Source organism: Kitasatospora sp. NPDC056327, from assembly GCF_042261735.1.
Lineage (GTDB): Bacteria > Actinomycetota > Actinomycetes > Streptomycetales > Streptomycetaceae > Kitasatospora.
The window spans coordinates 1-40,668 of the sequence record NZ_JBHJRC010000034.1 but is presented as its reverse complement, the minus strand read 5'-3'; the positions used below and the strand labels follow the sequence as shown (position 1 = coordinate 40,668).

Sequence of the window (40,668 nt, the reverse complement as noted above, 5' to 3'; positions counted from 1 at the left end):
ACACTGTCCGGCCCGGGCCCGTCGCGCCGCAGTACCCGCCGGCGGCGGCCCGTCACCGGGCCACTCGCCACCGGGCCGCGGCCGCCGTGGTCGCCGGTCTGCTGGAGGAGGGCACCCCCCCCCCGCTGTAACCGGCGTGACCACCATGCGACCGCCAACTGACAGAACGACAGAAGGCCGCCCCCACCATGCGGCGGAAACGGCCTACGACCTGCAGTGTTGCAAGTCGGGACGACAGGATTTGAACCTGCGACCCCTTGACCCCCAGTCAAGGGGTTCAACTATTGTCGGCAGCCGAGACCTCAAGGTCTCGGCTTCCTTGATGCTCAATTACCCTGAGGTGCAAGTGAGTTGGAGATTCTCCGCAGCCGTGGCGCCACGGAATGCTGACGGTGGCTCAGTGTTTACTTTGCGCACAAGCGCCCGTTTTCGACCATCAGCGTTCATGGGCGCTCATCGGGCGTGGTCCCAAAGTGGTCCCAGGGCCAGCGACCCCGTCGCAGCTACTGGCGGTGACCGAGATCTGTCGGTCCTTCAGCAAGCACGGTCGTGCGATCCCGAGCGCCGCTGCGTCGACGACGTCGGCTGGCCTGCAGCACCGGTTCCTGCGGGCGGATCACGGTCGCTTACCCACTGGCTACGGATGGTGATCTTTCGGGCGGTGTGTCGTCTTGAGCGTGTCGTCGCCGTCTGGTTCTGAGTGCTTCGCGCACCGTCCCGCACGCTCTGCCGCCACACCCGACACAGCAGCCACTCTTGCCCCAGAGGCACCACCCAGTCCGAGAGAAGGGGAAGCTCATGGGACAGCGTGCGCAGCGTGGTCGGGTGTACCGGCGGTGTGGTTGTTCGGACGGGCACGGGAGGCAGTTGGGTCCGTGGTGTGTGCGGTTGTTGGAGGAGGCGGGTCACGGGTCGTGGACGTACTGCGTCGACCTGGCCCCCGAGGACGGGAAGCGAAAGACCCGCCGGCGCGGTGGGTTCGCCAGCCGAGCCGAGGCGGCCCGCGAGATGAGGGCGGTGCTGGACGGTGAGCTGCGCGGGGTGTACGAGGACCGGCGCGTCACGGTGGCGAGCTTCCTGCGGGAGTGGCTGGAGGTGAAGAAGGAGGAGCTCGCGCCGAACACGTACGCCGGCTACGAGGCGTGCGTGGAGCGGGACCTGATCCCCGCCTTCGGCAACTACCGTCTCCCCGACCTGCGTCCGAAGCACATCGCGCGCTGGATCGCCGCCCAGCGCAAGGCCAAGCGCGGCAAGGTCACCCTCTACCGGATCGTCTCCACCCTGCGCAACGCCCTCAACCACGCGGTGCGGGCCTGGGGGCTGCGCTACAACCCGGCCAAGCACTCCGTGCCGCCCAAGCCCCGCGCCGCCGAGCGCACCTGCTGGACCCCCGAGCAGGCAGCCACCTTCCTGCAGCACGGCGCCGAGCAGTACGCGGACCAGCTGACCGACCTGTTCGAGGTCATGCTCGGCACCGGCATGCGCCGCGGCGAGATCCTCGCCCTGCACTGGTCCGACGTCCACCTCATGGACCGCAAGCTCTACGTCCGCTGGACCCTGGCCGCCATCGACAACGGGAAGATCCACCTCCGCGAGCCCAAGACCGAAGCCAGTAGGGCCTGGATCAGCCTCTCCCCCAGAGTCATGGCCGCCCTCCATCGCCAGGCCGCGATCCAGATGAACGCCCACCCGGACGGCCGGCTGGACGGACTGGTCTTCGCCCGCCCGGGCGGAACACCGCTGCGACCTCAGTGGGTCCTCGACCAGCTCCGCAAGCGCACCACCGAACTCGGACTTCCCCGCATCGGCCTTCACGACCTGCGCCACACCGCCGCCAGCATCATGATCGCCGAAAGCATCCCCATCGCCGTCGTTTCCAAGACCCTGCGCCACGCCACCCTGGCGACCACGATCAACCTCTACGGCCACCTCCTCAAAGACTCCGCCGACCAGGCCGTCCAGGCGCTCGCCTCCGCCCTCGACCGGGCCCAGGCACGCCAGCTCCGGGCTGTCCCCGGTGACGACGACCTGCCCCTCGCGGCGTAGCGGCAGCCACGACCGGAGGCCCTCGCCGGTCCGGCGAAGTTACACACCTGACCGGGGTCCCCGGGAGAGCGGCCTTCAGGCCTCACGGCTGGCCGCCCTCCCGGGCTTCGCAGAGTGCTGCGTTCCGCTCTGAAGGACAGCCACCGAGGCCGTGCCGCGGTCTACCAGTCCAGGGGCAGTTGCACGGGGATTCCGAAGGCCGTCTCGACTCGCGCGGCCAGGTCGGTCGGGATGGGCACGTCGAGCCGTACCGCAGTCGGGGTGTAGAGGTCGGTCTCGATCTCAGGTGTCGTGAGGGACACGAGCAGGGCATAGGAGACCGGTTGGCCGATACGGTCGGATCTGTTGTTGTACTTCCACCAGCCGCCAGACGGGTAGACGGCCAGGGCTCCGCAGTCGGCGAGCTCGGCGGCGGTGCCGCGCCAGATGTCGGCGTGCAGGGAGCCACGGTTGCGGTTGTCGGAGCCGACGAGCCAGGCCTTGTCGCCCTCGAACTTGCCGACCGTAGTCATGCCGTCGTTCGCGGCCTGCGCGTCCTTCGCGACGCGTCCTTCGAAGTCCGACAGGTTCTCCAGAGCCCCCTTGATCGCGAACCTCAGCTTGTGGGAGGCGTAGGTGTGCTGGCCCATGACACCGCGCCGGCCGGGGTTGGGTTCGACGAAGTAGGAGAGGGTGACGCGTAGCTCGACCGGGGTGGCGCCTAGGTCGAGGAGCTGCTCGCGTGGCCACGGCAGTTGGTGGAGCTTGAGCTCCCCCAGCTGCACGCGACTGTTCATCTTTCGGAACGGGACGAGGGAGCCCTGGATCATCAGCGTGACGGCGTTGGTCGCGCTGGACAGGACGCGTTCCTCAGTCGGCACGCCCCAGCCGTAGCGGCGCAGCACGTTCCGCGCGAAGTCCTTGCTGCCGTTGCCCTTGCCCGTGCGGCGGCGGCCGTTCGCCTTGAGGATGCCGTCGGTCATGGCGGCGGTCCAGCGTGCTTCGTGGACCAGGAGTGCCCGGATGGTCTCGGGGGTGAGGGCAGGGTAGGCGGCGTGGGCGATGGCGGCCAGGCGTGCGGCCTGGGCGGTGGCGGCGCTGGTGGCGTTGGCGGTGGTGAGCGGTCGGTCGAAGCCGTGGTGGGTGGTGGTGAGGCTGACGATGTCGTGTTCGTCGGTGAGGGTGGCGTCGGCGTCGACGAGGAGGTTGCCGCCTTCGAGGACGATGTCGGGCTTGATGGGGGTGTTCGGCGGCAGGGCGACGGAGGTGCGGCTGAAGGGTGAGAGTTCACCGGCTGCAGCCAGGGGCTGGTAGCCGTGGAACATGGCCTCCTGGGGTGACTGGGCGAGGTCGGTATAGGCGCCGACGGTCAGGACGTTCCAGGCCTGGGCGGGGTTCTCTATCGGGGAGGTGTCGCAGAGCGTCAGGTGGTGCAGGGTTCCGTCGTCTTGGCGGAGGTGGGTGATGGGGTGTTCGCGGACATTGCCGGCAGAGACGACGATGAGTCGGGAGGCTTCGGGATCGGGGGCTCCGAGGAGTTCGATGCGGTCGTCGTGGACGGCGATGTCGGTGCCGGCGGCGAGCGCGTCGAGGGAGGCGGACCACAGGCTCGCCCGGCCGTCGGTGCCGTTGCGTTCAGGGGTGGAGCGCTGGGTGACGGCCATCGAGAAGACCCGGGCGTGTGGCTGGTCGACGGTGCCAGTCTCGGCGTCGGAGATCGCGTTGACCGTCACTTCCGCGTGGCTTCGGGGGGTGTCGTCGTGGAGGATCTGCCGGGGGAGGATTTTGACGGATTCGAGCCCGTGGGCGAGCGTGATGGTGCCGGTGGATTCGAGGGCGCTGGCGAGGTCGCCGAGGAGGGCGAGGCCGGCCATCTTGGTGCCGTGGCCGTTGTTGTCGTCGGGTCCTTCGTGGGGGAACACGCTCTGCGCGCGGCCGGCGAGGGCCTGCTTGAGGAGCGGGTGCTCCTGGTGGATGCCGGTGTCGAGGATGCAGACGACGGGTGCGTCGGCGGCTGCGTGTTCCAGCCGGGTCGCGAGGTCGAGGGTGAGGTCGCGCTGGAGGGTGCGAGCGGTGGTGTGGATCTGTTCGGCGAAGCTGGGCTGCCGCACTTCCGAGGGGCAGGCGTTGGTGGCCAGGAGCGTCTTGAGCTGGGTGCCGGTCGTGGCGACGTGGGCGACGCGGTAGTCGCTGATGGTGATCGAGCGGTCGGCGATCGGCCAGCCGTTGGCGGCGGCGATGCGCTGGAGGGTTGCAATCTGGTCGGTGTCGGTGATGCCCGGGTCGAACCACAGTTCCCACCAGCGGTGTTCGCGCATGTCCGGCAGTGGTGCGTCGTCCTGCCAGAGGTGGTCGAGCAGAGCGTGCTGGATGCGTTCGGCGTTGGCGACGGCGGCCTGCTGCTTCGGCTTGCCGCTCGGGGTGTCCTGGGTGAACTGACCGATCTTCTCTGCGAACGCTTGGACCCGCCCGTCTGGAATCCAGATGACGGCTTCCTGCGGGCTGCTGCCGGTTGCCTCGTGAACGCTCATCAGCGTCAGCCCGGAGTTGGCGAGGCTGTCGACCTGGAGGTCGTAGGTGTCGGAGGCTTCGACCCGGATGGCGAACCCGCTCGCCCGTTCGGCAGGGTCCACGTCCCGGCGGTCGGAGGTGGATGCCTGCCGGGCTTCTTCGAGGCCGTCGAGCAGGCGGTCTACGTGGCCTTGCCGGTCCGCGGACCGGTCGGCGAACCTTCCACCACGTGCGGGCCCGGAGGGTTTCGGGGTGAGGGTCTTCGGTTCCCAGGGAACCAGGAGGTGCGGGGTGATCCGCGACGGGGCCCGGTCAGGCATGGCGCAGCGCGTGCCGCTCGTCCAGTCCTTCGGTCAAGAGGTGTTGGTCGACCACGTCGTTGCCTCCGAGAATGGCGCGTTTGGCCGCGGATTCGGCGGCCTTGACCAGCTCGGCGTGGCTGAGCTGGTCGACCTTGGTGATCAGGTCGGACCAAGGTACGCCGGTGGTGTCCATTCCGGCTAGGCGTCGTTGCAGAATCTCGATCGCCTGTTGTGGGGAGGGAGGCGCGTAGTGGACGACGAGGTCGAAGCGGCGGAAGAGTGCGCGGTCGAGGAGGTGGCGGTGGTTGGTGGCGGCGACGACGAGGCTCTCGGTGGGGGCTTCGTCGAGGAAGAGGAGGAAGGAGTTGAGGATGCGGCGGGCTTCGCCGACGTCGTTGCCGGCAGTGCGTTCGGCGCCGAGGGCGTCGAACTCGTCGAAGAGGTAGACGGCGCGGGTCTCGGCGGCGGCTTCGAAGACGGTGCGGAGTTTGGTGGCGGTCTCTCCCATGAAGCGGCTGATCAGTCCGTCGAGGCGGATGGTGAACAGCGGCAGGGAGAGTTCCTTGGCCAGTGCGGCGGCGGTCATGCTCTTGCCAGTGCCGGGTGGCCCTGACAGGAGGATACGGTGCACGGGGGTGAAGCCGAAGCGCTCTAGGCGGGCGCGCTGGCGTTGCTCGTGGAGGACCTTGTCGAGCGGGGCGCGGACGTCGTCGGCGAGGGTCATGTCGTCGAGGCGGACGTCGGGGTAGCCGGCGGTGAGGAGGCTGGCGAGTTCGCCCCTGGGCTGGACGACCGGGGTCGGGGCGATCCTGGGGATCTTCTCGGCGCGGGCGGCGTCGATGATCTCGCGGAGTTCGAGGGCGATTTTGCCGTGGCCCTGGCGCGCGGACTTCGCGGCCACCTGGAGGGCGATGCTGTAAAAGCGGTCCTCGTCGCCTGATGCGTGGGCATTGAGGAGCGCCTTGAGGTGGTCAGCTGTGGCAGCCACGCACCTCACACTCCTCTTCAGCAGACCGGCCCGCCACTCTAACGAGCCCCTCGGACGATGGATACCCCTGGCACGCACGGTCACGGTCCAGCCCCATGCTCATCGTACGGTGGACTGCTACGGGCGGCCTCGCGCGGGTCTGTCGGTCACGGCCGCTGGTTTCCGGGCAGGACCGCGTCGTCGCGCATGCGGGCAGGCAGTTCGCTCCAGTCGTTCAGGGCGCCTTGGAGGAGGTTGTCGAGCTGCACTCTGCCCTCGTGGGCGAGGAGGTCTCGCAGGCATGCGCAGTCCTGCATCACGGCGCCGCCGGTGAAGCAGACGAAGATCCCGGCCGCTTGGAGGCCGCGCGCCGCGACGGCGGCCTCCTGTCCGAACAGCAGCGGCACGCGGGCGGCCAGTTCCCGTGCGAAGACCTGCTCGATCCTCGGCCGCCCCAGTGCGGCCAGCAGCCGGCCCACGAGGTTGCCGACGATGCCGTGCAGCGACTTCTTCCCGTCCAGGAGTGCGCGGGCGAGCGTGGCGAGTGCCTCGCAGCCCCTCCCCCGGTGGCGTTCGACGAGGGCGTTCCAGGTGGTGTCGCTGACGTGCCGCAGCGCCTGGGCGGCGATGGTGTCGCCGCCCGCTGCCACGAGGTCGGCGCACACGCGGGCGGCGCTGTCCGTCTCGGCACGGGTCACCACCCGCAGTGGGCTCGGAGCAGGCCTGGGCCTGGTGCGCTGGGCCGGAATGCGGGGTGTCCTCGACGGCGGCGTGGCCCGTGTGCTCGGTGACGGGCGGTTCACCGTGAGACTGGGCCGCCGGGGCCTTCGGCCGGCCTGCACTGCGGGTGCGCCGCCCGCCGCCCGTCGGCGTGAGGACGGCTCAGCGGGACGTCGGCCGGCGGGCAGGCCCTGGTGCAGGTGGCAGCGGAGCCCAGGACTGGCGACCCGGTTCCGGCAGAGCTTCATGTCCTTCTTCATCGCACGGCACCTGTTGACCATCCGCAGAGAGTGACCAATCGGGGGCCTACGGGGAAGAGGGCCCGGGTCTGGCCGGCCTGATCAAGTCACCCCAGGCAGTCCTGTGACCTCGTTGGTCAGGCCTTGCCCGGCAATGGGGCAGCCCATGGAAGGGCTACCGCTGTGGGAGGCTGCCCGGATCCGTTCGGCCGCCCGTTCGCCCACCGCGTCGAGAAGCGGCTGGACACCATGCCAGACCCGAAAGGCTCCCGGTCGCTGCGGATGGTGGGTGAAGGTGCTGTGCGCCCACCGTCCGCTACGTGCCCGGAAGATCAGCGGCGGAAGCCGCGGTGGGGGTCGCGGGCCTTGACGTTCCCGAAGGGTTCGAACCATGCCTGTGCGCGCAGGTCGCCCACGCCGAGCTGCCGGTTGGCGTCGCCGTCGGGGTCCTCGATGCCGTCGAAGCGGGAGCTGTAGAGCATGAGGACGTCGGTGTCCTGGAAGAACATGTCGGTGCAGGCGTCGAAGTCGTAGTCGTCGCGGTGGACCGGCAGGGTGCTGTGCGTGCCGTGCCCGGTGCTGTCGGAGTCGTCCCCGAGCTCGTCGGAGCTGTCGCCTGCGTCGTCGATGGCGAGGTGCAGTGCGAGTTCCTCGGCGGTGCAGGTCGGCCGCGGCCAGTGGCCGCGTTCGAGGTCGTCGGCGAGGTCGTCGGCGGCGCGGGCGAAGCGGCGCCGCCATTGGAGGTCGGTGGCGAAGGTCAGCTTCGGCAGCCGTGGGAACACCCCCCAACCGCCCTCGTGCTTGCCCGGGACGAGGCGCCCGTCACCGAGTTCCTCGGCGTCCTCGTACGCCTCGTCGGCCAGCAGCGACAGCGCGGTGTAGAGGAGGTCGGCCGTGCGGGGAGTCAGCTGCCACAAGCAGCTCTCTTCCTCACACTCCGGGTCCTCGCAGTGCGGGTCCTCAGCAGGGAAGAGCGCCGCGAAATCGGGAAGTTCCTCCCCGAGGCCGTGCTCAGGGGACTCCCCGGTCTTGACGGCACGCGGGCCAGGGCCGAAGTCCGCCACGACCGGCTCCGCACTCCACTCGGCGACCTCGTCACCCTTGTTCCGCCGCAGCAGAGAGATATGGCTGCGTTCGGTCAGGACGTCCGCCCCGTCGACGTGGGCAGGCGGGTCCGCGAGCCACGTCACCGCTCCGACCACGTCGTGCGGGTCGTCATCGTCGAGCTGGTCGGTCGGCATCGGCTCCCAGCCCTGCTCGCCCGCCGCGTCCAGCAGGGTCTGCCGGTCGCGGACGTGGAACTCGCGGAGTGAAGTGATCCGTACGACGTGGCCGGGCAGGTCGCGCAGCCGGGCCTCGCGCCGTACGGAGCTGGCGGCTTCCAGGGCCTGGTCGTCCTCGCCGCTGCCCTCGCTGTCAGCGCCGTCCTCCTGGTCGGGTTCCTCGTGCGCGGATCCTTCGGGCCAGGCGATGAGCGTTCCGGCGGCAGCCGGCCAGGTCCGGGCAAGTACGTGAGCCACGGCCTGCCGGAGCGAGGACGCCGGAGCATCTGGCAACTGCCCGCACAGCCCGTCCATGGACTCAGTGTGCAGGACGCCGGACGCCCGCTTCAGGGTACGGCGAAGCAGTTCGGCCGCGTGGTGGGCGAGTTCGGCGTCGCGGCAGGTGAGTACGGCCTGGAGCGAATCGGGGCCGCCGTCGTAGGAGAGGAGTACGAGGACGCGGCTCTTGCTGGGGGTGTGTTCGCAGAAAAAGTCGTGGGGTGAGGCGGCGAGTTGGTGCTCGGGCATGCGGGGAACTCCGGTTCAGTAGAAAGCATTCCGCGCACACATGGCGCGGGGGATGGTGGAGTTCCGCTGGTGGGCGCGCTGCTGACACGCCTCCGGACGGGGAGAAGAGATCGGCCGAGGCTGGTTCCGCCGATGCTGTCGGTGGCCCGGACCTGGTCCTGCCGGACACCGTACCCGACGGCAGTACTCGTGTCCGCTTCGAATGCTTGATGGGTCCCGTCTGTTGGAGCGCCGACGGGCCTGTTGACCTGGTTGTCCGATCCATGGAGCAAGATGGTCCTGACCATTCGTGTCTGGGGAGGGATGTGCGGCATGGCCACCGATGGCTCACGGCTGCCTGTGGAGTTCCTGGTCGCTGTTGCAGCCGGCGCCGATGCCGGGTCGGCCGCGGCCCGGATGGTTGCCGGGCAGGTCCGCACGCTGGCAGATGACAGGCAGTACACGCGCCTCCTCGAAGCTCTGCTCACGAGACCGTTTCGGGACGAGGCGCCTGGCTGGCTCTTGGAAGCGGCGGTGACGAACGGCCTGCGGGAGGCGGAGTCGGAGCCCGACTATGTGGTCGGGACGGGGATCGAGCTGGTGGCTCTCGCGCTTGCCCATCCCGAGTGCGGGGATGCCCTTCGAGACAGTGCGCTCCGGCGGTGCACGGCCGGCCAGCTCGGTTCTCTTGGTACCGCCCGCCGGCCGCCGGTTCTGTGTAGCGCTGTCGCCGCCGAGCTGCGCAGGCGGGTTCCTGAGCGTCCGTTCATCTCACCGGTCCTGCTCACGGAGCCGACGCCTGCCCAGCTGGTTCTGCGGACGGAACGCCTTCACGACGACGTGTTCGATGCCGCGGTCTCTCTGCTGCCCGATGCGCCCGACGACAGCGGTCGCGACGACGAGGGTTCCGACGTCAGGTGGGAGCGGTTCAAGCAGGCGTTCGCCGCCTGGGAGACCATGTGGTCGGGGGTCCTCAAGCGCCACCCCGACCGGCACTCCCAACTCGTCGCCGGCACCGAAGGAAGCGACGCGTACCCCGTCATCACGGACCAGTTGCTCGGCAGCCTGCCGTGGATGGTCGAGCCCGGCCTGCTCAGGCGGGTCGCCTTGGAGGACCTGGACCGCTTCGCTCAGGCCAGGCTGACGGCCCGGGTGTGCCGTGCCCTCCAGGACGGCTCCTCACCGGAGGAAGTACGGGAGCGCTTCGCCGCCGAACTCGCCTCCCTCGGCGAGAGGGGCCGCGAACACATCGAGTACTACCTTCAGGAGGGCGGACGCCGGACAAGATGGGGTGTGCACGCCGCCGTCTCCTGGGTCTCCCACGCCGCGAAGGGATCCTGGCGCCTCATACTCAACCCCGCCGAGGCCAAGCCCTCGTACGGCGATCCCTACACCTGGCTCACCCCTGAGGATGACCTCACCGATCTGGGCCGGCGCTTCGCCGATGTGGCCGTACAGGCACTCCAGACCTGGCAACCGAACGGCTACATCGGCATCAGCGCGGCAGCCGACCTCCGCTGGGTCCACGCCATGCTGCTCCACCTGCCCGACGTGACACCTGCCGTCAAGAAGACGGTCCAGTCGATGATCCGCGATGCCCGCCACAGCCAGGCCCGTCCCCGCTCCTACGACTATAAAGCGCAGGAAGACCACCGGAAGTTCACCGAACTGCTCGCTTCGATCAGCCGGATCGTCGCCGACCCGCTCCCCCAAACACCCGCCACACGACGCGCGGCCCTCGGCGATCCCGCACAGGTGACGCCGCGCGACCTCTCCGCCGTCGCCGCGGACGTCCTCGACGACTACCTGGACCGGCACGCCGGCGACGACGAACTCGTCGAGAAGGCGCTGCTGTCGTTCGCGCACAGCGGCTACGGGTACAACCGATCCTTCCCCGATGTCCTCGCACGCCATACGAACCCTCGGCAGGCAGTCCACACCCTGACTCACGAACTACGAAGCAGGCTCGGCGGAAACCCCGCCAACCGCGAAGCCTGGGCCCGACACGTTCTCGCACTGCCCGACTGCCCCGACGAAACCGTCCTCGCAATGCCGGCCTGGACCGCACTCAAAGCCAGGGGAAGCCACTACGACAGCATTCACTCCGCTGTGGTCGCCCTGGTCGTCAGCACACTCGGCAACGACGACCACGCCTGGCAACGGCTCGCCGACAGCCCGATCACGCCCTCCGGCCCCAACGCCTGGCTCCGCCTCGGCGACATCCTCACAGCCGCGGCACAGGGAACAGCATGGCCGAAACCCCCCGCCGCCCGGTAACAGACCTGGGTAGCCCCTGGAAAACCGGCCCGCACCGGTCGGGCGGCGAGGAAGACATGCCACGACGGCGCAGGTGCTCGGGCGAAGGCGATGACCCGGTAAGCCTGGATGTTTAGGAGACCGCCTGGATGAGGAGCGTGGGGTCGGCTCGCTGGGCCCGTAGACCGAGTCGTTCCTGCGGGATCCGCTGCCGCGTGGCGATGAGGTTTGCTGCTGCGAGGCGGAGATCGTCGGGCAGCCAGGTGATCAGGGGCGTCGGGTCGGCGATTCCGCTGTTGGACTTGTCGGGCCGTGGGGTGCCGTGGGTGAGCAGCCAGCGGTAGAGGGTTGCGGCGGGGCGGAGGGTGGGCAGGTTGTTCTGCTCGGCGGTGGCGGCTGCGTTTGCTGCGATGCGCAGTCCTGCGACGTCGAGGTCTCCGAAGTAGTAGGCAGCTGTGGGGAGGGGATCGAGGAGGGTCAGGGCGGTGATGGAGGCGGGGAACTGGTTTCCGCTGCCCCAGCCGATATGGAGGTTGGGTCGGCTGGTGGGGTCGAGGCTGCGGGCGATGGTAAGGAGGGAGTGGAAGGTGGCGTTGTTCTCGGCGACGAGGAGGCGTGGCTCACCCGTCCCGGGGACGTACTGCGATGGGAAGGGTACGGGGGTGTGGTAGCACCCCAGGAGGTCGAGGTTGAGTGCACCGCTGGTGAAGAGGCGCTTGGTGGTGTGGGTAGCGAGGGCCTTCTCGTCGTCGAGGATCTCCAGTGAGCGTTCTTCGATGGGTGCGGGTTCGGGGTGGGGGTTGTCGCGCAGCCAGAGGGCAATGCGTTCGAGGAGGTCTTGTTCGTCCGGGCGGGTTGCGATGGCGGCAGCTTGTTCGAGTGCTTGCGGCCAGACCCGGTCGGCTGGGCGGGCCGCGGTGGGACGTGCCGTGGTCTTGCCGATCCAGCGGGGAAGTGATGGCTTGGTGCGGTCGTCCCAGCCGTTGCGAGCCTTGGGGAGTTGGATGGCGCCGTCGGTGGCGAGCTCGGTGAGCGCTTCGGAGAGCCGGGTTCGTGCGCTCGGGTCGCCGAGCAGTGTGGGGTCGGCGGTGGTTGCGTGGCGCAGGAGGGTGTCGAATTGGATGCGCTGGCCCGGTTGCTCGGCGATATGAGCGGACAGGATGTCGATGAGGGGCCGGGTCATGGCGTCTCGCCGTCGGTGTTCGCCGCCTCGTCGTGGGCGACTCGGGCTCCGGTGATGTAGCCGGTTGTGGCTTCGCTGGTGGCAGCGGAGGTGTCGGGGACGATGTAACGGCGGTTGTGGGTACGACCCGGGCGGTTGTCGAGGCGGATGACGTTGGGGAAGAGCGAGATCGCGTTGGGGTCCTTGACGCCGGTGGTGTAGATGAGCTGGACCTTGTGTGCTGCGGCGACGGCGCGCTGGAGGCGGACGAGGTCGCCGTGGGATGCGCGGCCGATCGGATTGTCGAGGAGGAGCACTCCACCGGATCGGTCCTTGCGGCCGGCGTTGGCGGCGCGCAGCGCCGCGATGGTGCAGTAGAGCGCGACGCAGACAGTGAGCTTCTCGCCTCCGGACCACTTTCCGAGGCGAGTGATGTCCTCGGTGGTGGCGACGGTGTCGCGGGCGGGTTTGAGTGCTTTGACGGTGAAGCCGCGGGGGCCGACGGCCTCGTGAACAGCTTCCTTGAGCAGGGGCAGTCCTTCGGGTTTGACGCCTTGGGTGACACGCCGTTCGATGACGCGGTTGACGTAGGTGCGCAGGTCAGCGTCGCTGGCGGGTGCGTCGAAGGCGATGCGGAGCATCTGTTTTCCGGCCCAGCCGCCGGTCTTAGTGTTGACACGCGAGTACCGCTCGGCTTTGCGTAGCGTGTCGAGGGTGTTGGCAGCCAGGCGGGCGAGGGAGTCGGTGACGATCGCCTGGTCCTTGGCGATGCCGGCGAGTTCACCGTCGATCATGTCCGCCCGCAGGGCGAGTTGGGTTGCGAGTTGCTGCGCGTTCTTGGCCAGGGTCTCCTCGGCGTCGTGGAGGACGCGGTCCTTGGCGGGTGTTGCGACGTTCGGGTACTTGGCTCCGAGGCTTCGAAGGGCGGCAACGGCCTTGGTCCGGGTGGCGGCAGCTTCGGTGCTGCCTTGCTCGGCTGTGCGGATTCTCGCGGTGATGTCGCGCTTGCGCTCCTGTGCCTGTGCCGTGTTGCCCGTGAACGCCGCCGCGCCGTCCGGATCCGGTTCGGGGAGGCCGTCGGTGAGGAGGTTGAAGAAGCTGATCGTGCCGTTGAGTTCGGTGTGCTTCTTTTCGAGGTCAGCGAGTTCACGCTCGGCTTCGGACCTGCGTTCGCCGGTGCTCTGCCCGATCTGCTCCTGTTCGGCGGCGAGGGCGTCTGCGTGCTCGGCGCTGCTCGGCTCGGTGGGCAGGGCGCGGCGTGGCGGATCAGCACGGCGCTTCGCGACGGTCGCGAGCACGCTGGTGTGCCGTTCGATGTCGGATGCGGCCCGCCCTCGCTGGTCGATCGCGTCCCGCTCGGAGGTCCGGGCGCCGGCAAGGGCTGCTGAACGCTGCTGGGCGGTCTGACCGTCCGCTGTGCGCAGCAGCTCGGCCGCATGGTCCTGGGTCTGGGGCGGAATACGGGTGAGGGCGGCGTTCTCCTTGGCGATCGTCTCGCTGAGTGTCTTCTCGCGTTCGGCGAGAACCGACTTGGCGGCCTGGATCTCCCAGGCGCGCCGGGCGTCGTGGTACTGCTTGCGGAGCGCTTCGAGCGGGGTCTTTCGGTCGTCGTTGTCGACGGTCGGCTCGGTGTCGAGGTAGATCAGCGAGCTGGCCTCGGTGCGCAGGGTGCCGGCGGCTTCCTGCTCCTTCTCGGCGAGCAGCTTGCTGTGGGTTGCTGTCTCGAAGGCAGTGTTGGCCCGCTCTTCGAGCTGTTGGGCAAGCTCGGTTGCTGCGGTCCGGCGGCTTTCGGCGTCCTGCAGGTCGTCACGCCAGGTTGCCGCGGTAGCGGTCCGCTCGGCCAGACCTGCGAGTCGGGTGCGGACCTTTTCGATGCGGGTGATCTCGGTCTGGGTGGTGTCCTGGAGGACGCTGTCCTCGGCCTCGGCGCAATTCAGATCGTAGAGCGCCTGCTGGGTGTTGCCCAGGGCGGTGTCGTGGGCGGTGATCGCCTGGTCGAGGTCGTTGATGCGGTGGGTGAGAGCCGGCAGGTGGTCGGTCGGGCACGCCTGGATGAACGAAGTGACCGCGTCCAAGAGGCTCCGGTCTGCTGCCCTGGCCTCGGTCAGGGCAGCTTGCCTGGCCGTGTGGGCCTCGGTACGGGCCGTGACCTGGCGGATGGTCGTGTTGGTGGACGAAGCGTCGATCAGCCCGCGGTTCAGTCCGGTCCAGGCAGGCCCTGGGTTCTCGGTGGCTGCGGCCTGCGGGCCGTAAGTGGCAATGGCGGAGGCGGCCTGGGAGGTGTAGACGCCGACGAGTGCTGTGGTGGTGGCGTCGACCGAGGCGAGAACGGTGACGGCTGCCTGGTGCTGCTCGGTCGGGATGACGACGCCGATGCCGATGCGCGAGATGCGAGGATCGGTGAGGGCTTCTGCGAGGCGGCTTTCCGGGAGGAGGGCCCGCAGGTGCTGCCAGCCTGTTTCGGCGGTGATGCCGTGTTCGGCAAGCGTGGTGCGGACGCGGTCTGCGTCCAGGGTGGTGGGCAGCAGGCCGGTCCGTGTGTGGGCGTCGAGGGTGCGCTTGTCGTCGAGGTGCTCCGCTTCCAGACGGACCAGCTCGACGTCCACGTCGACGATGGCGTTCGAGAGCCGCCTGGTGAGTGTGTCGGTTTCCGCCCACAGGTTCACCGGAGAGTCGTCGGTGGCTTCGATCAGGTCCTGGATGCGGCGGTTCGCCGCGAGTTCGTCGGCGCGGCGCGTAAGGCTTTCGCGTTCGCTGGCCAGGGTTGAGCGGTCACTGTCGAGTCGGGTGCGTTCGCCGGTGTGGACGGCGATCTTGTTGGTCAGCTCGGTGCGGAGGGCCGGTCGCTGGGCACGTCGTGCCCGGATTTCCCCCAGGACACCCTCGAGCCCTTCCAGTTGCCCCTTGAGGTCGGTGTCGTGGGCGGCCGGATCGGTGGTCTCGGTGGGCAGCGAGCCGTCGCGGGCCGCCGCGCGAAGATCCGCGGCCAGTCGGTCCAGGTCGGCGCGTGCCCGGGCAATGTCCTTGTCGGCCGCCGAGGCTGCGCCTCGCGCACCTGCCGCCGCGCGGAGGTGGTCCTTGCGTTCCTCGGCCGCTGTCGTTGCGTCCTCGTCGGCGGTCCTGGCACGCGCGTCGTGCTCCTCGGCAAGTCCCATCAGGCGAAGGCGCAGGCGCGCGGTGTGCTCGTCGTGCTCGCGGCGCTGCGGCGCGCTCTGCGCGCGTTCGGCCTCGGCCTCGCGCCGGGTGTCGTCGAGAGCCTGTTTGGCTTCAGCTCTGGCCGCCAGATGCTCGGTGGCCTCCCAGGCCACCACCAGACCAGCTGCTTCGGTGACCGCCAGATCGGCCTCATCGAACTGTCCCCGCGCGTCGGCGATTCGTAGCTCGGCTGCGCGCTTCTCGTAGAGGTAGACGAGATCGTAGGCGACGCCGCGCTCGGTTTCCGCTGCCGACTTGCGTGCTTCGGCACTGGCCTTGTGATCGGCGAGGGCCTCCTGCTGGGCCTGGGCCTCGGTGACCGTCGCGCTGAACGCAGCAGCGAGCGTGGCGCCTTCGGCTATGGCACGGTCGAGCGTGATCTGGGAGTCGTCCACGTCCTGGTGGGCGACCGTCACTCGTTCCAGTCCGGCGGCGGCATCCAGGCAGAACGCCCGTTCGGCTTCCCTGCCGGGTTTGGTGGCGAGCAGGGAAGCGATGGAGGAAAGCCGTTCGGCGACGTTGGTCGCGTCGTCCGGGGAGACGGTGAGGTCGATGAGGAGGTCGATGAACTCGCGGGCGGAGGAGAATTTGAACAACTCGTCCACGCCGCCCTCGACGTGGTTCATCTGCTTCTGGGTCCGGAACAGGGAAGGGTCCACGCCCCGGTTCGCCAGCTGCGTCGTCCAGTCGTGCTGCCGCTCGGTGGTGACCAGGTCCATCGCGTGGGGATGGGCTGCGGCAGCCTCTTTGAGCTTGGCGATGAACGTCGCCCGCCGCCGGGGGGCTCCGGACTCGTCCAAGATCGGCAGGCGCTCAAGGTCGATGACACCGGGGACCGCGTAGAAGGCGTAGAAGGTGGTGTCGAGCTTGTCCCGGGCCCGGTCGGCATCGGCGGGACGGCGCAGGTCGACCCACTCGTAGACGACGCCGGTGACCAGGACGCGGTCGGGCCGGCCGTCGAGGGTCTGCGAGGTGGCAGGGTGCCAGACGGCCACGGTGTGGGAGGTGTCACCGGAGTCGACGTAGTCGGTCAGGCTGCGCTTGACGGCCCGGCCCATGAAGTCGGTCGCCCTGGGCAGCATGAGCGCGTAGAAGAGCGAGAGCAGCGAGGACTTGCCGCCGCCGTTGCGCAGCCACACGATCGAGTCGTCTGGGGTGGCGACGATGCCGTGCGGGGCGGTGAAGTCCAGGGTGACGTCGGTGAAGCGGGCGGAGCGCTCGCCGATGGAGTGCAGGCGCAGGGCCGCGAGGTGGTAGGTCACTTCTCCTCCGTCGTGTGGTCGTCGCTGCCGGAGGTGGCCGCTGCGATTGCAGGGCGTTCGCCGCGGGCGAGGGCGGCGAGGAAGGTGTAGGCGGGTTCGCTGGCCATGTCCTTGACCTGGATGCGGAACCGTTCGGTGAGGATCCACGTGCCGTCGGTACTGTCGGTGCGGGCCATACCCTGTTCGACGAGCCATCCGAGGGTGTTGCGGACCCAGTAGAGGGTGCACTTGGGCGACAGCCGACCCGATCCGCGTCCGCGGTCACCGACCAGGACGGGGGGCAGCTCGTGGTAGAGGCGCCACGCTTCGTCGAGACCTTCCTCCGGAATGGTCTCGCCTGCGGCATCGACGACCTGCAGGCGCTCGCAGAGGGATCGCATCCACTGCTCGAACTCCGTGTCCGGCACACGGCGGATGCGTTCTTCGTCGAGTTCGGCCGGGCTCGGGTAGGCGTAGGCGGCGATACCGACCAGGACGAGCCCTGCGAGCAGTCGGCTGTTTCGCGGCCCGGCGTTCGGCATGTCGGTGACGCGGAAGGCGAACGGGGACTCCGGTTCGACGCCCAGGACGAGACCGAAGTCCCCGTCGGACAGGACTCTGGCTCCGAGGCCGTGGAGGACAGCGTCGGCGGCGGTGCGAAAGTGCGGCTCGCTGCGGTAGCGGCCGAGCAGGCGGCGGTATTCGGGGCTTCGGCCGGGGCGCTGCGTGGGCTGGAGTGCGTACCCGATGAGGGCACCCAGGTCGGTGTGGTCGGTCTGTGTCAGCGTCATGCGCTCTCCTGGGCAGAGCGGTGGGGGGAGGTGACCGGGGCGGGGTCGGCGGTCTCGAGACCGTCCGGGTGCGCGGCGATGATGAGGTCGTCGCCGTCCCAGCCGACGAGGCGCAGGGGTAGGCCGTCGGTGCCGGCTGCCGCGCGCGGGCCGAGGATCTGCGCCGCGAGGTCGGCGGAGACCGGCTGGCCGGGTTCGAGGTCCTCGGGGGCGTAGCACCACAGCGCGGTGAGGGCGAGGATTTCTGCGGTCTGCTGGCGCTGCCAGGGATTAGCGGGTTCTTCGCTGGTGAGGGCGCCGACCAGCAGGGCCGACAGCCGGGTGGGCATCCCGGTGCGGGTGACGACGCGCTGGGCAGCGGTGATGACCTCGGGTGGGATGGTCGGCGGGTCCGCGTCGCCGATCTCCTCGTCTGTGTCACCGAGGTCGCGCGTGTCGTCCAGGGCGCCACGGGCGGCCCAGAGGTCGTCGATCAGCCGGTACAGCCGCGGGAGTTTGGGCGGCCTCGGTCCTGTGATGTCGGACAGCCATCGGTCCACCACCAGGAGGGCGGTATCCGTGTCGAGGCCAAGGAGTGGTGTGAGCACTTCCTGGCCAAGGTCGGGCAGGTAGCCTAGGGAAGGAGGCCGGAACGCCTGTCGGTCCTGTTCGTCGAGGAAGATGCTGCGGGCAGTGATCACCTGGCGGTGCAGCGCCTCGTGCCGGCGCGCGCACTCGGTGAGAATTCCCGCGATCCGGGCTGCCGCGGCAGTCACCTGCTCGTCCTCGGCATCAAGCGATTCGCGCACCTTCAGCAGGAGGCGGTGTTCCGACTCCAGACGGCCGGCGATGTGCTCACGTGCCGTATCCAGGCGTGCCGGGATGTCATTGGCCCATTGGTCCATCACGGATCGCAGGTCCCGGCGCGTGTCCTTGATCAGCCTGTTGAGGTCGTCGGCGAGCGAGACCGAAAGCAGGCGGGCCCGGACGGCGGCTCTTTCGGCTGCGGCGAACGCGCCCTTGGCGAGCTGGCGCTCCAACATCAGCTCGTTGGCGACCTGTTCGTCCTCGACGTCGAACTCCAGCCCACCGATCAGCGCGTTGATCGCATCCCGGGTCGCGTTCAGGACGACTTCACCGCGCACGGGGTCTTCCCGCTCAATGAGCAACCGGAACTGCACCTGCCGCTGCCGGTGGGCTCCGTCCTCGCTGGTGTAGTCGCTGATCCGGTAGGTGAACGGCGCCTCGCGCTGGGCCCGGTTGAGCAACGCGTCGAGGGTGTACCTGGCAACCTTGAGATGCTCATCCGGGGGGCGGCCGGATGCGGCCCGGCGGGCGAGGGTCGCGAGTCCCTCGGTCACCGCCTGGTACGTGGCCTCGTCCTCGAAGCCCTGCTGCGCGATGACCAGGTCGATGGCAGCGAGAGCGAACGTCGCAACGTCGTAGGTGTCGTCCGGCCAGTCCTGACGCACGGCGCCCGCGGCGGCTTCCGCGATGGGGCGGGACCGCATCAGCACGGCCACACGCGCCGGGAACGTACGGTCGAACACCGACAGATCCCCGGGACCGGGCATCGAGGACGTGCCTCTGCCGTCGGCCTCATCGAAGGGTATGTCCAACGTGCGCTCCTTCCCCGAGCCAGCGCATGGTCCGTACCGTAACCGCTCGCACCGACAACGCGCTGGGAGATCACTCACATCGGCAGCCTCGCCCGCGCCATCACACAGGTCACGGCTGCCACGTGCGTCCGAAGTAGGCTCGCAGGGGGCAGGTCTGTCGGGGCTCCCATGGGGAGGGGCACCGACCGTCACTGCTCGCTGCGGTGCCTCCCCCTACGTACCGCCTGCGTCTCATGGTGTCGGCGCCCAGGCACCAGATGCTTTCAGGCCGCATCTTGGCCAGTGCCTCTGCGCGTGTCGCACCAGGCTGCCTCCCAACGGCCAGGTCTGGCGATGGGCCATGCACTCACGGAGATTGGACCCGCTCGTACAACACCCGTTCCGCCTCGTGGAGCTCGCGTTCGACGGTTTCGGTGAAGTTCGGGTTGTCGATGAGGACACCGAACTCGACGTTGTTGTTTTCCACGCTCCAGGAGAAGTTGGCGCTGGCGACCAGCAGATGCTCAACTATCCTGAGGTGCATGTGAGTTGGAAACTCTAAGCGGAAGTGATGCTACGGACTGCTGACGGTGGCCCAGTGTTCACCTTGCGCACGAGCGTCCGTTCTCGACCATCAGCGTTCGTGAGCGCTCATCGGGTGTGGTCCCAAAATGCACGCCCTCCACCGCCAGGCCACGATCCAGATGAACGCCCATTCGGACGGCCGACTCGAAGGACTCGTCTTCGCCCGACCCGGGGGTACGCCGCTGCGCCCCCAATGGGTCCTCGACCAGCTCCGCAAGCCCACCACCGAACTCGACCTCCCGAAGATCGGCCTGCACGACCTGCGCCACACCGCCGCGAGCATCATGATTGCCGCCGACATCCCCCTGGCCGTCGTCTCCAAGACGATGCGCCACTCCAAGCTCGCCATCACCATCAACCTCTACAGCCACCTGTTCATGGACTCCGCCGACGAGGCCGTTCTCGCGCTCTCCCACGCACTCAACCAGGCCGCGTCCGGTTGGGCGAACCGTGAGCAGAGCAGCGGGGGTGTCCTGCGAGCGGCAGAGTCGCCCGCAGGCCACCCCCTTGCAGACGGGCTCTTCGTCAGGGGGTCTGGCGGCGGGCTGCCTCAAGGCGCCGTCGGAGGTCGCGGATGATCTCGCTCCAGCGCCACGACTCCGGAGCGTCCCAGTACTTCTCCCCGATCGGGTGCCAGTCGGACAGCTCACTCAGCTGAGCGGCCAGCGCCTCCCAGTCGGTCCCGTGCGTGGTGCCCGGGTCCCGGTCGAGCTTCTGGGCGACGTCGTGGAGGCGGTGGGCCGCCCGGTAGTAGGACAGCTGGGTGTCGGTCAGTCGCCGTACCGCGAAGCCGTCGCACTTGCTGCACCAGTCGAAGTCGTCGCGGGCGAGGAGGTCCGCGATGCGCAGCAGGTCGTCATGCTCGGTGACGCCGCGTTCTCCGGAGTGTGAGCAGAACGGCGAGTGGCCCTTGCGCTGCCAGCCAGGATCGGCATCGGTTGTGTATGCCTGTACATCGGCGAGGACGCCCAGCGGAATTCCGCTGCCGCGGTGCCACCGGTCGGTGCCGGGCTGCTCGAACGGTTGAAGGCGAAGGCGGCGGGCGCTGACCAGCAGGCCGTGCCACACCGCGCTGGGCACGGTGCGGCGGCGACCGTCGCGGTCGGGGCCGCCGTCGAGAGTGCGCAGGTCCGCCGCGCCGCGTGCCATGGCCAGGCATCGCAGCTCCTGTTCAGGGCTCTCCCTTCGGCGCCTCAGCCGAGCGGTGGTGCGGGCGCCGTCTGCGAGACCGAGGTCCTCTCCGAACCGCGGATCGTGCGGGTCGCGGACGGGGGCGGGCCAGATGCTCTCCCCGTCGTCGTCGGGACGAGGCCCGATTTCCTGGATCCACGGTTCGATGACGCTCGCCGGCAGGTCCGAGGTTCCGGCGATGATGGTTCCGCGCCACCCGGCGGCCAGCCGCCTCTCAACGACCGCCAGTGGCAAGACCTCCGGCCCTGTGTCCGGAGAGAAGACCAGGTACAGCTGGTCGTCACCCGCTGAGACGGCGCGCAGCGCGCGCACGTGGTCGGCGGCGAACGGCTGGCGGTCACGGACGGGTGTGTCGTCGAAGATCCCCGGCCTGATGTGGGCTACGGCCGTTTCGGCCTCGGTACCGACCATCGTTCCGGTCGTGGCGGTGGTGTGGGGTTCGCAGTCGAGAAGGGAGGAGCGGGAGTCGAGGAGTCGGCCGGCGATGAGGGGCGGGACCTGCAGGGTGAGGGTGCGTCGGCCCCAGTCCGCGGTGGCGAGGTAGGTGACGAGAACGCCGATGGTCCAGTTGTCGAATTCGCTGAGGAATCCCCGCTCGTACCGGTTCGAGGAGTCGTCGGCGACCTCCGACAGGTGCGCGGTCACCAGCAAGGTCGGCGCGAGCTCGGCCCCGGCAGCTGCGGCATGCGCCAGGTCCTCCCAGGACGCGACCAGCTCATCAGCGGCGGAACATGCCTGTGCGTAGCCCTTGCGGTTGGAGCGCATACCGTGGGTGAGCGTGTAGGAGATGTACGAACGCGAACTCGGCCGGCCCCAACCAGCTTCGGCCTTGCGCTGCCAGTCCCGCCACAGTGCCTTCAGCCCCCTGTTGATCTCCTCTCGCGTGCCGATCGCCGTCAGCGCCGGGTCGTCGACGGGCAGTGCCGGCTCGTCCAGGAGTGCCGCTGCCGCGCCGGTCAGAAGTCCGTCCGGATCGACGAACCGTGCTGCCTGCACACGCAGCGTCTCCAGGTACTGCTTCTTCACGGCCAGTTTCGGCTCCGCCCAGTCGGCGAGCCAGGGGAACATCGCGGCAGCGGCCTGGGCCTGGTGCAGGCTCTTCGCCGCATCCCGCCAGGCGGAGAACACGGCATCCCGCAGGCGCTCGGCGTCGTCGCGCGCCTCTTCGTCGTCGCCGTCCGCTTCCTCGCTGTCAGGATCGACTGCGGGCTCGGTGCACAACAGGTCGGCGGCGGCCTGGACCTCGTTCTCATCCCACCAGATGTCCTCATCCGGCCCGGTGTGGGATCGCAGCTGGTACAGCAGGCCGATCCCACCGAGTTCCTTGAGGAAGACACCCAGCCCAGTTTCCGGGCGCACCCACGCGCCCCACTGCGCGCAGCGCGAGCACATCCGGCCGATCGTCTCCGCGTTCAACGGGACCTCGGCCGTCGTGATGTCACGGGCACGCAGCTGGGTGCACGTCGTCGCGGCATGGAGCTTCGCGTTCTTGCCCTTGGCCGAATGGACGGTGACGGGCGTGCCCTCGAACGGGCCGAACGGAACATCTGCGGTCAGAGCACAGTCGAGCACGTAACTCCCCTATCGGTCTCGGCTTGCGAGCCTAGATGAGGGCACCGACAAGGCGGCTGAGAGTGTCATCATCCGCACTCGGCCCGCCGACTCGACACCAGCCGGTCTCGTCCGCCTGGTGATGCGAAGCTTGTCGCGGCAGGATCCCGAACTGCCGCCCGAATGGTGCCGTGGTTATCTCCCTCTTTGCGAGTCGGCCCAGGTGCCCGTCGTCGGGAGCGAGCAGGAGCGCGAGAGCCAGGCCCTCAGCGGCAGTGGCGGTGCCGTTGGCCTGCCGAGCGCCTTCCAGCTCCGAGGGGTCACCTTTGCGGACGCCGCTTCAGTAGCTGCGGCACCCAGTACTCGGGCGGCTGTGGGAGTGTCGCAGCAATGGCCCAGTCCCCCTCCGGATCCGGGTTGCGAGGAGCCCAGGTCCGTGGCCTACGTAGATCGAGTACCCTCTTCGCCGCCTCCACCATTGCAGGAGAGGGATCACAAACGAGGTCGTTCAGGAGAAGGGGCATGCCGAAGGGGTTCGACTGTGGATTCCATGTGCGACAGGCAATCTGACAGGCACTGTCAGCCTCGAACACCACGCAGGCGCAGTGGGCCGGGTCCTCGGTATCCGCGAGCCAGATCAGTCGATCGCCCGAGACGAGGCGCTCGCGTCCGATCAGTGTCCCGTTTTGGACTTCGCCGGAACGGTCGAGGAACGGCACGGGGTCCTCGTCGCCGCCGGGATCGCCGTCGCTGAGGCCGGCTACGTGCCCGGGGTGCTCAGCACCGTCGATCTCAAGCACGTCTCCGTCTGCGTGAGCCTGCCAGATGTCGAGAACGTGGGGCTCTGTGCTCAGGAACTCAGGGTAGGCGGTGAGCACGAAGACCTGGCCTGATTTCAACGGCAGGACGACACGGTCTCCGCGGCCTACAAGATGACGCTCCGGAGAAGACGCCCAGGAGTCGATCCCCGTCACCTGCTCCTGAGCAAATCGAACCGCCCCAACCGCGTCCTCGACGGAGACCCGGAAGAACTCCCGGTTCGGTGCGACACGGGCGGCGGCCAGAAGCCTGTGGGCCTGCCTCTCGACCTCTCTGTGCCGCAAGGTCTTTGCTCGATAGGCAACCTGAAAGGGGAACGGTACAGCCGTCTTCGACAGCCCCTCGGCCCTGTCCTCGGGAAGGCGCTCGGACCAGCCGATCTTGACGAGATCCGGCATCGCCGGATTCACCATGACATAGACGAAGCCGTACTTGTAGACAGCCATTCCTTAACCCCCCTGGCCGCATTACGCGTCACCGCTCGTACGAGTACTCACGAGCGTAAATGCGACGGATGACATGCTGCTGGTCCTTCTCCCAGGTACTGGGTCAGCCTCAACGTCAGTGTCACCCGCGGGGCCGCGCCTACGCGTAGCCGCTCTCGAAGGCGCGACTCGGCTCGGCGTCCTCTCTGTCAGCCTCGGACGAGACATCCCGCTTGGTCAGCATCAGTCCGTGAAGCGACTGAGACGCCTCACGAATCCGTCGATGTCGGCGAGGTCCGGGGCGTCGGGGCCGCGCAGGCGCTGGGTTGCCTCACGCAGGGCCGCGGCTGCGCGACGGGCTTCGGGGAAGCGTTCGCGGGCAGCGTGGAGACGGGCGAGGTTGGCCAGAGCATCGAGGTGGCGGTCGACGGCCGCAGCGTCGGCAGGCTCTGGGGCGTGGGCGGTGTAGGCGCGGAATGCCTCGATCGCTGCGGTGGACTCACCGAGGGCCATGCGGCACTGGGCCGCGTAGTAACGGCAGAGCAGCGCCTGCTCGTCGTTGGTGCCGTAGCGCGCGGTCCAAGCGGCACCGACCTCGTCGAAGAGGGCGGCGGCCTCGCGGTAGGCGCCGGCAAGGAATCGGACCTGGGCCAGGGAGAACGTGAGGTCGTCGTGGAGGACGCCGTCCTGGGCGCGGTGGATGGCGTCGGCGAGGAGGTCGGCAGCCTGGACGAACTGGCGGGCCTGGGCGAGCTGCGCTGCCCGGTCCGCAACCTCGTTGGCTTCAGCGTCGCTCAGCGACGTGGGGGGCGTCTCGGGCGGAGGGCCCGGTTCGGCCGGAATCATCAGGGTCGGGGTGTACCCGGTCAGGATGGTGCGCTTGGGCGGTCCGCTGAAGGGACGGCGGAAAGGCTTGCGCGGGTCGAACTCGATCTGAGCGGCACCGGCGAGGTCCTGCTTGTAGACCCACGGCAGCAGTGCGTCGTACACCTGGAATGCCTCCAGGCGGCGTTCGGGTTCCTTGTCCAGCATTCCCAACAGGAGGTCCTCGAGCTCCTCGGGGATGTCCGGGCGCCGGGTGCGGATCGGCGGTGGGGTGGAGCGCACGTGGTGCCAGGCGTGGGAGCCGTTGGCGTCGGCCGTGAACGGGGGGCGGCCGGTGAGAAGTTCGTACATCACGCAGGCCAGGGCGTAGATGTCGGAAGCCGGTCCGACCTCGTTGGCCAGGCTCTGCTCGGGCGACATGTAGGGCGGGGTGCCGACCGTCATGCCTTCCTGGGTCAGGCGGGGGTGGTTGCCGGCACCGCGCAGGGCGGCGACACCGAAGTCGAGGACCTTGATGACGCCGTCCGCGGTGATCATGAGGTTGGACGGCTTGATGTCGCGGTGGACGACGTCGTTGCGGTGCACCTCATCCAGTACGGACGCGATCTGTACACCTGCCGCCGCGGCCCAGGAGATTGCCAGCGGTGAGACGTCGTAGTCCGTGTCATTGATCAAGGTCTGCACTTCGCGTCCGCGCAGCAGCTGCATGACCACGTACAGCTGGTGTGTCGTCTCGTCAATGCCGGTGTCATAGATGGCCGGGATACCGAGGTGTTCCAAAGCAGCGGTAGTGCGGACTTCACGCAGGAAACGGTCGCGGCGGGTGGCCAGCATCTCCGCGGCGCCGAAGCCGGGGATGCCGGGCAGGCCGCGGGTGTCGGTGAGCATCATCTTGACCGCGACGCGGCGGTCGAGGCGTTCGTCGTAGGCGTGCCAGACCTCACCCATGCCGCCGGCGCCGATCGGGCGGTCGAGCCAGTAGCGTCCCGCGATCACGCGAGACGGCGGCCTGCTGGCATCTTCGGTCGGCGCATCGTGGAACCCATCCTGCGGCACTGCAGCGATCCCTTCGGCCACGGCGCCTGCGCAGCACCGGAGTTCGACGTGACGTGGAACTGTTGGTACAGATTATGCATCGGCCGGACGGGTGACTCCCGCTTCACCAGACTTGATCGCTGCGGCCCGCTCTTCGGTGGCCCGGCGCTCCGCTTCGCGGCGGACGGGGCGGCGGATGAGACCGTACGCCTGCTGGGTGGCGACCTGCTTGAAGATCTTGTTGACGAGCGGGTCGTCGTAGTACCGCACGAGCAGGGTGTCGTTGGACCGGGCCTGGTCGATGACGATGCGGTCCATGTCCTTGTTGACCTCACGACGGAAGGTCTCTTCGTCGTTGTGGAGGCCGATCCGGTTCAGGTCCGGATCTTCCGAGACGGCGACGATCAGTTGACCGAGGAGGATCTGGTCGGTGGTGGACAGGCCGATGCCGTACTCGTCGTTGACCGACTCGATGACCTCAGCGAGGGACTTCTCCTCGACCTCCAACCCAGCGCCGGCGGGCTGCGGAACCAGGCCGGGCAGCAGCTGAGCGCCTTCCGCTTTGAGAATGAGGTCAGCCGTGCCGGTCTTGCGGACGTTCATGTGGCTGGGGGTGACTTCGCCTACGTCCGCGCTCGCCGAGCCGGCCGGGAGCCTGAGGCGGCGCACCAGGAACCTCCCGTACTGGTAGAGGCGCTCCAGGTCCTCGTTCTCAAAACCGATGACGTGAGAGAGCCAGCCATACGCCTTGACGTAGGAGTCCAGCGCGCGCCGGAATTCCTGCGCGGCGTCGGGCTCATCGTCCGCCAGGGCATTGAACCGATCCACGGCCGGCTGAGTGTAGGTGTGCAGCTTCGCGTGGGCCTTGGAGACCGCGGCGTCGGTGGCGGTGCCGTTCTTGAACGCGGCGAAGTAGGCCGTGACGAAGGCATCCATCTCCGCCTCGATCAGCAGCCGGTAGGCCATTACCTCGTCGTACCGGTTGAACAGGAAGTCCGGGTCGGTCGGTTCGGAGATCGATGCCTCGTAGTACTGCTGGAACGCCTCCTCGATCACGGCCGGCTTGTTGGCGAAGTCCATCACGAACAAGTCTTCGGCCGACTTGAGCGGATGCGTGCGGTTCAGCCGGGACAGCGTCTGCACGGCGGCGAGGCCGGCCAGCAGCTTGTCGACGTACATCGTCGTCAGCAGCGGCTGGTCGAAACCGGTCTGGTACTTGTCTGCGACAACCAGGATGCGGTATTCGGGCCGGGGCACGGACGGCGGCTTTGGGTCGTCCAGGCGGGTGTAGGCGAAGGCTTCGGGCAGCTTGCTCTCTGCAAAGCCGTTCAGCTTCGCCTCGGTGTACTCGATCTCGTCCAGGGTGAGGGTGCCGGAGAAGGCCACCAGAGTGCCGCAGTCGGTGTAGCCGCAGCGCTCCACGTAGGCGCGGATTGCCTGGTAGAGGCGCACCGCGTGCTCGCGGCCGGGGGTGACGACCATGGCGCGGGCCCTGCCGCCGAGCCTGTCCACGGTGTGGGCACGGAAGTGCTCCACGATGATCTTCGCCCGAGACTCCAGGGACGCCTCGGACATCAGAGCGGCCCGCACCAGCTTCGCTTTCGCCTTCCGCGGATCCACCTGTCGCTCGGCCTCGTCCACGGCGGCCTGCTGCAGCTTGAAGTACGTGCTGTAGGTGACGTAGGTACCGAGCACGTCGAGGATGAAGCCCTCCTCGATGGCCTGCCGCATCGAGTAGATGTGGAACGGCTCCATCTGCCCGCTCTCGCGCGACTCGGTGCCGAAAAGCTTGAGGGTCTTGTCCTTCGGGGTCGCGGTGAATGCGAAGAAGGACAGGTTGGGCTGCTTGCCGCGGGCGAGCGCGGCTGCGGTCAGCGGATCGCCGTCCTCGTCGACCGTGCCCTCGCCCAGCTTGCCCAGCATCCGCTTGAGTGCGTCAGTGCCCTTGCCGCCCTGAGAGGAGTGCGCTTCGTCGATGATGATCGCGTAGCGGCGCTCGCGGCCAAGTCCGGATGCCTTGTCCAGGATGAACGGGAACTTCTGCAATGTCGTGATCACGATACGGGCAGTCGTCCCGGTCAGCGCGTCCGCGAGCTGCTGGGAATCGTCGTCGACGCGCAGGACCACGCCCGGGGTGTGGTCGAACTGGTAGATGGTGTCCTGGAGCTGCTTGTCCAGCACTCGCCGGTCGGTGATGACCACGACCTTGTCGAACACCTGCGCGTTCGGCCCAAGGCCCTTGGCCTGGGCAGCAGCCGGATCCAGGAGCGCGGGATCTTCGGGAGTGTGCAATGAAGCCAGGCGATGGGCGAGCCAGGCGATCGTGTTGGACTTTCCCGACCCCGCGGAGTGCTGGATCAGGTAGTTCTCACCTGCCCCGTGCGTGGCCGCGTGCTCGGTCATCTTCCGCACTGCGTGCCATTGGTGGAACCGCGGAAAGATCAGCGGCTGCTTGTGCGCGGAACCGGGCCGATAACGAGGGGCCTTGCCGGCCTTCGCGGCCTCGTCCTCCACGTGCAGGTAACGATGCAGGAGGTCGAGCCAGTTGTCGCGGTGCATGACCTGCTCGAACAGGTACGAGATCGCGTACTCCGCCTCGGCGGCAACGGGCGAATTGCCCGCGCCACCGATGTTGCCCGGTCCACCGGTGCCCATGTTGAACGGGAGGAACCGCGTCTTCGCCCCGGCAATCCGCGTCGTCAGGAACACCAGGTCCGGATCAATCGCGAAGTGCACCAAACTGCGGCGGGCGAAGAACAACTCGTTCGGGTCGCGGTCACTGCGGTACTGCCGCTTCGCGTCCTCGACCGACTGCCCGGTGAGCGGGTTCTTCAGCTCGGCCGACGCGATGGGCAGCCCGTTGACGAAGAACGCGAGATCCAAGGACTTGGCCGGCTCGGCAGCGGAGTAATGGAACTGCCGCACCACGGCGAGCCGGTTCGCGTCGTACTCGTCCAGGGCCCCGGCCGCCAGGGTGTGGGCGGGCCGAAAGTATGCCAGGCGGATCTTGATGTTGCGCTGGACAACCCCGTGACGCAGCACATCCAGCAGCCCGCGCTCATCTATCTGCTTGGCCACATGCGCGGCGAACCGCTGGATCGCGTACAGTTCCTCCTCTCCGTACGCGTCCATCAACCGCTCCCACTCCTCGGGCTGGGAGGCGCCAAGGAACGTGGACAGCTCGGACGTGTCGATGCCGAGCTCGTGGCTGTAGGTGTTTGCCAGTCCCCGCTCCCACTTGCTACGGAGCAGGGCTGCCTCGACGGCGTCCTCGAATGCACCCTCAGTGTGGGCCTCGTGCGCGCCGGGCGGGGTAGCGGTCATCAGGACACTCCGTACGTGGTTGGCGGGTGACTCTTTACGCGTGGACGCTCTAACGGGCAGTAGTGACGTCGAGTTGACCGGTCACGGCAGCGGTAATCAGAGACTGGCGCCGCTCGGCGAGGAGGGAGAGCTGATGCTCGACCTTCTCACCGAGGGCCTTGACGGCTTCCTGGCTGCGACTGACCCGATCGACGAAGGCGTGCTGCTCGTCAAGGCTGACCGGGGGGATGGGCCACTCCTTAATCTCTTCGAACCTAAGATTGGCCATGGATTGGGACGCGCCGTTGGAAGCCGCCCAGCAGGCCGCGCGTACTCGACTGCCACGAGCCACCGCTGCGACATAGTGCGGGCTCAGCCCTTTGCTCACGCGGACTCGGAAGATTTTGTCTGACAGCATTAGCTTGGGCCTAACTCTGGGAACCACGGCTGTGGATCCCACCAGCTGCGGCGTGTTCGCGCGGGTAATCAGGAGATCACCTTCCTGTACCTCGCTTCTGCGGTCCGGGACCACATCTTCAGGCAGCCGCTTGTTGGCAGTCGGATCGAAGGTCCCTGGACGGAGGGCGCTTACCTTTAGCACACCCCACTCGCCATCATTCGCAGGAACTGCGTCGCATTGAGGGCTTGACCCTTGATCCACTCCAGTTACGAAGCGCCTGAACGGCAATGATCCGGCCCGCTGGTATAGCGCATCGATTTCGAGATCAAGAACAGCCGACTCCCGTTCCGTGATCTTTTCGAGCGTGGCACGCTCTAGCCGGACCATCCTGTCGATACGCGAGGTGGCGAAATCGAGATAATCCGCGATGCGCCGCTGCTCATCTACCGGAGGGAGAGGCAAGGGAAAGCTCTGAATTTTGCTACTGTTGGTAGAAGCCAGGTTAGTGGTCCTCGTTCCCGTGCTCTCAAAATAGCAGCGACCATAGAGCGATTGCGTCAAGTATGCGAGATACCGTCCGCTCAGGCGTTGCGGGTCAGGCCGGATGGCAAAAACATGATTCTGGTGCAGGCACCATTCCAATTCCCCCTGCCAGACCGTCCCACGCCCCAGCTTGTCCAGGTCTCCGCCCTCGGTCATCAAAACGTCGCCAGGCCGGAGCGTGCAACGGTGGGCTACGCTCCGTGGTACGGAGATCTCCGTGACCGTACCGAGGTCGAGGCTTCCTGCCTGAACGTTTGCCACGCGCAGATACGGGCGCGTAACAACGTCGCCCGTGATGTCGCGTTTCGCGTCGACTGTCAACCCGTTCTGCAATCGAGCGACGTACCCAAGTCGCACCAACTCCCAGCCTTCGGGGAGCTCGAGTGAATGGAGATCGAACATCGAGGCGGTCACTGGATCACCTCACCCAGCAGCGCCTGGATCTCCGCCTCCAGAGCCTTCAGCTCCTCATCGATCTCCGAGAGCGGGCGCGCCCTCTTGTACACGTAGAAGTGTCGGGTGAATGGGATCTCATATCCGACCCGGGAGCGCATGGTCTCCTTAGTCTTCGGATCCTTCAACTCAGCGATCCACGCATCCTCGACGTGGGGTTTCACAGCACGCTCAAAGTACATATCGATGTCCTCGCGGAGCGGAACATTTTCGGCATCCCGCAAGTCCGGGTCGTGTTCCACCTGCCCCTTCTTGACGTACTGCAGCTCACCCTCCGGATCCGGAACGCCGACTGCGTCACGCATCGCCTTATCGAAGGAGTTGCTCTTAGGCCAGCTAATGCCGGCCTGGTTCAGCGCGGCACTCAGTGCGATCCACGCCTCCGCCTTGGTCTTCCACGAGCCGCCCAGCAGTGGTTTGAGTGCTGCCGCCAGTCGCTCCGGACCACCCTCGCCAAACTCCTTCTCCACCACCTTTGCCACCTGAAGCGCGTCCAAGGAATCCTCGCTGACCTCGAACCGCAACTTGAGGGGCCGGTCCACGGTGATGCGCTGGTAGCCGAAGTCATCTGCGTCGAAGATCTTGACCTTGCCCGGCACGGAATGCTGCGAGCCGCCTCCGGAGCGCGCGAGTCGGTATGCCTCTCCATACCAAGCGCAGATCTCATGGCGCTGCTCGTCGGTGATCTCCTTGCGCTTGTTGCTCAGAGACTTCCGCATTTTGGACCACTGGTCTCGCGCATCGATGAGGATGATCCGGTCCTTGAGGTTTTTCGGCTTTCGGTTGGTGACGATCCAGACGTATGTCGAGATGCCGGTGTTGTAGAAGAGCTGGTCGGGGAGGGCGACGATCGCTTCCAGGTAGTTGTGCTTGATGATCCAGCGGCGGATCTCGGACTCGCCGGAGCCTGCGCCGCCGGTGAAGAGCGGTGAGCCGTTGAAGACGATTGCGATTCGGCTGCCGCCGATCTCCGTACCGTCAGCATCCTTCTTCAGTGGTCGCATTTTGTGGATCATGTGCTGCAGGAAGAGGAACGACCCGTCGTTGATCCTGGGTAGCCCGGCACCGAAACGGCCGTCGTAGCCGCGGTCCTCATGCTCCTGCTTGACCTGCTTCTCAACCTTCTTCCACTCCACGCCGAAGGGCGGGTTGGCGAGCATGTACTCGAACTGCTCATCCTCGTGGCCGTCCTGGGTGAAGGAATTGCCGAAGTGGATGTTGGAGGCAGTCTGACCCTTCAGTAGCATGTCGGAACGGCAGATCGCGTACGACTCAGCATTCAGCTCTTGCCCGAAGACGTTCACACGCGCAACGGGGTTGAGGATCTTGATGTGGTCCTGGGCCGCTGAGAGCATGCCGCCGGTGCCACAGGCCGGGTCGAGGATGTCGATCACCGGGGCCGCCCCAGTGAGGCGGTCTCCATCAGGGGCCAGGAGCAGCTCGACCATCAGCTCGATGACCTCGCGCGGGGTGAAGTGCTCACCGGCGGTCTCGTTCGAGGCGTCCGCGAACTTGCGGATCAACTCTTCGAAGACGAACCCCATGTTGTGGTTGTCGACGGCCTCAAGGCTCAGATCGATGTCAGCGAACTTCTGGACCACGAGGTAGAGCAGTCCAGCCTTGGCCAGGCGGTCGATCTGCAGATGGAAGGCGTAGTGGTCGAGGATCTCGGTGGCCTCCGAGGAGAACCCGCCGATGAAGTCCTTGAGATTCTTCTCAACCTTCTGCGTGTCCGGATCGGCACCGATTGTGGCGAACGTCTGCCGGGAGAGGTTGTAGAAATCACGGCCGGCGGTGGCGCGCAGCACCGCGTCGTTGTTCTGGCCTGCGAAGGATTCGGCACGGGCCCAGACGGTCTCGCGGGTGTCCTTCATGACACAGTCCATGCGGCGCAGCAGCGTCATCGGCAGGATGACCTTGCCGTACTCGGAGCGCTTGTAGTCGCCCCGCAGCAGGTCGGCGACCGACCAGATGAAGTCGGCCAGCTCCTGGTTCTTGTCGCTCACACGCCACCTTCTTGTGTTGTTCCGCTGCAGAGCCCAGCTCGCCCGCACGATACCGGAGAGGTCAGACAGGGCTAGCGTACGGAAAGAGAACAGCTCCGTGTGCTGCGACCGGTAGCCCGCGACGACAGCAGGTGCCGAAGCGGTCCGGTGTGCCACGCGCCGCAGTGGCTGCGCCGGGCGTACCAGCGCATGCTCGGCCTCGGGCTGAGCACGACGGTGCCGCCCAAGGCCCTGTCGCGCCAGTGAGTCGCCTTTCACTTCGGCGCCGATCGACCTGTATGCCTCTGGTCACAATCGGTGGCGGGACGATCCGGGCGGGCATGTCGAAACGATGCGCCGCGGTGTGTGGCAGCGCCCCAGGGAGGAGAAACTCAGGCGAGTCCTTCGGGGCGGGCAGGTGATACCTGTCCACCCCGAAGATCGCCAAGATCTACAGCCGCTCCGGCGTTCCGATGCCGAGGAGGTCCATGCCCCGGCGGAGGGTCTGGCCGGTCAGCTGGCAGAGCAGCAGCCGGGTCTCCATGACCTCGCGACTGGGGGCCTTGAGGACGGACGGGGCAGTGCTCGTAGAAGGTGGTGTACGCCGCGGCGAGGCTGTGCAGGTAGGCGCAGAGACGGTGGGGCTCGAAGGTCTCGGCGACGGGTCGATGGTGGCGCCGAACTCGTCGAGGAGCACGCCCCTGCCCCTACGGGGTCTCGTTCTCTGGCGGCCGTCGGCGCCTATCGGCTGCACGACCCGGCACTATCTGGCGATGCGTCAGAATGGCTCGATGGTCGGCGGCATTGCCGAGCAGATCACCGGAGGTACGACTTCATGACCCGCTACAGCATCGATCCCGAACGGCACGAGCTGATCGCGACCTGGGAAACGGGCGAGGGCGGTCTCGCCACCCGTATCGCCGCCGTCCCGGCCGGCACGGACACGGCCGCGCTGATGCGGCTGGCCCGCACCCTCACCCACCTGTCCGAGGCGGCATGGCGCACCTACACCCACCCCGCCAGTGCCGCCGCCTCCCAGGACCCCAACTCCGAGGGCTGGCGCCGCGCGGCGGAACGCAAGTCCTTCGACGAGGTCCCGGGCGCCATCACCCGGCCCAACCTCCCCCAGGACGGCATGCTCGACGTCGAATACAGCCCCCTGGTCGAGTCCGCCCACCGCGCCGGCCGCGCCCTGCACGCCCTGAACGACCAACAGCTCACCGACGCCGTCCTCGCCGAAACAGCCACCGAACTCGCCGCCGTGGAGAACGCCGAACTCGGCGACCTCACCGGCCGCGCCCGGCAGGCCGTCCTCCTCAGCCGCGAAGGCGCCTCCCCCGTGCAGGTCGCCGCCGCCGACCACCTGCTCGAACAGGACCCCTTCGGCCCCGCCGCACTGTTCACCGAGATCGACCCCACCGCCGCGGCCGTCGCCGCAGCCCACTGGCTCGCGGCAGCAGCCGAGGTCACCGCCGAAGCCACCAGGCACTCCCCCACCGCCGTGCTCTTCGAAGCCGACAACATCGAAGCCCTCCCCCACGAAACCCCCACCCTCGTCCTCGGCCTCATCAAGGACGGCATCTCCCCCTACGACGCGGTCACCAGCCTCGTACGCCACGCCCTCCACATCGCCGACGGCCTCCTCCCCGACCCCGCCGGCCTGCGCGAACAACTCGAAGACATCGACGACACCCTCGCCCAGTACACCGGCCCGGACACCGACCCCGAGGACACCGGCCTGCGCCTGACCCCGCTCGATCCCAGGCGACCCGCCCCCGACCTCCTCGAAGACCTCCTCGCCGGCATCCACGGCTGCTGGCTCCTCCACGAGGAATACGACGAACTCGACGACGAAGACGACTTCGGCGATGACGAGGACGGGGACGACGGCGAACAGGCCGGGCAGCAGCAGGACCGCAGCCGCAGCGACTTCGCCCACCTCGTTCGCGAAGTCGCAGCCGCCCACCGGAACCGGCTCATCTGAATCGCCTGCCGCAACCACCCATCGCGGATCAGGGCACCCTGACCTCGGCGGCCCGCCCGCTTCGACCCAAGGCCGCGCACGGCCCGGCCAACCCGACGGGCCGTTCACACTGCGTAGCCGCGTCGGGGGGCAGGAAACACTCCCCTACCGCCCGGACGGCCCCCAGAGCAGGGCTCCGGGTAGTTACGTAGGGTGACAGTTTCCGCGTGCCCGCATCGACCATGACGGGTACCACGGCACCCCCGTGCATTGGCGCGCCCGGGTGCGGGTCCTCACCGTGAACCGCAGGTCAGAGCCCCATTTTCGCGTTGGTGATCGCATGGTGGTCGCAGACGATCATGCGATCACGGCGCATGTAGCCTCCGTGAATTGATCAATGGGTCACAGCCACAGGAGGTACACGGAGTGCGCAAGTCAGGACGACCGGGCCGGGTCTACCGCCGCTGCGGATGCCGCGATGCCACCCGGCGTCAGCTCGGCGCGAGGTGTCCACGCCTTGCCGAGGAGAAGCACGGCACGTGGACCTTCGCCGTCGACATCCCGTCCCTCAACAACCGCAGGCGCACCATACGGCGCGGCGGGTTCGAGGACGCCTGGACCGCCGAGACGGCGCTGCGGCGCTTCCTCGAAGGCCGGCGACTGGGCTTCGACGCCGACCCCCACGAGACGGTCGCCGCCTACCTCACCAAGTGGCTCAAGAGCATGGAGTTCCTGCTCAAGCCCACCACCTACGCCCGCTACCGCACCTACGTGCTCTGCGAACTCATCCCCGTCTTCGGCGCGATACGCCTCGAGGAACTCGCCCACGACCACATCGCCGCCTACGCCCACGACCAGCTCGACGCCGGCCGCGGACGCCAGGCCGTCTACCACTGCCTCGCCACGCTCTCCAGCGCCCTCGGCACCGCCGTGCGCACGCACCGCCTGCCCTTCAACGCCGCCCAGCCCCTGCCCATGCGCAGGCCCCAAGCCGCCGAACGCGTCCCCTGGACCGCTGAGCAGGCCGTCGCGTTCCTCTCCCACTGCCGAGGCGTCGACCCCACCTTCGCGGACCTCTTCGAGGTCATCATCGGCACCGGCCTGCGCAAGGGTGAGGCGCTCGGCCTCCAGCGCCCGTGTGTCCGGCTGGACGACCGCGTCATGTACATCCGCCACACCCTCTCCGCGATCGACAACCACGAACTCGTCCTGACCGCACCGAAGACGAAGAAGAGCCGCAACTGGGTACCCCTGTCGGAGCGCGTCGCCGCCGCCCTCGAACGCGCGATGGCCAGGAACACCTCCCCGGGCAACGGCCACGTCTTCCAGGACACAGACGGCAAGCCCCTCCACCCGGCCGCGGTCCGCCGACGCTTCCACGAACTGCGCGAACAGGCCGGACTGCCCCACGTCACCATCCACGACCTGCGCCACCTCGCCGCCACCCTCGCCCTGGAGGGCAACGTGCCCATGGCCGTCATCTCCAAGACCCTGCGGCACTCCACCCTGTCGACCACCGCGAACATCTGCAGCCACCTGACCTGGGACGTCGCCATGGCTGCGGTCCACACCATCGAAACCAGGCTCCACCTCGCCGAGTCCCGCACCCACTGCGGCGCCGACGCCCTCGCCAACCCCTTGCCGAACCCGCTGTTCAGCCACGCGGCCTGACACAACCGCACGCCCACACCTCGGTCCACCGGGCCGCTCGGAACGCGGCAAGGACGACCAGCTAAACGGCCGGAACCGCCGGTCCATCACTGACACCCGCTCAGCCCCGGAGCCACCACCACACCTGGCGCCGCGGGCTCCACAGGCATGCCCACTTCTGGGACACCATGCCCACTCCGACGCCGGGGAGAAGCTCACGCACCTACCGACTACGCTCAGTCATCTCGACTGAACAGACAAAAGCCGCATATCAGTTGTGGCTGAGCGCCCCACACCCCCGGATGCGCCCCCTGGAATCACGTGAACGAGCGTCCGCGACCACACTGCGACCACCAAAGCCAAAAGAGCCGGCACTCGGTTTCCCAAGTACCGGCTCTCACAACCGACTTCACAGTCGGGACGACAGGATTTGAACCTGCGACCCCTTGACCCCCAGTCAAGTGCGCTACCAAGCTGCGCCACGTCCCGTGGTCTCGTGGCCCGGGCGGAGCCTGGGGGGCTCTGCTTCGGGTTTCTCGACCTTGTCGGCCGGTTGTTCCGGCGACGAGGAAAACAATACAGCACGTCGGGGGGTGCTCGCTGCAGGGTTGTGGGGAGGTGGGTGGGCGGGGAGCGGGGGTGGGGGTCAGGGGGTGGGGTGGCGGGCGTCGTAGCGGAGGAAGGCGGGGCGGCGGGCGGCGAGGAGGAGGATGGCGACGACGCAGGCGAGGCCGCCGCTGACGACGGAGACGGTGGGGCTGGTGAGGGAGGCGACGGCGCCGGACTCGAAGTCGCCGAGGCGGGGGCCGCCGGCGACGATCACGATGAACACGCCCTGGAGGCGGCCGCGCATCTCGTCGGGGGCGGCGACCTGCATCATCGTGTTGCGGAAGATCATGCTGACGGTGTCGGCGCAGCCGGCGACGGCGAGCATGAGGAGGCCGAGCCAGAGGTTGCGGAGCAGGCCGAAGGCCGCGATGGCGAGGCCCCAGGCGATCACGGCGACCACGACGGCGAGGCCCTGGCGGTGGACCCGGCTCACCCAGCCGGAGAAGAGGGCGCCGGCCAGGGCGCCGACGGCGGGGGCCGCGGCGAGCAGGCCGACGGTGCGGGCGTCGCCGCCGTAGAAGGTGACCGCGAGGGCCGGGAAGAGGGCGCGCGGCATGCCGAAGATCATCGCGGCCAGGTCGGCGAGGAAGCTGGTGCGGAGGTTGGGCTGCTCGCGGAGGAAGCGGAGGCCGTCGAGGACGGAGGCGCGGCCCTTGCGGTCGCCGAGCGGGAGCATCGCGGGCAGGCGCCACATCGCGTAGAGGGTGGCGGCGAACGCGACGGTGTCGACGAGGTAGGCGGCCTGGACGCCGTAGGCGCCGATGAGCACGCCGCCGAGCATGGGGCCGACGGTGAGGCCGAGGTTCATGCTGACGGTGTTCAGGGCGTTGGCGGCCGGCAGACGGTGGGCGGGGACCAGGCGCGGGATCATCGCCGAACGGGCGGGCGAGGCCAGCGCGAAGAAGCCGGCCTGGAGGGCGACGGCCACGTAGAGGACCGCGACCAGGCCAAGGCCCGCGAGGGCCTGGGCGGCCAGGACGGCGGAGACCACGGCGAGGCCGGCCGCGCCGATCAGACCGAGGCGCCGGCGGTCGACGGTGTCGGCGATCGCGCCGCCGTAGAGGCCGAAGGCGATCAGCGGGAGGAGGGAGAAGAGGCCGACCAGGCCGGTGGCGAAGGTGGAGCCGGTCAGGTCGTAGACCTCGACGGAGACGGCGACGGCCGTCATCTGCTGGCCGATCGAGGAGACGGACTGCCCGAACCAGACCCGCCGGTAGTCGGCGTGGTCGCGCAGCGGGCTCAGGTCGGCGAAGGTGCTGCGGGCGATCCGCCGGTACCGGGGTGGCGTCGGAAGAGCGTCGGCGGGGGCGGTCGGCGGCTGGGTCTCGTCGGCGGGGAGCCGATTGGCAGGATGATTGGTCGACACGGACCCATGGTCCGCCCTCCCCCACGGGCCCCGCCGACCGGGGTCGGCCGGGGACACAGCGCCGCAACACTGCGCAGGTGGCGGCCGGGTCGTCCGGAGGTCGGACCCGGCCGCCGCCTGCGGCGAACCGCCTACCGGGTCAGGACCTGCTTCTCGCCCGCCTCGACCGCGAAGTCCAGCCGGTTGCCGGGCGGCGGGAACGGGCAGATGAAGTGGTCCGCGAAGGCGCACGGCGGCAGGTAGGCGCGGTTCAGGTCCAGCACCGTGCGGCCGTCCGCGTCCGGCGCCGGCAGCGTGATGAAGCGGAACCGGTAGGTGTCCCGGCCGCTGGTCGCGTCGGCGATCACTCCGCTGAGGCCGTCGCCGGAGCGGCTGACCGTGAGCGTGCGGTGCTCACCGGCCACGGTGAACTCGATCCGCCCGGAGACGGTCAGCACGCGCTCCTTGCCGTCAGCGTTGGGGACGACCAGCGCCTGCGTCCCCTCGCCCTCGAACGGGGTGAAGACCGCGGGGACGGCCCACTCCGGGGCGTAGGTGTAGGCGGAGATCCCGGCGAACGAGGCCCGGCGCTCCGACGCCGGGTCGAAGACCCGCAGCGCCAGCTCGCCCTCGCGCTCGATCGGCACCAGCAGCAGGTCGCCCAGCGAGGCGGTGTCCGGCGCCGGGTCGGTGTCCGGACGCAGCAGCACCTCGCCGTCGACCGCGGTGCCGGCGGGGTCCGTGCCCGCGAGGGTGAGGCCGTCGGCCGCCGCCGCACGGACCCGGACGCCCTCCGCGTCGGCCCACCACACGCCCGGAAGGCCGGGAATCCCGGTGGGCTCGCCGTCCAGCCAGTGCGTGCCGGTGAGCGCCAGCTGACCGTGCGGCGCGCTGACGGTCACGGCCCGCCGATCGCTCCAGTGCTTCCAATCCTCCGCGGCCGTCGCCGTCATCGGCTCGCCCTCCCACTTCGTTCCAGGGCCCACCGGGCGGGCCGTCCGTTCTCCGTCATCCCATCGAACATCCGTCGCCCGGGCCGGGCATTCCCGGCGCCGGATCTTGTCGCACAGCCGTCACGCCGCTCAACACCAGTCAACACGCCGGTCACACCGGCCGAGGCGCACACGGGCCCCGCCTGCCCCGAACGCGACCGACCAACCCCCGATCGGCCCCCGACCGGACCACCGCCCCCAACCAACGCGGCCGACCAACCCCTGACCGGACCACCGCCCCCGACGAACCCGACCGGCCGGCTCCCGGCCGGGGGCCGCCCGCCCGACGGCCGATCAGTCCTTGATCCGGCGGAACAGTCCCTCCTGCACCACCGTCACCACCAGCTGACCGCTGCGGTCGAAGATCTGCCCCCGCGCGAGGCCCCGGGCTCCGTGGGCTATCGGCGACTCCTGCTGGTAGAGCAGCCAGTCGTCGGTCCGGAACGGCCGGTGGAACCACATCGCGTGGTCGAGCGAGGCCATGTCGAAGTGCCGGGTGCCCCAGAGCGGCTCGACGGGCGCGCGGACGGCGTCCAGCAGCGTCATGTCGCTCGCGTAGGTGAGCGCGCAGACGTGGATCAGCGGGTCGTCGGGAAGCTCGCCGTTGGTGCGCAGCCAGACACCGCTGCGCGCCTCGACGCCGGCGAGCTCCTCGGTGGTCCAGCGCAGCCGGTCGACGTAGCGGATGTCGAACGGCTGGCGCCGGCTGATGAACGGGGGCAGTTCACCGAGCCTGGAGCCGACCTCGTCCAGCGCGCTGGGCAGCTTCTCGGGGCCGGGCACGGCCGGCATCGGGAACTGGTGCTCGATGCTGTCCGGCTCCGGGGCGTGGAAGTCGGCGGTCAGCGCGAAGATCGACCGGCCGCCCTGGATCGCCAGCACCCGCCGGGTGGTGAACGAACGGCCGTCCCGGAGCCGGTCCACCTGGTAGACGATCGGCACGCCCGGGACCCCGGGGCGCAGGAAGTACGCGTGCAGGGAGTGGACCGGCCGGTCGCCGTCCACGGTACGGCCCGCCGCGACCAGGGCCTGACCGGCGACCTGACCGCCGAACGTGCGCTGGAGCGCCTCCTCGGGGCTGCGCCCGCGGAAGATGTTCAGCTCGATCTGCTCCAGGTCCAGCAGTGCGACGAGATCGTCGACGGGGGTACCCATGGGAAACGTCCTCTCCGGGCTGCCGCCCCGGCCGGAGGTCTTCCGCCCGGCTGCCGGCAACCCGTTCTCTTTCGAATTCTCCAGCTCAATCGAATTCTTCAGCGAGCCAGGGCATTCCCCGCGTCGGGGGCACGGACTCCGATTCACTCGAACGAGGTCGAACAGCAGTGAACAGTAGCGGGGCCTACGGCGGATCCTGGAGTCCCGACTGCCGCACGGTGATGTTGAGTCGCCCCGTCAGGCCCAGCGCCGGGTCCGCCGTCCCGGGCAGGGTCCGCACCACGCCGTGGTACGCGAACCGGACCGGGCCGCCGAACACCAGCAGATCCCCGCTGCGCAGCTCCAGATCGGTCCACGGCCTGGTCCTGGTCCGGGTGTTGCCGAGCCGGAACACGCACGTGTCGCCCAGCGACAGCGAGACCACCGGGGCGTCCGCCCGCTCGTCGCGGTCCTGGTGCAGGCCCATCTTCGCGCCGTGCGGGTAGTGGTTGACGATCGCGACGTCCGGCGCGTAGCCGGCCGCGCCCGCGACCTCCGGCACCGCGTCCCCGTACGCCTCGGCCACGGCCCGCAGGGCGAGCCCGTCGAGCTCGGGCGGGAACGGCTTGACGGGGGTGCCGTCCGCGGCGGTGAGGGAGTAGCCGTACGGGTACCAGTGGCGGCCCAGGCTCACCATCCGGACGGACATCGTCCCGCCGGTGGGCATCCGGACGGTGTGCATCCCGGCGGGCGGGCGGGCCCAGGCGCGGCAGGCGGCCACCAGCCGCAGCTGCGCCGCCGCGTCCAGCCAGCCGGGGAGCAGCACCGCACCGGGCGCGGGCTCGAACCGCCCTCGCCCGCCGGAGTCGTCGGACACGCCGCCGAACAGCTCGCCCTGGGTCACTCCCCCATCCTCGCGCACCCCTCCGACAACGGCCCCGGACGACGGCCCCGGACGACGACCTCGGACGACGGCAACCATCCCGGGCACGCGCGGACACCCGCGCACCCGCACCGCAGGCCCCACCGCAGGACACACCTCACGGGTCCACCACCCCGGCTCCGCCGCCCCGCGCGCCGACGGCCGCCTCCCCCAGTGCGGGGG

25 protein-coding genes, 1 tRNA gene and 1 pseudogene are annotated in these 40,668 nt (G+C 68.6%); 6 read left to right on the top strand and 21 right to left on the bottom strand.

Features of this window, described 5'->3' with window-relative positions; translation table 11 throughout:
* Window positions 1-798 precede the first annotated feature (798 nt).
* A pseudogene (locus ACFCX4_RS07980) lies at window positions 799-1,008 on the top strand (Arm DNA-binding domain-containing protein); the annotation flags it as partial.
* Window positions 1,009-2,046, top strand: coding sequence for a tyrosine recombinase XerC (xerC, locus tag ACFCX4_RS07975; protein ID WP_376139768.1), 1,038 nt, complete (start codon window positions 1,009-1,011; stop codon window positions 2,044-2,046).
* A 161-nt stretch (window positions 2,047-2,207) separates the two neighbouring features.
* Here the strand turns inward: xerC and ACFCX4_RS07970 are convergent, their stop codons facing one another.
* The 4 genes from ACFCX4_RS07970 to ACFCX4_RS07955 form a co-directional block, all read right to left on the bottom strand.
* Window positions 2,208-4,856 carry a S8 family peptidase gene (locus ACFCX4_RS07970; RefSeq protein ID WP_376139767.1) on the bottom strand — a complete coding sequence of 883 codons (2,649 nt, stop codon included), beginning with the start codon at window positions 4,854-4,856 and terminating at the stop codon, window positions 2,208-2,210.
* Entirely contained in the window at window positions 4,849-5,826 is a 978-nt protein-coding gene (locus tag ACFCX4_RS07965; RefSeq protein WP_376139766.1) for an AAA family ATPase, read from the bottom strand. The genes ACFCX4_RS07970 and ACFCX4_RS07965 overlap by 8 nt, the downstream gene beginning before the upstream one ends.
* 146 nt (window positions 5,827-5,972) lie before the next feature.
* Entirely contained in the window at window positions 5,973-6,503 is a 531-nt protein-coding gene (locus ACFCX4_RS07960; RefSeq protein WP_376139765.1) for a hypothetical protein, read from the bottom strand.
* Between the two features lie 593 nt (window positions 6,504-7,096).
* A complete protein-coding gene (locus ACFCX4_RS07955; RefSeq protein WP_376139764.1) occupies window positions 7,097-8,554 on the bottom strand; it encodes a hypothetical protein in 1,458 nt (485 codons plus the stop codon).
* 273 nt (window positions 8,555-8,827) lie between these two features.
* Here ACFCX4_RS07955 and ACFCX4_RS07950 point away from each other — a divergent pair, with 273 nt between their 5' ends.
* Window positions 8,828-10,810, top strand: coding sequence for a hypothetical protein (locus ACFCX4_RS07950; protein ID WP_376139763.1), 1,983 nt, complete (start codon window positions 8,828-8,830; stop codon window positions 10,808-10,810).
* 112 nt (window positions 10,811-10,922) lie between these two features.
* Here the strand turns inward: ACFCX4_RS07950 and ACFCX4_RS07945 are convergent, their stop codons facing one another.
* The 5 genes from ACFCX4_RS07945 to ACFCX4_RS07925 all read right to left on the bottom strand — a co-directional run bounded on the left by ACFCX4_RS07945 (window position 10,923) and on the right by ACFCX4_RS07925 (window position 19,299).
* The gene (locus ACFCX4_RS07945) at window positions 10,923-11,972 is read right to left on the bottom strand and encodes a Wadjet anti-phage system protein JetD domain-containing protein (protein ID WP_376139762.1); all 1,050 of its coding nucleotides are present in this window, start codon (window positions 11,970-11,972) and stop codon (window positions 10,923-10,925) included.
* On the bottom strand, window positions 11,969-16,408 hold the full coding sequence (locus ACFCX4_RS07940; RefSeq protein WP_376139761.1) for a hypothetical protein: 4,440 nt from the start codon (window positions 16,406-16,408) through the stop codon (window positions 11,969-11,971). The genes ACFCX4_RS07945 and ACFCX4_RS07940 overlap by 4 nt, the downstream gene beginning before the upstream one ends.
* Complete coding sequence (locus tag ACFCX4_RS07935; protein ID WP_376139760.1) at window positions 16,405-17,178, bottom strand: hypothetical protein; 774 nt, start codon at window positions 17,176-17,178, stop codon at window positions 16,405-16,407. The genes ACFCX4_RS07940 and ACFCX4_RS07935 overlap by 4 nt, the downstream gene beginning before the upstream one ends.
* Window positions 17,175-18,776, bottom strand: a complete 1,602-nt coding sequence (locus tag ACFCX4_RS07930) for a hypothetical protein (RefSeq protein WP_376139759.1) — start codon at window positions 18,774-18,776, stop codon at window positions 17,175-17,177. The genes ACFCX4_RS07935 and ACFCX4_RS07930 overlap by 4 nt, the downstream gene beginning before the upstream one ends.
* Before the next feature lie 346 nt (window positions 18,777-19,122).
* Window positions 19,123-19,299: a hypothetical protein gene (locus ACFCX4_RS07925; RefSeq protein WP_376139758.1), complete on the bottom strand. Its 177-nt coding sequence runs from the start codon at window positions 19,297-19,299 to the stop codon at window positions 19,123-19,125.
* Window positions 19,300-19,426: 127 nt separating this feature from the next.
* Here ACFCX4_RS07925 and ACFCX4_RS07920 point away from each other — a divergent pair, with 127 nt between their 5' ends.
* Window positions 19,427-19,918, top strand: coding sequence for a tyrosine-type recombinase/integrase (locus ACFCX4_RS07920; protein ID WP_376139757.1), 492 nt, complete (start codon window positions 19,427-19,429; stop codon window positions 19,916-19,918).
* Here the strand turns inward: ACFCX4_RS07920 and ACFCX4_RS07915 are convergent.
* From ACFCX4_RS07915 to ACFCX4_RS07885, 7 genes are all read right to left on the bottom strand, one after another.
* Window positions 19,866-22,103 carry a hypothetical protein gene (locus ACFCX4_RS07915; protein WP_376139756.1) on the bottom strand — a complete coding sequence of 746 codons (2,238 nt, stop codon included), beginning with the start codon at window positions 22,101-22,103 and terminating at the stop codon, window positions 19,866-19,868. The two genes, ACFCX4_RS07920 and ACFCX4_RS07915, sit on opposite strands and share 53 nt — an antisense overlap.
* A gap of 299 nt (window positions 22,104-22,402) precedes the next feature.
* Window positions 22,403-23,347, bottom strand: coding sequence for a GIY-YIG nuclease family protein (locus tag ACFCX4_RS07910; protein ID WP_376139755.1), 945 nt, complete (start codon window positions 23,345-23,347; stop codon window positions 22,403-22,405).
* A gap of 222 nt (window positions 23,348-23,569) precedes the next feature.
* Window positions 23,570-25,228 (bottom strand): protein kinase, encoded by a 1,659-nt coding sequence (locus tag ACFCX4_RS07905; RefSeq protein WP_376139754.1) that lies wholly within the window; start codon window positions 25,226-25,228, stop codon window positions 23,570-23,572.
* Between the two features lie 51 nt (window positions 25,229-25,279).
* Window positions 25,280-28,510, bottom strand: coding sequence for a type I restriction endonuclease subunit R (locus ACFCX4_RS07900; RefSeq protein ID WP_376139753.1), 3,231 nt, complete (start codon window positions 28,508-28,510; stop codon window positions 25,280-25,282).
* Window positions 28,511-28,559: 49 nt separating this feature from the next.
* A complete protein-coding gene (locus ACFCX4_RS07895) occupies window positions 28,560-29,846 on the bottom strand; it encodes a restriction endonuclease subunit S (protein ID WP_376139752.1) in 1,287 nt (428 codons plus the stop codon).
* Window positions 29,843-31,891, bottom strand: coding sequence for an N-6 DNA methylase (locus tag ACFCX4_RS07890; RefSeq protein WP_376139751.1), 2,049 nt, complete (start codon window positions 31,889-31,891; stop codon window positions 29,843-29,845). Before ACFCX4_RS07890 ends, ACFCX4_RS07895 begins: the two co-directional genes overlap by 4 nt.
* 430 nt (window positions 31,892-32,321) lie before the next feature.
* On the bottom strand, window positions 32,322-32,414 hold the full coding sequence (locus ACFCX4_RS07885; RefSeq protein ID WP_376139750.1) for a DALR anticodon-binding domain-containing protein: 93 nt from the start codon (window positions 32,412-32,414) through the stop codon (window positions 32,322-32,324).
* A 291-nt stretch (window positions 32,415-32,705) separates the two neighbouring features.
* Here ACFCX4_RS07885 and ACFCX4_RS07880 point away from each other — a divergent pair, with 291 nt between their 5' ends.
* On the top strand, window positions 32,706-33,854 hold the full coding sequence (locus ACFCX4_RS07880) for a hypothetical protein (protein ID WP_376139749.1): 1,149 nt from the start codon (window positions 32,706-32,708) through the stop codon (window positions 33,852-33,854).
* Between the two features lie 405 nt (window positions 33,855-34,259).
* The gene (locus ACFCX4_RS07875) at window positions 34,260-35,504 is read left to right on the top strand and encodes a tyrosine-type recombinase/integrase (protein WP_376139748.1); all 1,245 of its coding nucleotides are present in this window, start codon (window positions 34,260-34,262) and stop codon (window positions 35,502-35,504) included.
* A gap of 394 nt (window positions 35,505-35,898) precedes the next feature.
* Here the strand turns inward: ACFCX4_RS07875 and ACFCX4_RS07870 are convergent.
* From ACFCX4_RS07870 to ACFCX4_RS07850, 5 genes are all read right to left on the bottom strand, one after another.
* Window positions 35,899-35,972, bottom strand: a tRNA-Pro gene (locus ACFCX4_RS07870).
* A 157-nt stretch (window positions 35,973-36,129) separates the two neighbouring features.
* On the bottom strand, window positions 36,130-37,458 hold the full coding sequence (locus ACFCX4_RS07865; RefSeq protein WP_376139747.1) for an MFS transporter: 1,329 nt from the start codon (window positions 37,456-37,458) through the stop codon (window positions 36,130-36,132).
* A gap of 131 nt (window positions 37,459-37,589) precedes the next feature.
* Window positions 37,590-38,339 carry a DUF1684 domain-containing protein gene (locus ACFCX4_RS07860; protein WP_376139746.1) on the bottom strand — a complete coding sequence of 250 codons (750 nt, stop codon included), beginning with the start codon at window positions 38,337-38,339 and terminating at the stop codon, window positions 37,590-37,592.
* Between the two features lie 384 nt (window positions 38,340-38,723).
* The gene (locus tag ACFCX4_RS07855; RefSeq protein WP_376139745.1) at window positions 38,724-39,584 is read right to left on the bottom strand and encodes an acyl-CoA thioesterase; all 861 of its coding nucleotides are present in this window, start codon (window positions 39,582-39,584) and stop codon (window positions 38,724-38,726) included.
* Between the two features lie 184 nt (window positions 39,585-39,768).
* Window positions 39,769-40,467, bottom strand: coding sequence for an alpha-ketoglutarate-dependent dioxygenase AlkB (locus ACFCX4_RS07850; RefSeq protein WP_376139744.1), 699 nt, complete (start codon window positions 40,465-40,467; stop codon window positions 39,769-39,771).
* Window positions 40,468-40,668: the final 201 nt, after the last annotated feature.

What these genes read in the sequence shown, in the direction of transcription:
- ACFCX4_RS07885 (WP_376139750.1), bottom strand. Translation starts at nt 32,414, where the DNA reads ATGGAGACCCGGCTGCTGCTCTGCCAGCTGACCGGCCAGACCCTCCGC.
- ACFCX4_RS07880 (WP_376139749.1), top strand. Translation starts at nt 32,706, where the DNA reads ATGACCCGCTACAGCATCGATCCCGAACGGCACGAGCTGATCGCGACC.
- ACFCX4_RS07955 (WP_376139764.1), bottom strand. Translation starts at nt 8,554, where the DNA reads ATGCCCGAGCACCAACTCGCCGCCTCACCCCACGACTTTTTCTGCGAA.
- ACFCX4_RS07925 (WP_376139758.1), bottom strand. Translation starts at nt 19,299, where the DNA reads ATGCACCTCAGGATAGTTGAGCATCTGCTGGTCGCCAGCGCCAACTTC.
- ACFCX4_RS07970 (WP_376139767.1), bottom strand. Translation starts at nt 4,856, where the DNA reads ATGCCTGACCGGGCCCCGTCGCGGATCACCCCGCACCTCCTGGTTCCC.
- ACFCX4_RS07900 (WP_376139753.1), bottom strand. Translation starts at nt 28,510, where the DNA reads ATGACCGCTACCCCGCCCGGCGCGCACGAGGCCCACACTGAGGGTGCA.
- ACFCX4_RS07935 (WP_376139760.1), bottom strand. Translation starts at nt 17,178, where the DNA reads ATGACGCTGACACAGACCGACCACACCGACCTGGGTGCCCTCATCGGG.
- ACFCX4_RS07920 (WP_376139757.1), top strand. Translation starts at nt 19,427, where the DNA reads ATGCACGCCCTCCACCGCCAGGCCACGATCCAGATGAACGCCCATTCG.
- ACFCX4_RS07945 (WP_376139762.1), bottom strand. Translation starts at nt 11,972, where the DNA reads ATGACCCGGCCCCTCATCGACATCCTGTCCGCTCATATCGCCGAGCAA.
- ACFCX4_RS07950 (WP_376139763.1), top strand. Translation starts at nt 8,828, where the DNA reads ATGGTCCTGACCATTCGTGTCTGGGGAGGGATGTGCGGCATGGCCACC.
- ACFCX4_RS07910 (WP_376139755.1), bottom strand. Translation starts at nt 23,347, where the DNA reads ATGGCTGTCTACAAGTACGGCTTCGTCTATGTCATGGTGAATCCGGCG.
- xerC (WP_376139768.1), top strand. Translation starts at nt 1,009, where the DNA reads ATGAGGGCGGTGCTGGACGGTGAGCTGCGCGGGGTGTACGAGGACCGG.
- ACFCX4_RS07855 (WP_376139745.1), bottom strand. Translation starts at nt 39,584, where the DNA reads ATGGGTACCCCCGTCGACGATCTCGTCGCACTGCTGGACCTGGAGCAG.